Annotated in this window: 48 protein-coding genes and 3 pseudogenes (1 of these 51 running past the window's edge); 36 read left to right on the top strand and 15 right to left on the bottom strand. The window is 70.3% G+C overall.

Translation table 11 applies throughout. From position 1 onward, the window contains the following. The 4 genes in view from glgB to GEV07_13820 are tightly spaced (at most 44 nt apart) and all read right to left on the bottom strand, a layout consistent with a single transcriptional unit that may run on beyond the window. A protein-coding gene (gene glgB, locus GEV07_13835) for a 1,4-alpha-glucan branching protein GlgB (GenBank protein ID MQA03747.1) crosses the window boundary here: on the bottom strand, positions 1 to 1,464 show its 5' portion. 723 nt of this gene lie to the left of the window's left edge; only the first 1,464 of its 2,187 coding nucleotides appear in the window; it begins with the start codon at positions 1,462 to 1,464; the stop codon falls past the left edge of the window. Then, positions 1,461 to 2,813, bottom strand: coding sequence for a phosphotransferase (locus GEV07_13830; GenBank protein MQA03746.1), 1,353 nt, complete (start codon positions 2,811 to 2,813; stop codon positions 1,461 to 1,463). Before GEV07_13830 ends, glgB begins: the two co-directional genes overlap by 4 nt. A gap of 44 nt (positions 2,814 to 2,857) precedes the next feature. Beyond that, positions 2,858 to 4,603, bottom strand: coding sequence for a maltose alpha-D-glucosyltransferase (gene treS, locus GEV07_13825; GenBank protein MQA03745.1), 1,746 nt, complete (start codon positions 4,601 to 4,603; stop codon positions 2,858 to 2,860). Beyond that, positions 4,555 to 6,621 (bottom strand): DUF3416 domain-containing protein, encoded by a 2,067-nt coding sequence (locus GEV07_13820; GenBank protein ID MQA03744.1) that lies wholly within the window; start codon positions 6,619 to 6,621, stop codon positions 4,555 to 4,557. The genes treS and GEV07_13820 overlap by 49 nt, the downstream gene beginning before the upstream one ends. A 68-nt stretch (positions 6,622 to 6,689) precedes the next feature. Here GEV07_13820 and glgP point away from each other — a divergent pair, with 68 nt between their 5' ends. Continuing rightward, a complete protein-coding gene (gene glgP / locus GEV07_13815) occupies positions 6,690 to 9,296 on the top strand; it encodes an alpha-glucan family phosphorylase (GenBank protein MQA03743.1) in 2,607 nt (868 codons plus the stop codon). 284 nt (positions 9,297 to 9,580) lie between these two features. Here the strand turns inward: glgP and GEV07_13810 are convergent, their stop codons facing one another. Continuing rightward, positions 9,581 to 9,784, bottom strand: coding sequence for a hypothetical protein (locus GEV07_13810; GenBank protein MQA03742.1), 204 nt, complete (start codon positions 9,782 to 9,784; stop codon positions 9,581 to 9,583). Between the two features lie 206 nt (positions 9,785 to 9,990). Here GEV07_13810 and GEV07_13805 point away from each other — a divergent pair, with 206 nt between their 5' ends. The 7 genes and pseudogenes from GEV07_13805 to GEV07_13775 all read left to right on the top strand — a co-directional run bounded on the left by GEV07_13805 (position 9,991) and on the right by GEV07_13775 (position 17,891). Then, a complete protein-coding gene (locus GEV07_13805) occupies positions 9,991 to 11,574 on the top strand; it encodes an ABC transporter substrate-binding protein (GenBank protein MQA03741.1) in 1,584 nt (527 codons plus the stop codon). A gap of 12 nt (positions 11,575 to 11,586) precedes the next feature. Further along, positions 11,587 to 12,540: pseudogene (locus tag GEV07_13800) on the top strand (ABC transporter permease subunit). A gap of 50 nt (positions 12,541 to 12,590) precedes the next feature. After that, positions 12,591 to 13,415, top strand: coding sequence for an ABC transporter permease subunit (locus GEV07_13795; protein MQA03740.1), 825 nt, complete (start codon positions 12,591 to 12,593; stop codon positions 13,413 to 13,415). After that, the gene (locus GEV07_13790) at positions 13,412 to 14,416 is read left to right on the top strand and encodes an ATP-binding cassette domain-containing protein (protein MQA03739.1); all 1,005 of its coding nucleotides are present in this window, start codon (positions 13,412 to 13,414) and stop codon (positions 14,414 to 14,416) included. Before GEV07_13795 ends, GEV07_13790 begins: the two co-directional genes overlap by 4 nt. Then, positions 14,409 to 15,440 carry an ATP-binding cassette domain-containing protein gene (locus GEV07_13785; GenBank protein MQA03738.1) on the top strand — a complete coding sequence of 344 codons (1,032 nt, stop codon included), beginning with the start codon at positions 14,409 to 14,411 and terminating at the stop codon, positions 15,438 to 15,440. Before GEV07_13790 ends, GEV07_13785 begins: the two co-directional genes overlap by 8 nt. A gap of 19 nt (positions 15,441 to 15,459) precedes the next feature. After that, positions 15,460 to 17,202 carry a gamma-glutamyltransferase family protein gene (locus GEV07_13780; protein MQA03737.1) on the top strand — a complete coding sequence of 581 codons (1,743 nt, stop codon included), beginning with the start codon at positions 15,460 to 15,462 and terminating at the stop codon, positions 17,200 to 17,202. A 5-nt stretch (positions 17,203 to 17,207) separates the two neighbouring features. Further along, entirely contained in the window at positions 17,208 to 17,891 is a 684-nt protein-coding gene (locus GEV07_13775; GenBank protein MQA03736.1) for an FCD domain-containing protein, read from the top strand. Between the two features lie 15 nt (positions 17,892 to 17,906). Here GEV07_13775 and GEV07_13770 read toward each other — a convergent pair whose 3' ends face one another. Then, positions 17,907 to 18,146 carry a hypothetical protein gene (locus GEV07_13770; protein ID MQA03735.1) on the bottom strand — a complete coding sequence of 80 codons (240 nt, stop codon included), beginning with the start codon at positions 18,144 to 18,146 and terminating at the stop codon, positions 17,907 to 17,909. Between the two features lie 36 nt (positions 18,147 to 18,182). Here GEV07_13770 and GEV07_13765 point away from each other — a divergent pair, with 36 nt between their 5' ends. From GEV07_13765 to GEV07_13755, 3 genes are all read left to right on the top strand, one after another. Continuing rightward, on the top strand, positions 18,183 to 18,797 hold the full coding sequence (locus tag GEV07_13765; GenBank protein MQA03734.1) for an ATP-binding protein: 615 nt from the start codon (positions 18,183 to 18,185) through the stop codon (positions 18,795 to 18,797). A 78-nt stretch (positions 18,798 to 18,875) separates the two neighbouring features. Further along, on the top strand, positions 18,876 to 19,220 hold the full coding sequence (locus GEV07_13760; GenBank protein ID MQA03733.1) for a glyoxalase: 345 nt from the start codon (positions 18,876 to 18,878) through the stop codon (positions 19,218 to 19,220). Positions 19,221 to 19,404: 184 nt separating this feature from the next. Continuing rightward, positions 19,405 to 19,926 carry an SDR family oxidoreductase gene (locus tag GEV07_13755; GenBank protein MQA03732.1) on the top strand — a complete coding sequence of 174 codons (522 nt, stop codon included), beginning with the start codon at positions 19,405 to 19,407 and terminating at the stop codon, positions 19,924 to 19,926. Here the strand turns inward: GEV07_13755 and GEV07_13750 are convergent. Then, a complete protein-coding gene (locus GEV07_13750; GenBank protein ID MQA03731.1) occupies positions 19,910 to 20,491 on the bottom strand; it encodes a MarR family transcriptional regulator in 582 nt (193 codons plus the stop codon). The two genes, GEV07_13755 and GEV07_13750, sit on opposite strands and share 17 nt — an antisense overlap. A gap of 117 nt (positions 20,492 to 20,608) precedes the next feature. Between GEV07_13750 and GEV07_13745 the strand changes: the two genes are divergently transcribed. The 3 genes from GEV07_13745 to actP are packed head-to-tail and all read left to right on the top strand — an operon-like array spanning position 20,609 to position 24,019. Next, positions 20,609 to 22,072 (top strand): 4-hydroxyphenylacetate 3-monooxygenase, encoded by a 1,464-nt coding sequence (locus tag GEV07_13745; GenBank protein ID MQA03730.1) that lies wholly within the window; start codon positions 20,609 to 20,611, stop codon positions 22,070 to 22,072. A 31-nt stretch (positions 22,073 to 22,103) separates the two neighbouring features. Further along, a complete protein-coding gene (locus tag GEV07_13740; GenBank protein ID MQA03729.1) occupies positions 22,104 to 22,469 on the top strand; it encodes a DUF485 domain-containing protein in 366 nt (121 codons plus the stop codon). A gap of 2 nt (positions 22,470 to 22,471) precedes the next feature. After that, positions 22,472 to 24,019, top strand: coding sequence for a cation/acetate symporter ActP (actP, locus tag GEV07_13735; protein MQA03728.1), 1,548 nt, complete (start codon positions 22,472 to 22,474; stop codon positions 24,017 to 24,019). 12 nt (positions 24,020 to 24,031) lie between these two features. Here actP and GEV07_13730 read toward each other — a convergent pair. Together GEV07_13730 and GEV07_13725 are read right to left on the bottom strand one after the other, a co-directional pair. Continuing rightward, positions 24,032 to 24,924: pseudogene (locus GEV07_13730) on the bottom strand (SDR family NAD(P)-dependent oxidoreductase). A 64-nt stretch (positions 24,925 to 24,988) separates the two neighbouring features. Continuing rightward, positions 24,989 to 25,870, bottom strand: a pseudogene (locus GEV07_13725) (NAD(P)H-binding protein). Positions 25,871 to 25,951: 81 nt separating this feature from the next. Here GEV07_13725 and GEV07_13720 point away from each other — a divergent pair. From GEV07_13720 to GEV07_13705, 4 genes are read left to right on the top strand one after another with little or no spacing between them, the layout of a single operon-like run. Beyond that, the gene (locus tag GEV07_13720; GenBank protein ID MQA03727.1) at positions 25,952 to 26,722 is read left to right on the top strand and encodes an enoyl-CoA hydratase/isomerase family protein; all 771 of its coding nucleotides are present in this window, start codon (positions 25,952 to 25,954) and stop codon (positions 26,720 to 26,722) included. After that, positions 26,722 to 27,642 carry a methyltransferase domain-containing protein gene (locus GEV07_13715; GenBank protein MQA03726.1) on the top strand — a complete coding sequence of 307 codons (921 nt, stop codon included), beginning with the start codon at positions 26,722 to 26,724 and terminating at the stop codon, positions 27,640 to 27,642. Before GEV07_13720 ends, GEV07_13715 begins: the two co-directional genes overlap by 1 nt. Before the next feature lie 7 nt (positions 27,643 to 27,649). Next, on the top strand, positions 27,650 to 28,474 hold the full coding sequence (locus GEV07_13710) for a methyltransferase domain-containing protein (protein MQA03725.1): 825 nt from the start codon (positions 27,650 to 27,652) through the stop codon (positions 28,472 to 28,474). A gap of 24 nt (positions 28,475 to 28,498) precedes the next feature. Next, positions 28,499 to 29,194 (top strand): acyltransferase, encoded by a 696-nt coding sequence (locus GEV07_13705; GenBank protein MQA03724.1) that lies wholly within the window; start codon positions 28,499 to 28,501, stop codon positions 29,192 to 29,194. Here the strand turns inward: GEV07_13705 and GEV07_13700 are convergent. The 4 genes from GEV07_13700 to GEV07_13685 are packed head-to-tail and all read right to left on the bottom strand — an operon-like array spanning position 29,184 to position 33,455. Next, positions 29,184 to 30,290: an ATP-binding cassette domain-containing protein gene (locus tag GEV07_13700; protein ID MQA03723.1), complete on the bottom strand. Its 1,107-nt coding sequence runs from the start codon at positions 30,288 to 30,290 to the stop codon at positions 29,184 to 29,186. The genes GEV07_13705 and GEV07_13700 overlap by 11 nt on opposite strands. Then, the gene (locus GEV07_13695) at positions 30,287 to 31,126 is read right to left on the bottom strand and encodes an ABC transporter permease subunit (protein ID MQA03722.1); all 840 of its coding nucleotides are present in this window, start codon (positions 31,124 to 31,126) and stop codon (positions 30,287 to 30,289) included. The genes GEV07_13700 and GEV07_13695 overlap by 4 nt, the downstream gene beginning before the upstream one ends. Beyond that, on the bottom strand, positions 31,123 to 32,034 hold the full coding sequence (locus tag GEV07_13690; protein MQA03721.1) for an ABC transporter permease subunit: 912 nt from the start codon (positions 32,032 to 32,034) through the stop codon (positions 31,123 to 31,125). The genes GEV07_13695 and GEV07_13690 overlap by 4 nt, the downstream gene beginning before the upstream one ends. Positions 32,035 to 32,039: 5 nt before the next feature. Next, a complete protein-coding gene (locus GEV07_13685; protein MQA03720.1) occupies positions 32,040 to 33,455 on the bottom strand; it encodes an extracellular solute-binding protein in 1,416 nt (471 codons plus the stop codon). 176 nt (positions 33,456 to 33,631) lie between these two features. Here GEV07_13685 and GEV07_13680 point away from each other — a divergent pair, with 176 nt between their 5' ends. The 14 genes from GEV07_13680 to GEV07_13615 all read left to right on the top strand — a co-directional run bounded on the left by GEV07_13680 (position 33,632) and on the right by GEV07_13615 (position 47,981). Continuing rightward, positions 33,632 to 34,516 carry a DeoR family transcriptional regulator gene (locus tag GEV07_13680; protein ID MQA03719.1) on the top strand — a complete coding sequence of 295 codons (885 nt, stop codon included), beginning with the start codon at positions 33,632 to 33,634 and terminating at the stop codon, positions 34,514 to 34,516. 195 nt (positions 34,517 to 34,711) lie between these two features. After that, complete coding sequence (locus GEV07_13675; GenBank protein MQA03718.1) at positions 34,712 to 36,103, top strand: extracellular solute-binding protein; 1,392 nt, start codon at positions 34,712 to 34,714, stop codon at positions 36,101 to 36,103. Positions 36,104 to 36,179: 76 nt separating this feature from the next. After that, positions 36,180 to 37,070, top strand: coding sequence for an ABC transporter permease subunit (locus GEV07_13670; protein MQA03717.1), 891 nt, complete (start codon positions 36,180 to 36,182; stop codon positions 37,068 to 37,070). A 110-nt stretch (positions 37,071 to 37,180) separates the two neighbouring features. Next, positions 37,181 to 37,927 (top strand): ABC transporter permease subunit, encoded by a 747-nt coding sequence (locus GEV07_13665; GenBank protein MQA03716.1) that lies wholly within the window; start codon positions 37,181 to 37,183, stop codon positions 37,925 to 37,927. Further along, complete coding sequence (locus GEV07_13660; GenBank protein ID MQA03715.1) at positions 37,927 to 39,048, top strand: ATP-binding cassette domain-containing protein; 1,122 nt, start codon at positions 37,927 to 37,929, stop codon at positions 39,046 to 39,048. The genes GEV07_13665 and GEV07_13660 overlap by 1 nt, the downstream gene beginning before the upstream one ends. Further along, on the top strand, positions 39,045 to 40,118 hold the full coding sequence (locus GEV07_13655) for an ATP-binding cassette domain-containing protein (protein MQA03714.1): 1,074 nt from the start codon (positions 39,045 to 39,047) through the stop codon (positions 40,116 to 40,118). Before GEV07_13660 ends, GEV07_13655 begins: the two co-directional genes overlap by 4 nt. Before the next feature lie 19 nt (positions 40,119 to 40,137). Continuing rightward, positions 40,138 to 41,601, top strand: coding sequence for a carbohydrate kinase (locus tag GEV07_13650; protein ID MQA03713.1), 1,464 nt, complete (start codon positions 40,138 to 40,140; stop codon positions 41,599 to 41,601). A 19-nt stretch (positions 41,602 to 41,620) separates the two neighbouring features. Continuing rightward, positions 41,621 to 42,259: a class II aldolase/adducin family protein gene (locus GEV07_13645; protein ID MQA03712.1), complete on the top strand. Its 639-nt coding sequence runs from the start codon at positions 41,621 to 41,623 to the stop codon at positions 42,257 to 42,259. A 19-nt stretch (positions 42,260 to 42,278) separates the two neighbouring features. Beyond that, on the top strand, positions 42,279 to 43,082 hold the full coding sequence (locus GEV07_13640; protein MQA03711.1) for a hypothetical protein: 804 nt from the start codon (positions 42,279 to 42,281) through the stop codon (positions 43,080 to 43,082). A gap of 156 nt (positions 43,083 to 43,238) precedes the next feature. Next, positions 43,239 to 44,018: an electron transfer flavoprotein subunit beta gene (locus tag GEV07_13635; GenBank protein ID MQA03710.1), complete on the top strand. Its 780-nt coding sequence runs from the start codon at positions 43,239 to 43,241 to the stop codon at positions 44,016 to 44,018. A 10-nt stretch (positions 44,019 to 44,028) separates the two neighbouring features. Further along, positions 44,029 to 44,979 (top strand): electron transfer flavoprotein subunit alpha/FixB family protein, encoded by a 951-nt coding sequence (locus tag GEV07_13630; protein MQA03709.1) that lies wholly within the window; start codon positions 44,029 to 44,031, stop codon positions 44,977 to 44,979. Positions 44,980 to 45,010: 31 nt separating this feature from the next. After that, entirely contained in the window at positions 45,011 to 46,207 is a 1,197-nt protein-coding gene (locus tag GEV07_13625) for an aminotransferase class V-fold PLP-dependent enzyme (protein MQA03708.1), read from the top strand. Between the two features lie 2 nt (positions 46,208 to 46,209). After that, a complete protein-coding gene (gene mnmA, locus GEV07_13620; protein MQA03707.1) occupies positions 46,210 to 47,286 on the top strand; it encodes a tRNA 2-thiouridine(34) synthase MnmA in 1,077 nt (358 codons plus the stop codon). Further along, positions 47,283 to 47,981 carry an HAD hydrolase-like protein gene (locus GEV07_13615; GenBank protein ID MQA03706.1) on the top strand — a complete coding sequence of 233 codons (699 nt, stop codon included), beginning with the start codon at positions 47,283 to 47,285 and terminating at the stop codon, positions 47,979 to 47,981. The genes mnmA and GEV07_13615 overlap by 4 nt, the downstream gene beginning before the upstream one ends. A gap of 7 nt (positions 47,982 to 47,988) precedes the next feature. Here GEV07_13615 and GEV07_13610 read toward each other — a convergent pair whose 3' ends face one another. Both GEV07_13610 and GEV07_13605 read right to left on the bottom strand, forming a co-directional pair. Next, positions 47,989 to 49,212, bottom strand: a complete 1,224-nt coding sequence (locus GEV07_13610) for a hypothetical protein (GenBank protein MQA03705.1) — start codon at positions 49,210 to 49,212, stop codon at positions 47,989 to 47,991. A gap of 310 nt (positions 49,213 to 49,522) precedes the next feature. Beyond that, positions 49,523 to 51,160 carry a DUF3459 domain-containing protein gene (locus GEV07_13605; protein ID MQA03704.1) on the bottom strand — a complete coding sequence of 546 codons (1,638 nt, stop codon included), beginning with the start codon at positions 51,158 to 51,160 and terminating at the stop codon, positions 49,523 to 49,525. Positions 51,161 to 51,231: 71 nt separating this feature from the next. On the opposite strand from GEV07_13605, the gene GEV07_13600 reads away from it, so the two are divergent. The 4 genes from GEV07_13600 to GEV07_13585 all read left to right on the top strand — a co-directional run. Continuing rightward, positions 51,232 to 52,239, top strand: a complete 1,008-nt coding sequence (locus GEV07_13600; GenBank protein ID MQA03703.1) for a methionine synthase — start codon at positions 51,232 to 51,234, stop codon at positions 52,237 to 52,239. Between the two features lie 49 nt (positions 52,240 to 52,288). Then, the gene (gene ligA / locus GEV07_13595; protein ID MQA03702.1) at positions 52,289 to 54,418 is read left to right on the top strand and encodes an NAD-dependent DNA ligase LigA; all 2,130 of its coding nucleotides are present in this window, start codon (positions 52,289 to 52,291) and stop codon (positions 54,416 to 54,418) included. Positions 54,419 to 54,424: 6 nt separating this feature from the next. Then, on the top strand, positions 54,425 to 55,171 hold the full coding sequence (locus GEV07_13590) for an MBL fold metallo-hydrolase (GenBank protein MQA03701.1): 747 nt from the start codon (positions 54,425 to 54,427) through the stop codon (positions 55,169 to 55,171). A gap of 102 nt (positions 55,172 to 55,273) precedes the next feature. Beyond that, positions 55,274 to 57,671 (top strand): S1 RNA-binding domain-containing protein (locus GEV07_13585; GenBank protein MQA03700.1); only part of this gene is annotated, 2,398 nt, incomplete at its 3' end.

Genomic DNA, 57,671 nt, shown 5'->3' with positions numbered 1-57,671 from the left:
CGTGTCGTGCATCCAGCCCATGTTCCACTTGAAGCCGAACCCGAGCCCGCCGACGTAGGTGGCGCGGGACACGCCGGACCACGATGTCGACTCCTCGGCGATGGTGACCGCGCCCGGCACCCGCTTGTAGATCGTCGCGTTGGTCTCCTGCAGGAACGCGATCGCCTCCAGGTTCTCCCTGCCGCCGTGCCGGTTCGGCACCCACTCGCCTTCCTTCCTGGAGTAGTCCAGGTAGAGCATCGAGGCGACCGCGTCGACGCGCAGGCCGTCGACGTGGAACTCCTCGAGCCAGTAGAGGGCGTTCGCCACCAGGAAGTTGCGCACCTCGTGCCGGCCGTAGTCGAAGACGAGCGTGCCCCAGTCGGGGTGCTCGCCCTGCCGCGGGTCACCGTGCTCGTACAGCGTGGTGCCGTCGAACCGCGCCAGCGCCCACGCGTCCTTCGGGAAGTGGGCGGGCACCCAGTCGACGAGCACGCCGATACCCGCCTGGTGCAGCCGGTCGACCAGGTGCCTGAACTCGTCCGGGTGACCGAACCGCGACGACGGCGCGTAGTACGACGTCACCTGGTAGCCCCAGGAACCGCCGAACGGGTGCTCGGCGACCGGGAGGAACTCGACGTGCGTGAACCCGAGGTCGCGGACGTACGCGACGAGCTGGTCGGCCAGCTCGACGTAGCTGAGCCCGGGACGCCACGACCCGAGGTGCACCTCGTACGCGGACATCGGCGCGTACGTCGGGTTGGTCCGCTCCCGCCGCGCCAGCCACGCGTCGTCCGCCCACTCGTACGTGGACTCGTACACCACCGACGCCGTGGCCGGCGGCTGCTCGGTCGCGAACGCCATCGGGTCGGCCTTGTGCCGCCACACCCAGTCGGCGCCGAGCACCGCGAACTTGTACCTGACGCCCGCCGTCACCTCGGGCACGAACAGCTCCCAGACGCCGCTGCTGCCCATCATCCGCATCGGGTGGGAGTGCCCGTCCCAGTGGTTGAAGTCACCGACCACGCGCACGCCCTTGGCGTTCGGCGCCCACACGGCGAACGAGGTGCCGACCACGTCGCCGCGCGCGGTCTTGTAACGGCGGACGTGCGCGCCGAGCACCGTCCACAGTTGTTCGTGCCTGCCCTCGTTGAACAGGTGCAGGTCGACATCGCCCAGCGTGGGCAGGAACCGGTACGCGTCGTCCTCGACGACCGTGTCGTCGCCGTAGCCGACCTCGAGCCGGTAGTCCACCGGTTCTGCGCCGGCGACCTCGGCCGTGTAGACGCCGGCGTCGACGTGGGTCAGCGGCAGCCGCGAGCCGTCGGCCAGCAGCGCGGTGACGGCGGACGCCGCCGGCCGCAGGGCCCGGATGACCGTCGTGTCGCCGCTGCGGTGACAGCCGAGCAGACCGTGCGGGTCGTGATGCGTCCCCTCGGCCAGCTGCCGTAGCTGGTCGGCGAGCTCCCCAGGTGCCTCGCTCATAGTGCCTTCTCGACGATTCCTTCGATCGCGCTCATCGGGATCCGCAGCCAGCTCGGCCGGTGCCGCGCCTCGTACACGACCTCGTAGACGGCCTTGTCGAGCTCGAACGCGGTCAGGAGGGCACGTTGGTCGCGCGGGTCGGCGCCGACCTCGCCGGCGTAGCCGGTGCAGAACGCGTCGGTGTTCCTGTCGCTCCACTCGTGCGCCCGGTACGCGTGCTGCTCGTCGTCGAACTGCTCGACCAGCAGGTGGTGCGCGGCGTAGTCGAACGAGCGCAGCATCCCGGCGACGTCCTTCAGCGGCGACATCAGCGCGACGCGGTCCGCCAACGGGTGCTCCGGCTCGCCCTCGAAGTCGATCAGCACCCACCCGTCGGTGGTGCGCATCACCTGGCCCAGGTGGTAGTCGCCGTGCACCCGCTGCGCGGGGAACGACGACACCTGGCCGGGCAGCGCCCGGAAGACCTGGTCAATGCGGTCGGCGTGGGTGGCCAGGCTGGGCACCTCGCGTTGTGCGTGGGCGAGCCTGCGGCGCATGGTCGCCGCGAGCTCGGTCACCTCCGCGGGACCTGCCGTCATGGTCTCCAGCGAGCGGGCCAGGTCGGCGTGTACCGCCGCCGTCGCGGCGCCGAGCCGCTCGGACTCGGCGGCGAAGTCGCCGCCCACCTCGTCGGGGTGCAGGTCGGCCTCGGCGAGCAGGTCGCGCACGCTGCCCGTGGCGAGCAGCCAGCCGTCCGTGCCGGTGCGCAGGAACCGTTGCAGCAGCGCGAGGGTCGTGCCGGTGCCGGCGACGTCGGCCTCGATCCAGCCGAGCGGCTCGGCGACGTGCGCCGAGCCGGCGTTGGCCAGGGCCAGCGTGACCTCGAGGTCCGGGTTGACGCCAGGCACCAGCCTGCGGAACGTCTTGAGGATCGACTCGTCGCCGAAGATCAGCGACGTGTTGGTCTGCTCGTGCGGGAGGGCGAGGCTCGCCAACGTCGGGTCGAGCGGCCCGGACTCCGGCACCGAGCGGAACCGCAGCCCGTCGACGTCGGCGTTGCGGGAGATCAGGTCGATCAGCCGCGGGGTGATGTCGTGGTCGTGCGCGGCGTCGTACCACTCCACCTCGTCGCCGCTGCCGATGTGCACGTGCGCCAGCCGTTGCGGCAGCTGGGACCGCTCGCCGAGGAGCAGCTGGTACTTGTCGCTGCCGCCGTCGTGGGTCACGGCCAGCACCAGGAGGGACATGGCGGGGTCGCCGCCGAGCAGCTCGGTGCGGCGCTCGACCTCCACGCTGCGCAGGGTGCGTGACCCGCCCGCGTACCACCGCTGTGCGGGCAGCCAGTGAAGTAGCCGCTTCTCGAGTGTCATCCGCTGCGCTTCGCGTCTCCGCTCCATGCGATCTGCTTGCCAGGCTAGCCGTACATTCTCGCGTGCGTGGCCTCCTCCGCGCGAGTCGGCAGCTCGAACCAGTAGAACCCGTGGCCGGGGAGGGTGAGCAGGTACGGCAGCTCGCCGATGGCGGGGAACGGCACGTTGCCCATGCACTCCATCGGCACCGTGCCCTCGTACCTGCGCAGGTCGAGCTCCACCGGCTGCGGGAACCTGGACAGGTTGTTCACGCAGAGCAGCCGGTCGTCGCCCATCTCCCGCACGTACGCGAACACGCTCGGGTTGCTGCCGCCGATGTCCGTGAACGTGCCGAGACCGAACGCCGGGTGTCTTTGCCGGATCTCGATCATCCGCCTGGTCCAGTGCAGCAGCGACCCGGTGTCGCGCGTCTGCGCCTCGACGTTGAGCGCCTGGTAGCCGTAGACCGGGTCCATGATGACCGGCAGGTACAGCTGCTGCGGGTCGCACCGGGAGAAGCCGGCGTTGCGGTCCGGGGTCCACTGCATGGGGGTGCGCACCCCGTCGCGGTCACCCAGCCAGATGTTGTCGCCCATGCCGATCTCGTCGCCGTAGTACAGCACCGGCGAGCCCGGCAGCGAGAGCAGCAGCGCGGTGAACAGCTCCTGCTGGTTGGTGTCGTTCTCCAGCAGCGGGGCGAGCCGACGCCTGATCCCGATGTTCGCGCGCATCCGGGGATCCTTCGCGTACTCCTGCCACATGTAGTCGCGCTCGTCGTCGGTGACCATCTCGAGCGTCAGCTCGTCGTGGTTGCGCAGGAAGATGCCCCACTGGCAGTGCTCGGGGATGGTCGGCGTACGCGCGAGGATCTCCGTCAACGGGTACCGCTGTTCCCGCCGTACGGCCATGAAGATGCGCGGCATCAACGGGAAGTGGAACGACATGTGGCACTCGTCGCCGCCGACCTTCGGGTCACCGAAGTACTCGACGACGTCCTCCGGCCACTGGTTCGCCTCGGCGAGCAGCACGCGGTCGGGGTAGATCCGGTCGACCTCTTCGCGCACGCGCCTGAGGAACTCGTGCGTCGGCTCGAGGTTCTCGCAGTTGGTGCCGTCCTCCTCGAAGAGGTACGGCACGGCGTCCAGCCGGAACCCGTCGATGCCGAGGTCGAGCCAGAAGCGGAGGACCTCGAGCATCGCCGCCTGGACTTCCGGGTTCTCGTAGTTGAGGTCCGGCTGGTGGCTGTAGAACCGGTGCCAGAAGTACTGCCCGCGCACCTGGTCGTAGGTCCAGTTCGACGGCTCGGTGTCGACGAAGATGATCCGCGCGTCCGGGTAGCCCTCGTCGTCGTCGGCCCAGACGTAGTAGTCGCCGTACGGCCCGTTGGGATCGTTGCGGGAGGCCTGGAACCACGGGTGTTGGTCACTGGTGTGGTTCATCACCAGGTCGGTGATGATCCTGATGCCGCGCTTGTGGGCCTCGTCGATCAGCTCGACGAGATCGGCGATGGTGCCGAACTCCGGCAGGATGGTGAAGAAGTCACTGATGTCGTAGCCGCCGTCGCGCAACGGGGACTCGTACATCGGCAGCAACCAGAGACAGTCGATGCCGAGCCACGACAGGTAGTCCAGCCGCGAGGTGAGGCCCTTGATGTCGCCGACACCGTCGTCGTTGCTGTCGTGGAACCCGCGGATCAGCACCTCGTAGAACACGGCCCGCTTGTACCAGTGCGGGTCAGGTGGCGAGTCGGGCTCGGGGTTGCTCAATCGACGTACCTCCGCACGGTGAAGACGTGAGCGGGCTGTGGCCATGGGTCGAGACGGACGTAGTTGCGCTGGCCCCAAACGTACTCGGCGCCGGTCATCAGGTCGTGGACGAGGAGCTTGGCATCCCAGTCGAATCCGAGCGCCGGCAGGTCGAGGTCCACCGACGCCTCATGGGCGCCGTGCGGGTCGAGGTTGCAGACCACGAGCACGATATCGCCGAGCCCGCCGTTCTCCGGCCCAGGTACCCGTTTGGAGTAGCAGATGATGTGCGGGTCGGCCTGCGCGACGGTGTGGAAGCGCAGGTTCCGCAGGTGGTGCAGTGCCGGGTGCTCGCGCCTGATCTGGTTGAGGGCGGTCAGGTACGGCGTGATCGACGTCCCCGCGCGCTCGGCAGCCGCCCACTCCCTGGGCCGGAACTGGTACTTCTCCGAGTCGAGGTACTCCTCGCTGCCCGGCCGCACCGGCGTGTTCTCGCACAGCTCGTAGCCGCTGTAGACGCCCCAGGTCGGCGAGAGCGTGCTGGCGAGCACGGCCCGGATGACGAACGCAGGTGGCCCGCCGTGCTGGAGGTACGCGTGCAGGATGTCGGGCGTGTTGACGAAGAAGTTGGGCCGCATGAACGCGGCCGTCTGCTGCGACAGCTCGGTGAGGTACTCCTCGAGCTCCTCCTTGCCGTTGCGCCAGGTGAAGTAGGTGTACGACTGCTGGAAGCCGAGCTTGCCGAGCGTGTGCATCACCGCGGAGCGGGTGAACGCCTCGGCGAGGAAGATCACGTCCGGGTCGGTCTCGTTCACCGTGCGGATCAACCGCTCCCAGAACCACCCGGGCTTCGTATGGGGGTTGTCCACCCGGAAGATCCGTACGCCGTGGTCCATCCAGTGCCGCACGATGCGCAGCACCTCGGTGAAGATGCCCTCGGGGTCGTTGTCGAAGTTGATCGGGTAGATGTCCTGGTACTTCTTCGGCGGGTTCTCCGCGTACGCGATCGACCCGTCCGCACGGACGGAGAACCACTCCGGGTGCTCGGTGGCCCAGGGGTGGTCGGGTGAGGCCTGCAGCGCCAGGTCGAGCGCGACCTCGAGCCCGTGCTCGCGGGCCGTGGCGACGAACTCGTCGAAGTCGTCGATGGTGCCGAGGTCGGGGTGCACGGCGTCGTGCCCGCCTTCGGCCGAGCCGATCGCCCAGGGCACGCCAGGGTCGTCCGGGCCGGCGACGAGCGTGTTGTTCGGCCCCTTCCTGTTGGTCGTGCCGATCGGGTGGATCGGTGGCAGGTAGACGACGTCGAAGCCCATCTCCGCGATCTTCGGCAGCCGCTTGGCCACCGTGCGGAAGGTGCCGGACACCGGCTGCGGGTCGACCGTGGCGCCCTCGGAGCGCGGGAAGAACTCGTACCACGAGCCGAACAGTGCACGCTGCCGCTCGACCCGCACGGGGAAGGCGGCGCTCGGCGTGACGTGCTCGCGCAGCGGGTACGCGTCGAGCAGCGCGGTCACCGCGGACGCGGTGGCGGCCGCGAGACGCTCCTCGGGCGGCCGGTTGGTGTCGCGCAGCGTGCGGGGGAGCGCCTCGATCGTCTGCCGGTACGGCTTGGGTACCTGCCGTGCGGCGCGCTCGAACAGCCGCGCGCCCTCCTCGAGCATGAGTTCTGAATCGATCCCGAGGGGGATCTTGATGCCGGCGTCGTGCCGCCAGGTGGCGAGCGGGTCGCCCCACGCCTCGATGCGGAACGTCCACTCGCCCGCGTCCGGCACCGTGACGTCGGCCGCCCACAAGTCCAGCCACGGGGTGTCGAGCCGCATCGGCACCGGCGTGCGGCAGCGGCCGTCCGGGCCGCGGAGCACGACGGTGGCGGCGACCGCATCGTGGCCTTCGCGGAACACCGTTGCCGAGACACGGAAGGTCTCACCAGCCACCGCCTTCGCCGGCCAACGGCCGCCGTCGACGGTCGGCTGGACGTCCAAGATCGGGAAACGTCCGAGGGTCACGCGCCGACGATAGCGGAAGAGATACGCGTGCACGGGCGGCGGTGCGAGTCCGTCGACCTGTCGCTGACCGGCCCGGATGCGGGCCGGGAAAACTGATGCCCACGCGCCGCACAATCCGGCACCTGGAACCACTAGGCTTCCCGCCCGTGAAAGCAATCCGTCGGATGAACGTACGCACCTCGCTGCCCGGGCGCCTGGAGGCGCTCGCTGAGCTGATCACCAACCTCCGCTGGTCATGGCACCCGCCGACCAGGGAGCTGTTCGCCTCGGTCGACCCGGATGCGTGGGAGCGCACCAGGTACGACCCGTCCGCGCTGCTCGCCGAGGTGTCGGCCGAGCGGCTCGCCGCGTTGGCGGAGGACGAGGACTTCCTGCGCCGCCTCGGCGCTGCGCACGCCGACCTGACCGAGTACCTCTCCGGGCAGCGTTGGTTCCAGTCGCTCGACGACGCGCCGCGGGCGATCGCCTACTTCTCGCCCGAGTTCGGGCTGACCGAGGTGCTGCCGCAGTACTCCGGCGGACTCGGCATCCTCGCCGGCGACCACCTGAAGGCGGCCAGCGATCTCGGCGTGCCGATCGTCGGGCTCGGTCTGCTCTACCGGCACGGCTACTTCAGGCAGTCGCTGTCGCACGACGGCTGGCAGCAGGAGCGCTACCCGGCCGTCGACCCGGACGGCCTGCCGCTGACCTTGGTCAGGGACTCCGGTGGCGCCCCCGTGCAGATCTCCGTCGGATTGCCCGGCGGCCGGTCGATGGGCGCGCAGATCTGGCAGGCGCAGGTCGGCCGGGTGCCGCTGCTGCTGCTCGACTCCGACATCGAGAGCAACGCGCCGGCCGAGCGCGAGGTGACCGACCGGTTGTACGGCGGCAGCACCGACCACCGGCTGCTGCAGGAGATGCTGCTCGGCATCGGCGGCGTACGGGCGATCCGCGCCTGGTGCAGGGAGACCGGCCACCCGGAGCCCGAGGTGTACCACACCAACGAGGGGCACGCCGGGTTCCTCGGCCTGGAGCGGATCAGGGAGCTCGTGGTCGAGCACGGCCTGTCGTTCGACGAGGCGCTCGAGGCCGTACGCGCCGGCACCGTGTTCACCACGCACACGCCGGTGCCCGCCGGCATCGACAGGTTCCCGCGCGATCTCGTCGACCAGCACTTCGGCGGCGACAACGCGTTCGACGGCGTGCCGGTGGAACGGATCATGGAGCTCGGCGCCGAGACGTACGAGAGCGGCGACCCCGACGTCTTCAACATGGCCGTGATGGGCCTGCGGCTCGGCCAGCGCGCCAACGGGGTCAGCCTGCTGCACGGTGCGGTCAGCCGGGAGATGTTCGGCGGCCTGTGGCCGGGCTTCGACACCCAGGAGGTGCCGATCACCTCGGTGACCAACGGTGTACACGAGCGCACCTGGGCCGCCGACGAGGTGCTCGGTCTGCTCCACCCCGCGGGCCTGCACAGCGAGCAAGAGTTCGACCCGCAGACCTGGCGGTCCGTGGTCAGCGGCATCGACGACGGCACCGTGTGGCAGATGCGCTCGACGTTGCGTAAGCACTTGGTGCACGAGGCCAGGCGGCGGCTGCGGCTGTCCGCCCTGCAGCGCGGCGCGAGCGAGGCCGAGCTGTCGTGGGTCGACGACGCGCTCGACCCGAACGTGCTGACCATCGGGTTCGCCCGCCGTGTGCCGTCGTACAAGCGGCTCACGCTGATGCTGCGCGACCGTGACCGGCTGAAGTCGCTGCTGCTCGACCCGGACCGACCGATCCAGATCGTGATCGCGGGCAAGGCGCACCCGGCCGACGACGGCGGCAAGCGGCTGATCCAGGAGATCGTCTGGTTCGCCGACGACCCCGAGGTGCGGCACCGGATCGTCTTCCTGCCGGACTACGACATGGAGATGGCCAGGTTCCTCGTCTCTGGCTGCGACGTCTGGCTGAACAACCCGCTGCGCCCGCTCGAGGCCTGCGGCACGTCCGGCATGAAGGCCGCGCTCAACGGTGGGCTCAACCTGTCCATCAGGGACGGCTGGTGGGACGAGTGGTTCGACGGCGCGAACGGGTGGGCGATCCCGAGCGCCGACAAGCGTCCAGACCCGGACCACCGCGACGAGCTCGAGGCGACCGCTCTCTACGAGCTGGTCACCGACCAGGTGGCGCCCCGGTTCTACGACACCGACGAGCACGGCCTGCCGCGCCGGTGGATCGAGATGGTCAGGCACACGCTGGCCGAGCTCAGCCCCCGCGCGTCCGCCAACCGGATGCTCGTGGAGTACGTGACCAGGCTGTACGCGCCGGCCGCCGACAGCACGCGGCGGATCGTCGCCGACGGCTTCGCGGGCGCCCGCCAGTTGGCCGAGTGGAAGGCCAGGGTGCGCAAGGGGTGGCCGTCGGTCTCGATCGAGCACGTCGAGTCGACCGGCACGTTCGACGTCGCCGAGCTCGGTGGCGGGGTGCCGATCCGGGCGATCGTGAGCCTCGGCGAGCTGTCCCCGGCGGACGTCGAGGTGCAGGCCGCGTACGGCAGGATCAGCGACTCGGACGACATCGAGGCCCCCTCGGTCGTCGCGCTCACCGCGGTCGAGCAGTACGACGACGGCCGGATGCGCTTCGAGGGCGAGGTGCCGCTCGACCGCACCGGGGCGTTCGGCTACACGGTACGGGTGCAGCCGCGCCACGACCTGCTCGCCGACCCGGCCGAGCTGGGCCTTGTGGTGCTACCCGACCAGCCGGTGGGCTTGACCAACGGCACGTTGCGGTAGCTGCGCGTAGCTCTCTCGACAGGGGCTGCCGGCCGGTCGGCCGGCAGCCCCTGTCGTCGTTGTTTCCGGGGCGGTCCGGGTCAGCCGGGGTTTCGTGATGGGCGGGTCCCCGGTGCGTCTCGGCCGGCAGCCCCTGTCGTCGGTGTTTCCGGGGCGGTCCGGGTCAGCCGGGGTTTCGTGATGGGCGGGTCCCCGGTGCGTCTCGGCCGTCAGGCCTTGTCGTCGTCCTCGGGGCGGATCAGCCGGGGTTTCGTGATGGGCGGGTCCCCGGTGCGTCTCGGCCGTCAGGCCTTGTCGTCGTCCTCGGGGCGGATCAGCCGGGGTTTCGTCATCGGTGGGGCCTGCTTGGCGGAGGGACGGCGTGCGCTGCGGATGGCGAAGGCAGCCACCAGGCAGCCGATGGCCACCACGAGGACGAGCAGCCACGGCAGCCGCGCGCCCCGTAGCAGCGGCGCGGACGCGAGGTCGAGCCAGTGCAGGTAGGTCACCTGCCAAGTCTCGTACTCGCGGACCACTGGCCCCGCACCGGCCCCGATATGCCCGGATCTCGCGCCCCGTCGGGCTCACTCGCCGCGATATTGCACCCGTCCGATGGACACGGATCGTCACCGAGACTGACATCAGTTAATTGTCTACAGTCTGCGAGGTGCTCATCCGGGGGCGGACGACGGCTCGACGGCAGGGATGAGATCCGATGACGCACCGCCGATACATCCAGATCACGGCATTGGCGCTCGGCCTCGCACTGGTGGGGTGCTCGAATCCCACCGGCACCGGTGAAGGCACGGGCAAAGCGAAGGAAGGCGGCACGGTCACCGTCGCCTTGGCGGAGGCACCCGACAAGCTCGATCCGACCGTGGCGTCCACGTTCGTCGGGCGGATCGTGTTCGCCAACATGTGCGAGAAGCTGTACGACGTCAACGAGGACCTCGAGCTCGTGCCACAGCTCGCCGCGGACATGCCGGAGATCAGCGAGGACGGCAAGACGTACACCTTCGACGTCCGCGAGGGCGTGAAGTTCAACGACGGCACCGAGCTGAACGCCGCGGCCGTGAAGAAGACCCTCGAGCACTACCAGGACGCACCGGAGTCGGCGCGCTCGGCCGAGCTGAGCGAGATCGACTCGATCGAGACCGAGGGCGACACGACGGTGCGGCTGAACCTGAAGCACCCGTTCGCGCCGCTCACCTCGATCTTCGCGGACCGGTCCGGGATGATCCTGTCGCCGAAGCAGCTCGACGAGCTCGGCGCCGACTTCGCCAACGACCCGGTCTGCGTCGGCCCGTTCTCGTTCAAGGACCGGCCGTCCAGCGACCGCATCGAGCTGACCAAGTCGGACCACTACTACGACAAGTCCGACGTCAAGCTCGACGGCGTCAACTTCAGCGTCATCACCCAAGGCAACGTCCGAGCTGCGAACCTCCGCTCAGGCGATATCGACATCGCCGACCGGATCGAGCCGACGGACATCGAGACGCTGAAGTCCGTCGACGACATAAAGATCTCGCCGGTGACGTCACTGGGGTACCAGGGCATCACGGTGAACGTCGCGAACAGCAACGGTTCGGGCAAGCTGCCGCACAACATCGTGGACAAGCCGCTCGCGCAGGAGCCGAAGCTGCGGGAGGCGTTCGCGCTGAGCCTGGACCGCAAGGCCATCAACAAGGTGGTCTTCGACGGGCAGTACACCCCGGGGTGCACACCGATCTCACCGGTGACCAGCTACGCGCCGGACATCGAGTGCCCCGAGCAGGACCTCGCCAGGGCCAAGCAGCTGGTGAAGGAGACCGGCGTCAAGACGCCGGTGAAGATCACCCTGACCGTGGAGGCGGCCAACCCTGAGGCGACGAAGCTCGGCACGGTCATCCAGGGGATGGCGAAGAAGGCCGGCTTCCAGGTGAAGGTGCAGTCGACCGAGTTCACCACGGCGCTCGAGCAGTCGCAGGCCGGCAAGCTCGAGACGTTCCAGGTGGGCTGGTCGGGGCGGCTCGACCCGGACCAGAACATCGCACCGTTCTGGGACCCGCGCAGCACGCTCGGCGACAGCGGGGCCAACTACGACGACGTGATGGACCTCATCGCGAAGGAGCGGGCGACGACCGACGGGGCGGAGCGCAAGCAGATCTTCAACCAGCTCACGCAGAAGTTCCTCGAGTACAACAACGTCATCTACCTGTACCACCCGAAGGTGGTGCTGGGTAACCGGACGAGCCTCTCCGGCGTCGAGTACTACGGCGACGGCCTGATCCGGCTCAAGACGGCCACGCAGACCGGCTGACGGGCGCTGCGGATGTTGTGGTTCCTCGCCCGGCGTGCCGGCGCCTCGTTGATCACCTTGTTCATCGCGACGGTCGTGGTGTTCCTCGGGGTGCGGGCACTGCCGGGCGACCCGGCCGTCGCGCTGTCGGCCGAGACCGCGTCACCGGAAGCGATCGAGACGATCAGGCAGAAGTACGCGCTGGACGAGCCGCTGGTCGTCCAGTACGGCCTGTGGATCGGGCGTGCGTTCCAGGGCGACCTGGGTACCTCGCCGAAGACCGGCCTGCCGGTGACCCAGACCCTGATGGAACGGCTGCCGATCACGTTGGAGCTGGCGAGCCTGTCGCTGCTCGTGGCGGTGTTGATCGGCGTGCCGCTCGGGATCGCGGCAGCGGTGCGGCGCGGCAGCGTGCTCGACTACGTGTGCAGCACCACCGCGCTCGCCGGGCTGTCGATCCCGAACTTCTGGCTCGGCATCCTGCTGATCCTCGCGTTCGCGGTGCAGTTCCCCATACTGCCGGCGTCCGGGTTCGAGCCGTTGACCAATCCGATCGGCAACCTGTCGCACATGCTGATGCCCGCCGTCGTGCTCGGTACGGCGCTCGCCGCGGTGGTGATGCGGTAGATGCGGTCGGCGATGTTGGAGTCGTTGGGCGCGGACTACGTACGCACGGCGCGGGCGAAGGGCATGAGCGAGCGGACGGTCGTCGGCCTGCACGCGCTGCGGAACAGTCTGGTCACCGTCGTGACGGTGGTCGGCCTGCAGCTGGGTGCACTGATCTCGGGCGCGGTGGTGACCGAGCAGATCTTCGTGATCCCCGGCATCGGACGCCTCACCGTCGACTCGGTGTTCAGCCGTGACTACCCGGCCCTGCAGGGTGTCGTGCTGGTGACGGCCACCGGGTACATCCTCGCGAACTTCCTCGTCGACGTCGCGTACTCGGTGCTGAACCCGCGGATCCGGGTCGGGGGAGGTGCGTCGTGACGACGCTGACCGCGGACACCGTCGCCTCCTCCGCCGTCGCCAGGCGGCGGCTGGTGCGCAGGTTCGCCAAGCGGCGGCTCGCCGTCGTGGGGTTGGTCGGCGTGGTCGTCGTGGTGCTGACGGCGCTGTTCGCCCCGTTGCTCGCTCCGTACGACCCTTCCGCGTCCGACTACGGGTCGGTGCTCGAGCCGCCGTTCAGCCCAGGGCATTTGCTCGGCACCGACGACGTCGGCCGCGACCTGCTCTCCCGCGTGATCGTCGGCGCGCGTGCCTCGCTCACCGCGGGCGTGCTCTCCACGTTCATCGCGGTGTGCGTCGCCGTGCCGATCGGGCTCGTGGCCGGGTACTACCGTGGCTGGATCGACCCGGTCATCTCGCGGGTGACGGACGTCGTGCTCTCCTTCCCGTTCCTGATCCTCGCGGTCGGGTTGGCGGCGATCCTCGGGCCGTCGCTGATGAACGCGACGATCGCGCTCGCGGTCGGGCAGATTCCGCAGTTCGTGCGCATCACGCGTGGCGAGGTGCTCGGGCTGCGCGAGCTGGAGTACGTGGAGGCCGCGGTGGTCAACGGTGCGCCCGACCGGGTGGTGCTGTTCAAGCACATCCTGCCCAACACCGTGAACCCGCTGATCGTGCAGGCCACGGTCGCGATCCCGACGGCCATCATCGGCGCCGCCATCCTTTCCTTCCTCGGGTTGGGCGAGCAGCCGCCGACACCGAGCTGGGGGACCATGCTGTCGGAGGCGCAGCAGTACATCGCGCAGTCGCCCTGGTACGCGGTCTTCCCCGGTCTGGCCATCGCGCTGACCACGTTGTCGTTCAACCTGTTCGGCGACGGCCTGCGGGACGTACTCGACGTGAGGACGAGCACATGAGCGGCGAGGAGCGCCTGGTCGTCGAGGACCTGAAGGTGCGCTTCGACAGCGACGACGGCACCGTGCTCGCGGTCAACGGGGTGTCGTTCTCCGTCGGTCCAGGAGGCGTGGTCGCGCTCGTCGGGGAGTCCGGCTGCGGCAAGTCGGTGACGGCGATGGCGCTGCTCGGCCTGTTGCCCGCGACGGCGACCAGGTCGGGAAGCGTACGGCTGGAGGGCAGGGACATCTCCGACCTCGGCCCCAAGCAGCTGCGCGAGATCAGGGGCCGCGACATGTCCATGATCTTCCAGGAGCCGATGACGTCGCTGAACCCCGCGTTCACCGTCGGCTTCCAGATCGGTGAGGTGCTCCGTCGACACGTTGGGCTGTCGCGCAAGGACGCCAGGGTCCGCGCCGTAGAGCTGCTCGACCTGGTGCGCATCCCGGCCGCGGAGCAGCGCGTGGACGACTTCCCGCACCAGATGTCCGGCGGCATGCGGCAGCGCGTGATGATCGCCATGGCTGTGGCGTGCAACCCGAAGGTGCTGCTGGCCGACGAGCCCACGACGGCGCTGGACGTCACCATCCAGGCCCAGGTGCTCGACATCATGCGCGATCTGCGCGAGCAGTTCGGCACGTCGATCGTCATCATCACGCACGACCTCGGGGTGGTGGCCGACATCGCCGACGACGTCGTCGTCATGTACGCCGGGCACGTGGTGGAGTCCGCGGACGCGGACTCGGTGTTCACCAACCCGCAGCACCCGTACACGGTCGGTCTGCTCGGCTCCGTGCCGCGCCCCGACCTGGGGCCGGACAGCGCGCCCGAGCGGTTGCGGGAGATTCCGGGCATCGTCCCCGTGCTACGCGAGCAGCCGACGGCGTGCGTGTTCGCGCCGCGGTGTCCGCGCGCGGACGACGAGTGCCTGGCGGAGATGCCGCCGCTGGCGGCGACGGCGCCCGGACAGCTCGCGGCGTGTGTGCACCCGGGTGCGAAGGCGGCGGAGGGTGCGTATGGCTGACCATCTGCTCGAGGTGACCGGGCTGACCAAGTACTTCGACGTACCCCGCAGCCGCGGTGGTGGCCGGGTGCACGCGGTCGACGGCGTCGACCTGACCATCGACGAGGGCGAGATCGTCGGCCTGGTGGGGGAGTCAGGCAGCGGCAAGTCGACCGTGGCCAGGTGCATCGTGCGCCTCATCGAGCCGACCGGTGGCCGGATCACGTTGCACGGCCGCGACATCACGCACCTGTCGCGGCGGCAGATGCGGCCGCTGCGCCGGCAGGTGCACATGGTGTTCCAGGACCCGTACTCGTCGCTGGACCCGCGCACGCAGGTCGAGGAGATCGTCGCGGAGCCGGTGCGGATGCACGGCATCGCCAGCGGCCACGACGTACGGCGGCTGGTGGCCGACATGCTCGAACGGGTCGGCCTCTCCGCGGACATGGCGCGCCGGTACCCGCACGAGCTCTCCGGCGGGCAGCGGCAGCGGGTCGGGCTGGCCAGGTCGCTTGTGCTCGAGCCGAGCCTGCTGATCGCGGACGAACCGGTGTCCGCGCTGGACGTCTCCGTGCAGGCGTCGATCATCAACCTCGTCCTCGACCTGCAGCGCGACATGGGGTTCAGCTGCCTGTTCGTCGCCCACGACCTGTCCACGGTCGAGTTCCTGTGCAACAAGGTCGCGGTGATGTACCTCGGTCGCATCGTCGAGCAGGCGACCCGCGACCAGCTGTTCCGCGGCCCGCGGCACCCGTACACGCAGTCGCTGCTGTCCGCGGTCGTGCTGCCGGACCCGCAGGCGCAGCGCGAGCGACAGCGCGTGGTGCTGCCAGGCGACATCCCCAGTCCGATCAACCCGCCGTCCGGCTGCCGGTTCCACACCCGTTGCCCGGTCGCTGAGCTGCCGATGTGCCGCGACCAGACACCGGAGCTCGTCGACCACACCGATGACGGACACTATGGAGCGTGTCACCTGATCGGGGCCGACGGACGTGCCCCGGACGTGACGGGAGGAGCGGACACCCTTGTTCACCACGAGACCTGAACTCGCCGGCACGTTCGGCATGGTGGCGTCGACGCACTGGCTCGCGTCGAGCAGCGGCATGGCGGTGCTGGAGAAGGGCGGTAACGCCTTCGACGCCGCGGTGGCGGCGGGCTTCGTCCTGCAGGTCGTCGAGCCGCACCTCAACGGCCCCGCCGGTGAGGTGCCGATGATCGCCTGGGACGCCCGTGCCGAGCGGCCGTTCGTGGTGTGCGGGCAGGGCACGGCGCCGGCGGCAGCGACGACGGACGCGTTCCGCGAGCTCGGTCTCGACCTGGTGCCCGGCACCGGCCTGCTGCCGGCGTGCGTGCCAGGCCAGTTCGGCGCGTGGCTGCTGCTGTTGCGCGACTACGGCACGCTGCCGCTGCGCGACGTGCTGGAGTACGCCATCGGCTACGCGGAGCACGGCTTCCCCGTCGTGCCCCGCATCGCCTCGACGGTGGACCTGGTCGCCGACCTCTTCAGGGAGCACTGGTTGACCTCCGCCGCGCTGTGGCTGCCAGGTGGCGCGCCTCCGGTGCCTGGCCAGGTGTTCAGGAACCCGGAGCTCGCCGCGACGTACACCAGGCTGGTCGAGGAGGGGGAGCGTGCCGGCAGCGACCGGCAGGCGCAGATCGAAGCCGCGCGGCAGGCGTTCTACAGCGGGTTCGTGGCGGAGACCGTCGCCTCGTTCGCCGAGCACGAGGTGATGGACGTCAGCGGCGAGCCGCACCGCGGCCTGCTCGGCTACGACGACATGGCGGCCTGGCGGGCTTCGGTCGAGGAGCCGGTCTCGTACGACTACCGCGGCCACACCGTGCTCAAGGCGGGACCGTGGACGCAGGGGCCGGTGTTCCTGCAACAGCTCGCGCTGCTCGCCGGATTCGACCTGGACGCGTACGACCCGTGCTCGGCCGACTTCGTACACCTGGTGACCGAGTGCGCCAAGCTCGCATTCGCCGACCGCGAGGCGTACTACGGCGATCCCGCGTTCGCCGACGTGCCGTTGGACACCCTGCTCTTGGCGGCGTACAACGACGAGCGGCGCAAGCTGGTCGGCGACGTGGCCGACACCGGCCCGTTGCGGCCGGGCGCGGTCGCCGGCGAAGCGCCGCGACTGCCGCGGCCCGTTGCCGCGGCCGGGGACGCGGGGTCCGCGGGCGCGGTGGGCGAGCCGACCGTCCAGCCGTCCGGGTTGACCCGCGGCGACACCTGCCATCTCGACGTGGTTGACCGCTGGGGCAACCTGGTGAGCGCCACGCCGAGCGGTGGCTGGCTGCAGAGCTCACCGGTGATCCCCGGACTCGGCTTCGCGCTCGGCACCCGCGGGCAGATGTACTGGCTCGAGGACGGCCTGCCGGCGTCGCTCGTGCCGGGGAAGCGCCCGCGTGCGACGCTGACGCCGTCGCTCGCGCTGCGCGGCGGCGCGCCGTACCTGGCGTTCGGCACGCCGGGCGGCGACCAGCAGGACCAGTGGTCGGTGCTGCTGTTCCTGCGCCACGTGCATCACGGGATGAACCTGCAGGAGGCCATCGACGCGCCGGCGTGGCACACCAGCCACTTCCCGTCGTCGTTCTACCCGCGGCAGGCCAACCCCGGCCGGCTGCACGTGGAGGACCGCATCGGTGCCGACGTGCTCGCCGAGCTGCGCAGCCGCGGGCACGAGGTGGTCGCAGAGGAGCCCTGGTCGCTCGGCCGGCTGAGCGCGGTGAGCCGGGGGCCGGACGGCCTGCTGAAGGCCGGTGCCAACCCGCGTGGCATGCAGGGATACGCGACAGGACGGTAGGACCGATGTCCGAGGCCCAGGGCAACCACGGCTACCAGGCGATGACGCCGGTGTCGCGGCCGGGGCCGTTGCGGCACTTGGTGGAGGAGACGCTGCGCGAGCTGATCGTCAGCGGCGCGCTCGCGCCCGGGCAGCACCTCGTCGAGCTGGAGGTGGCCGACCGCCTGCAGGTGAGTCGCGGGCCCGTCCGCGAGGCCTTCCAGGCGCTGCACAGCCAGGGCTGGGTGGACCTGCGGCCCGGGCGGGGCGCCTTCGTGCACGCGCCCACCGTCGAGGAGGTGGACGAGCTGTTCGGCGTGCGCGCCGCGTTGGAGGGCGAGGCCGCCGCGCTGGCCGCCAAGGCCATGTGTGCCGAACGGCTCGCCGAGCTGGAGGAGATCTCCGCGCGCGGGCGTGCCGCCGTGCTCGGGCACGAGTACGACCGGGTGGTCGCGACCAACTCGGAGCTGCACCGGCGCATCGCCGACCTGGCGGGGAACGCGCTGCTGTGCCAGATGATCGCGTCGCTGGACGGCAGGATCAGGTGGTACCTGCGGCCGGTCGTGCACAACCGCGGCATCGCCTCGTGGGACGAGCACGACGCCCTGATCGAGGCGCTCGCCGACCACGACGCGGAGCGTGCCAGGCAGCTGATGCGCGAGCACACCGGACGTACCCGGCAGGCGAACCTGACCGCGCGGCTGGAGTGACGGCTACCGCTGCACCTACTCCGCGCCGCCGGCGCGGGTGCCGTCGGTGGCCGGGTGCTCCACGAGTGCGATGACCCGGTTGGCCATGAACCTGGCGGTACGGATCACCGTGCCCGCACGGGTCACCTCGCTCACCTCGATGACGCTGCGCGAGGTGGCGACCTCGACCCGGCGGCCGATGCGCGTGGCCGCGATCTCGTAGGTCTTGGTCTGGCCGCCGGCATCGACGACGACCTCCACCGTGTCGCCCCTCATGATCCCATTGTCGCGCGCCACACCGACAATGGTGGGATGACCGGCTCACCTCGAACATGGCGTAACACGACGCACGACTGGACGAGGGAGCTGGACGCCGGGCACCTGGCGCAGATCCGCGCGGCGCCGGCGAGTTACGCGCCAGGCGGCGTGGTGCACCTGGTGCTCGAGGTGCTCGCGTACGCGGCCGACGAGGCCGCGGCGACGGGTTCCGGGCGGGCCGTCGTACGGCTGCACGCCGACGGTTCGGTGGCGGTCACCGACCACGGCCGCGGCACCGACACCCGCACCGACGACCAGGGCCGCACGGTGAAGAAGCCGGTGCTGGCGACGAAGGACCTCAGGTTCTTCGACCGTGCCGACCCGGTGCTGCTGCCCGACGGCCGGCCGCGGCGCGGACTGTCGGTCGTGGCCGCGCTGAGCACCTGGCTGGTCCACACGAACAGGCACGCCGACGGCGCCTGGACGCAGCGTTACGAGCACGGGCTGCCGGTCACCGATCTGGCGGCCGTCGACGGTGGCGAGCCGACGGGGACCACCGTGCACTTCCTGCCTGACACCTCGCTCGTGGCGTCCGGGGTCTCGGTGCCGCCGCTGCGGCGGCTCGTGGCGTCCTTCCACCCTCCGCTCGCGGTCCAGATCGAGGAGTGAGTGTCGAGAACCGTGGCTCGGCTCCGACGTCGCCGGTAGAACGTACGGAGGAAAGGACAGAACCATGGACAGCCAGTCGTGCACTTCCAGATCACCAGCCGTGACTCCGCCGCATCGTGCCGCTTCTACCGCGAGCTGTTCGGTTGGCAGCTGGCCATGACCGACGACGGCGAGGGCTTCCTCGACGGGAGCACGACGAAGGACGACGCGGGCAACACGGGGATCAACGGCAGCATCGACAACGGCGCCGAGCCTGGCGTCATGTTCTACGTCTCCGTGCCCGACGTGGAGCAGGCGCTGCAGCGAGCCGAACGCCTCGGCGCGACCCGTACGAAGGGGCCGCAAGGCACGCCGGGGGAGCTCGTCACGGGACAGTTCGTCGACCTCGACGGCCAGGTCATCGGCGTCGCGGGAACGGCATAGCGAGGCTCGCCGCCACGGGCGCACTGGTGTCCGCGCGGTCTGCCTCCGCCGACGAGCCGGAGACAGGCTCGATCCCGTGCGGATCGAGAGCGGACAGCCGCGCTACTACTGGTCGTCCGCAGAACCACGACGTGGCACGTCCATCACTTGAAGGTCCACAGAGGACGGCACCTACTCCAACACCATCGCGATCAACGCGGCAGGGGGCGACCGTGCGCATCCCGCGTTCCCGGACCTCAGCGACGACAGCTGGGAGCTGATCGTCGACCTCAACCTCACCGGTGTCGCGCGCTGTATACGTGCCGCGCTGCCGCATCTGCTGGCCGCGCCCGCGGGTGGCAGCGTGGTGACGATCGGGTCGGTCAACGGCCTGGCGTCGCTGGGTAGCGAACCGTACTCCGCAGCGAAGGCCGGTCTGCAGAACCTCAATGCCAACCTCGCCGCACAGTACGGTCGCCACGGAGTGCGGTTCAACCTGGTCGCCCCGGGTACGACCCGCACCCGCGCATGGGACGGTCAGCCGGACGACCTGGCCGGGATGAGCACCCGCTGTCCGCTCGGCCGGATCGGTGAGCCCGACGACATCGCGGTTGCCGTTGCCTTCCTCGCGTCCGACGACGCCTCGTGGATCACCGGCATCGTGCTCCCGGTCGACGGCGGCGCCCTCGCCGGCGGCATGCGCAGGGTTCTTACGGGTGACGCTTGACGTTCGGCTGGGTAGCTCGGGACGAGATGACGCGTTGTCGCGCGATGGCATTGTCGCTCGTACGGACCAGCCGCCGCACCAGGCGGTGCAGCTCGTGGAACTCCTCCGCGGTCAGCTCGGCGAACTGCTCGTCGTTGACCCGCCGCTGGGCGGGGGCCAGCTCCGCGAGCAGCTGATGGCCGGCCGGTGTGACGGCCAGGTTCACCGCGCGTGAGTCGGTCTTGCTGCGGGTCTTGGTGATCAGGCCGCTGCGTTGCAGCTTGTTCGTCTCCGCGGTGACGAAGGTCGGGCTGACGTGCAGGTGCTCGGCGATCAGCCGCACCGTTGCCGGGGTGTCCTGCAGGTGCCTGATGGTGACGAGCGTGGTGTACTGCGCGCCGGACAGGCCGATGTAGCTGGCGTGGCCGTTCCTGACCGCCTCGTGGCGGGCGCCGAGCGCGAGCATGTCGTGCACGAGCTCGCGGAACTTCACGTCCGAGCCGTCCACCAGCAGCTCCTGGCGGGTGATGGTGAGCGGGACGGTCGAGCCGTCCGTGGCGCGTGCTGCCCGTTCCTGGCTGGCCATAGCACTGCCCCCAAATCCGCGGCGCCGCAAATATTGGTAACTCAAGTCATTGACGTAAGTAGCTAAGTAACTGCACTATATCTGCCAAGCTGCCGCCCGCGAGCGATGGGAGCTGCGATGGCTACGACGAAGACTGGTGCGGAGCACCTTGCCTCGTTGCGCGACGGGCGACAAGTGTTCCTGGACGGCGAGCTCGTCGCCGACGTCACGGAGCACCAGGCGTTCCGCAACGCAGTGTGGTCGGCTGCGCTGCTGTACGACTACCAGGCGGATCCGGCCAATGTGGAACGGATGACCGTACAGGCGAAGAACGGCCGGCGGATCAACCGTTCGTGGCAGATCCCGGCGAACCACGCGGAGATGGTCGAACGGCGGCACGCCATGACCTCGTGGGCCGAGCTGACCGCGGGCTACATGGGCCGCTCACCCGACCACGTGGCCTCGGCGCTCGTCGGCCAGGTCATCGGCATCGACACGCTGCGCCAGCACGAGGAACGCGGCGCGCAGGCGCTGCTCGACTACTTCGAGTACGCGGCCGCCGAGGACCTCTTCCTCACCTACACGATCATCAACCCGCAGGTCGACCGGTCGAAGGCCTGGGGTGACCAGCCGGACGAGGACCTGGTCGCCGGCGTGGTGGACGAGGACACGACCGGCATCACCGTGCGCGGCGCGAAGATGCTCGGCACCAGCTCGATCATGGCCAACGAGCTCTTCGTCGCCAACCTGCAGCCGCTGAAGCCTGGCGAGGAGAAGTACGCGATCTCGTTCGCCGTGCCGATGAACGTCCCGGGCCTGAAGGTGCTTTCGCGCAAGTCGTACGAAGCCGCGGCCGTCTCGGAGTTCGACAACCCGCTGTCGTGCCGGTTCGACGAGAACGACGCGCTCGTCTACTTCGACGACGTCAAGGTGCCCTGGGACCGGGTGTTCGTGGACCGCGACGTGAACATGGCGCGTGCCCAGTTCCACGACACCTTCGGGCACATCTACCAGAACTACCAGGCGCAGGTGCGCCTCGCCGTGAAGGCGCGGTTCCTCGCCGGCGTCGCGCGGCGGTTGGCGGACGTCATCGGCACCAGCAGCATCCCGGCCGTGGCGGAACGGCTCGGTCACCTCGCGGCGCAGGCCGCCGGGGTGGAGGCCATGCTGAACGGCATCGAGGTCGCCGGCAGCCAGGTCGGGGGCGCGTACGTACCGAACAAGCACTTCGTCTACAGCGCCCAGGTGCTGACCCAGGAGCTGTACCCGCAGCTGGTCGCGACCATCAGGGAGCTCGCCGGCGGGTCGCTGATCATGCTGCCGTCGTCGGTGGCCGACTTCGACGCACCCGACCTGGCCAGGATCATCGCCAAGACGCAGCTGTCGCCCGCGATGGAGCCGGACGAGCGGGTCCGGTTCCTGAAGCTCGCGTGGGACGCCGTCGGCTCCGAGTTCGCGTCGCGACACGTGCAGTACGAGATGTTCTACGCCGGTGCGCAGTTCGTCACCCGTGGCCACAGCTTCCGCACCTACAACTGGGAGGCCGCCACCGGCATCATCGACACCGTCCGTCACAGCGAGACCGCCCCGTCCGCCACCTAGCCGCCCCGCCCTCTCCCGAGACGAGGACCTGATGTCCGGTCCACAGCAACGTGCATCCGCCGAGGAGCCAGAGCCCGACTGGGACGCCATCGCCAACTCGGTGGCGTTCAGACAGCTGACCCGCAGCCGCAGGCGCTTCGTCGTGGTTGCGCTCGTGATCGCGCTCGGCTGGTTCGCCGTGTTCCTCGGCCTGGTGTGCTACGCACCAGGCGTGATGGGTGCGTTCGTCTACCGCGGACTCACCGTCGGCTACCTGTTCGGCACGAGCGTGTTCGTGGTCGCCGGCATCATGACGTTCGCCTACCTGCGGTTGTCCCGGCGCTCGTTCACCGGGCTTGAGGAGGCGGCGAGGAACAGTGCGGGGGCCGCCGTACTGGACGAGGAGCCCCGCTCGTGAACATCTTCAGGCTTGCCGCCTTCGCGTGCCTCATCGCGCTGACCCTCGGCATCACGTACTGGGCGTCCAAACGCACCAGCACCACGACCGACTACTGGGCCGCCGGTCGCAACGTCTCCGCCACGCAGAACGGCTTCGCGATCGCCGGTGATCTGATGTCGGCGGCGACGTTCCTCGGGTTCACCGGGATGATCTTCCTCGTCGGGTTCGACGGGTGGGTCGCGCCGGTCGCCTCGGTGTTGGCCTTCCTGCTGATCCTGTTGCTGTTCGCGGAGCGGATGCGCAACGCCGGGCAGTTCACCATCGCGGACGTCCTGTCGTTCCGGTTGCGCGCGAAACCGGTGCGGGCGATGACCGCGTCGGCGAGCCTGTTCATCGTCACCATCTACCTCATCGCGCAGCTGGTCGGCGCCGGCGTGCTGATCCGTGCGCTGACCGGCCTGGAGTTCGCGCCAGCGGTGATCGTCACCGGCACGGCCATGCTCATCTACGTGATCTTCGGCGGCATGCTGGCCACGACCTGGGTGCAGATCACCAAGGCGGTGCTGTTGTTGTGCGCGGGGTTCGCGCTGACCGTCGGCGTGCTGATGCAGGTCGGCTGGAACCCGATCAACCTGTTCGACCGCGCGGCCGCGGCACACCCGCTCGAGCTCGGCTACCTCGCGCCAGGCGCATCGGAACGCACACCGATGAACACGATCTCCATCGCGTTGGCGTTCGTCGTGGGTACGGCAGCGCTGCCGCACATCCTGATGCGCTTCTTCACCGTGCCGGACTCCGGTACGGCCCGCAGGTCCGGTGCGTGGGCACTCGGCATCACGGGCACGTTCTTCTTCCTCACCTCGATCATCGGCTTCGGTGCGCGCGCCCTGCTCGGCTCCGAGGGTGAGGAGGCGGCCGGCCCGGGCGGGAACCTGGCGGTGCCACTGCTCGCCGAGCACCTCGGCGGCGGGCCGGGCACGCTCGGCGGTGACCTGTTCATGGCGTTCGTCAGCGCCGTCGCGTTCGCGACCATCCTCGCGGTGGTCGCGGGGCTGGTGCTGTCCGCGTCCGGCGCGGCGGCGCACGACCTCTGGGCGAACGTGATCAGGCGCGGGCAGGTGTCAGAACGGCAGCAGACCCGGGTGGCACGGCTGTCCGCCGGCGGCATCGGCCTGCTGGCCGTGATCATCACCCTGGTGGCCGGCCCGGACTTCAACGTCGCGTTCCTCGTCGGTCTGGCGCTCTCCGTGGCGGCGAGCGCGAACTTCCCCGCCCTCGTGCTCGCGCTGAGCTGGCGCGGTTTCACCACGGCGGGCGCCGTCATCGGGATCAGCGTCGGCCTGGTCAGCTCCGCCGTCCTGATCGGGCTCAGCCCGATCGTCTGGCCGGGCGGGCCGGAGACCGCGCCGTACCCGCTGGACTACCCGACACCGATCTCCATCCCGCTCGGCTTCCTCGCGTGCTGGCTCGGCTCGAAGCTGGGCGGGCGCGACGACGGCGACCGCAGCTTCACCGAGCTGACCGTGCGTGCGGCCACCGGGTTGGGCGCAGAACCGCGGGCGGGCTGACGGCCCGTACGGTCAGCTGGTCAGCGCGACGCTGGTGTGCCACAGGTCCACGGCCTTCGCCTGGTCGTAGGAGTCCTCGGACGACGGGAGCTCACGCGTACCGGAGAAGTACTTGCCGGTGGTGCCGGCCAGTGCGGGGTCGAGGACGAGCCGGGCGAGCGCGGCACCGGACCGCCTGGGGGTGTGCACGTTGAGCCACGGCACGGCGGCCAGCGCGGGCATCACGTACCGCCAGGCGAACGCCCGGACCGGCGGGTAGTCGCGGGCGCGCCCGGTGCCGGGCAGCTGGCCGGGGTCGAACGCGTTGAAGGTGGCGACGTCCGGCGACACCCGGCGACACCCGGCGGGCGAACTCGTAGGCGGCGAGCACGTTGCATAGCTTCGACGTGGTGTAGCGGCGCCGTCCGGCCTGGAACGGCGGCTCGGTGTCGCCGTCCGGGTAGGCCAGCTCGCGGGCGTTCGGGGTAGTGCGGCACCGGCAGGCCGGTGCGCTGGGCCGGGTCGTGGGTGGCGCTGGAGACGAACACCACCCGTGCCGGCGCCGGCATGCTCGGCAGGATCTCGCGCACCAGCAGGAAGTGCGCGAGGTGGTTCACGCCGAACGTCTCCTCGATGCCGTTGCTGGTGAACCGCGTGCCGGCGACCGTGTGCAGACCCGCGTTGCAGACCACCGCGTGCAGTGGCGGCAGCTCCCGCGCGAACCGGCGGACCTCGGCGAGCGAGCCGAGGTCGAGTCGGCGCCCGGTGGCGCGCTCGCCCAGCTCGCCGGCGGCGTCCGCGACCCCGGCGCCCGAGCGTCCGGTGACGACGACGTCCCAGCCCCCGTCGGCGACGATCGCCTTCGCTGCCTGGAACCCCAGGCTCCCCGTACCACCGGTGATCAACACCGTACGCCGGGACGTCATTCGCGACCTCCGTCCGTAGACCTGGTCGCAGCCTACGTACTGCAGGTGCCGGCGGGCCGCCGTTTCATGCTCCGTTCACCGCAGGGCGCAGATGGGCGTACGCCCATGCGGCGAGTGTGGTGGGTGTGGTGGTGACGACGTCGCGGGGGTTCTCGGCGGTGAAGCCGCTGCGCATCCCCGCGGACATGCCGACGATGCCCTCGGTCTGGCTGGCGCCGAGGCCGACGGCGCGCAATGCGGTACGCAGCCCGTCGTCGGTGATGTGCTCGACGTGGATCGGTCGGCCGAGGGCGTCGGTGAGCACCTCGCCGACCTCGGTGAAGGTCAGGTCGGCGGGACCGTGCACGGCCTGCACCTGCCGGCCCGACCAGTCGGTGGTGAGCAGGCGGGCCGCGGCGACGTCGCCGATGTCGCGCGGGTCGACCCATGCCATCGGGTAGTCCAGTGGCCACGGCGTGCGCAGCACCCCGTCGCGCAGCGCGTCGACGTCCATCAGCAGGTTGGTGAAGAAGTAGCCGCAGCGCAGGTGCAGGACGCTCGCGCCGGTGGCGTCGAGCAGCTCCTCGGTGCGGGCGAGCCCGTCGATCTCGCCGGCGCCGTGGCGCTTCTCCGCGCCGACGCTGCTCACGAACACCGTGCGGGCGACGCCGTTCTCGTGTACCGCGCGTGCGGCGTTGGCGCCGATCCGCGCGTAGCCACCGCCGGCCGGGTCGTCGTCCGCGGTCGGCGGGTCGACCCAGAACAGCGCGTCCGCGCCGCTCGTCGCGCGCACCACCGCGTCGCCGTCGCCCTGGTCGACGACGGTTACGTCGACCAGCTGCCGTACCGCTGGGTCGAGCCTGGCCGGGTCGCGGGCCAGCACGGTGGGACGTACGCCCGCCTGCAGCAGCAGCCGTACCACCCGGGACCCGACCTACCCGGTGGGTGTGGTCACCACGATCCTCATCCGGCCACTATGCCGCCGGCCACCGACAGCACGCCGCGACGCGGTACCCTCGCTGAGGTTACCGCCGGGTAAGGAGTGGTCATGGAGTTCGTACGGGTCGAGGTCGCCGACGGTGTAGCGACGATTCGCCTGGACCGGCCGAAGATGAACGCGCTGAACCGCCAGATGCAGGCGGAGATCAGTACGGCAGCCGAGGAATGCGCGTCACGTACCGACGTCGCCGCGGTCGTCGTGTACGGCGGGGAACAGGTGTTCGCCGCCGGCGCGGACATCAAGGAGATGGACGCCATGTCGTACGCCGACATGGCCACCCAGTCCGGTGACCTGCAGGCGTGCTTCACGGCGGTCGCCGAGATCCCCAAGCCCGTGGTCGGGGCGGTCACCGGGTACGCCCTCGGCGGCGGCTGCGAGCTGGCGTTGTGCTGCGACGTACGGATCGCCGCCGACGACGCGAAGCTGGGGCAGCCGGAGATCCTGCTCGGCATCATCCCCGGTGCGGGCGGCACCCAGCGGCTGTCACGGCTGGTCGGGCCGGCGAAGGCGAAGGACCTGATCCTCACCGGCCGGCAGGTCGCCGCCGACGAGGCGCAGACGATCGGGCTGGTCGACCGGGTGGTGCCAGCCGCGGACGTCTACACCGAGGCGCAGGCATGGGCCGCGCGTTTCGTCGGTGGCCCGAAGCACGCGCTCGCCGCGGCGAAGCAGGCGGTGGACCGCGGCCTGGAGGTCGACCTCGCCACCGGCCTGGAGATCGAGCGGGTGCACTTCGCCAGCCTGTTCGCCACCGAGGACAAGAAGATCGGGTTCGAGGCCTTCGTGGCGAAGAGCCGGCCCGAGTTCAAGGGCCGTTGATGGCGGACTTCGACGAGATCAGGCAGGACCCGAAGAAGGCGAACACCGTATACCACGACTGGGAGTCCGAGCACTACGACGACAAGTGGTCGATCTCCTTCGACGAGCGCTGCATCCAGTACGCTCGCGACCGGTTCATCACGGTCGCGGGCACCGAGGGCTGGCCGTACGGTAAGGCGCTCGAGCTCGGCTGCGGCACCGGTTTCTTCCTGCTCAACCTGAAGCAGGCCGGGGTGCTCGACCAGGGGCACGTCACCGACATCAGCCCCGGCATGGTGGAGGCCGCGAAGCGCAACGCCAAGGACCTCGGCTGGGAGATCGAGGGCCGGGTCGCGGACGCCGAGCGCATCCCGTACGACGACGACACCTTCGACCTCGTGGTCGGCCACGCGGTGCTGCACCACATCCCCGACGTCGAGCAGTCGCTCCGTGAGGTGGTGCGGGTGCTCAAGCCGGGCGGCAGGTTCGTGTTCGCCGGCGAGCCGACCACCATCGGCGACTTCTACGCGCGCCGGCTCGGCCGGCTCACCTGGTGGGCGACTACGAGGCTCACCCGGCTGCCGGCGCTGCGCGACAGCTGGGGCCGCAGCGAGGAGGAGCTCGCGGAGCAGTCCGAGGCCGCCGCGCTCGAGTGGGTCGTGGACCTGCACACCTTCGACCCCGAGCAGCTCGCCCGTACCTGCCTGCGCGCGGGCGCGGTCGACGTTCGTACCGAGACCGAAGAGCTCGCGGCGGCGTTCTTCGGCTGGCCGGTACGGACCTTCGAGTCCGCGGTGAACAAGGACCGGCTGGGCTGGAACTGGGCGATGTTCGCGTACCGCACCTGGCAGGCGCTCTCCGTGGTGGACAAGAAGCTGCTCGCCAAGGTGATGCCGCCCGAGGTCTTCTACAACGTGATGGTGACCGGCACGGCTCCGTGACGACCCGATGGAACCCGACCCGAGCGAGATGATGCGGGTGAACGCCCGCAACTGGGACGCCCGCACGCCGGTGCACGCCGACAGTGCGTTCTACGACCTGGCGGGGTTGCGCGCGGGCGCCGAGCGGTTGGCGCCGTTCGAGTACGAGGAGCTCGGCGGCCTCGCCGGTCGCGACCTGGTGCACCTGCAGTGCCACATCGGCACCGACACCGTGTGCCTGGCACGTGCCGGAGCGCGGGCGGTGGGCGTGGACTTCTCCGCGGAGTCGGTGACCACCGCGCGGCGCATCGCCGCCGAGTGCGCGTTGGACGTCCGCTACGAGTGCGCGAACGTCTACGACGCCGCGGCCGTGCTCGACGGCGCCACGTTCGACGTGGTCTACACCGGCAAGGGCTCGCTGGTCTGGCTGCCCGACCTACACCACTGGGCGCGGGTGGTGGCCGAGCTGCTGCGTCCGGGCGGCGAGCTCTACCTGGTGGAGTTCCACCCGTTGCTCGCCGCGTTCGCCGACGGGCAGCCCGCCGACGACCTAGTGGTCGCGTACGACTACCTCCCCGGCCGCGGGGCGGAGCGGTTGGACAGCACGCAGACGTACACCGACGGTGCGGCGCTGGCCGCGGACACCGTGTCGTACCAGTGGACACACGACCTCGGCTCAGTGGTGAACGCGGTGCTCGGCGCGGGGCTGCGGGTCACGTCGCTGGTCGAGCACGTCGTGCTGCCGTGGGACCGCTTCCCCGGCATGCTCCCGACGGGCAACGGCTGGTGGCGGTTGCCGGCGTCCCGCCCGCGGGTGCCGCTGCTCTACTCGCTGCGCGCAGTGCGGGACTGACACCGGTCGGCCGGCGCGCTACCGTTGTACGCCGTGGCCAGGTCCAGAGATCCCCGGCAGGCGCGCTTCCTCACCGTGGCGTCGCTGCGCTGGGTGCTGCGGCAGCGCGCGTGGACACCGTTCTACCTGTTGCGGTACTGGCGGTTCCTCCGCTTCAAGCTCCGCAACCCGCACGTCGTCACCGAGGGCTTCGTGTTCCTCGGCCGGCGTACCCAGGTGTACGCGCGCAAGGGGTACGGCCGGCTGGTCCTCGGCCGGTGGACGCACTTCGGCGACGGCACGAAGCTGCGGTGCCACGAGGGCAACCTGCGGGTGGGGGAGAAGGCCGTCTTCGGCCAGGACGTCAGCGTCAACTGCTACCTCGACGTCGAGGTCGGTGCATGCACGATCGTGGCGGACGACGTCTACATCGCGGACTTCGACCACAAGGTCGACGACATCAGCATCCCCATCAAGGACCAGGGCATCGTCAAGCGCCCCGTACGGGTGGGGCCGGACGTCTGGATCGGTACGAAGGTCACCGTGCTCCGCGGCACGCAGATCGGCAGGGGCGCGGTGATCGGTGCCAACTCGGTGGTCACGAAGGACGTACCCGACTACGCGATCGCGGTCGGTGTGCCCGCGCGCGTGGTGCGGTCCAGGCTGGCGGTGGATCCGGCGCCACGGCAGGAGACGCCGAAGCCCCGGCGCGGTACGGGCACCGCGCGGGTCACCCGGTAGGCGAGTCCGACAGCCGCACGCCGGACTCCGCGTCGAAGAGGTGCAGCGCCTCCGCCGGAAGCGAGAAGCTCTGCTGCCGGCCGACCTCGTACTCGACCATGCCGTCCACCTGTGCCTTGACCAGGTGTGGACCGCAGCTGAGGTTGACGATGGTCTGCTCGCCGGTCGACTCGGCCAGGAACACCTCGGCCTGGTTGTCCTTCCCGGCGAGGTCGATCTCGCGCGGGCGGAAGCCCACGGTCACCGCCTGCTCCTCGTCGGCGCGTACGTCGGGGTAGGTGGTGTCGATGCCCTCGACGGTCAGTCCCTTGCTCGACACCGTGCCAGGCAGCAGGTTCATCGGCGGCCGGCCGAGGAACGCGGCGACGTCGGTGGTTCCCGGGCGGTCGAACAGCTCCCGCGGTGGGCCGACCTGCACCACCCTGCCGTCCATGAAGACGGCCATCCGGTCGGCGAGCGTCACCGCCTCCTCCTGGTCGTGCGTGACGTAGAGGGCGGTGACGCCCAGCTCGAGCTGCAACCGCTTCAGCGTGACCCTGGTGTCCATCCGCAGCTGCGCGTCGAGGTTGGACAACGGCTCGTCGAGCAGGAACACGTTCGGGTGCCGTACGATCGCGCGGGCAAGCGCGACGCGTTGCTGCTGGCCACCGGAGAGCTGGCCGGGCTTGCGCTGCAGCAGGTGCCCCATCTGCACGCGGTCGGCGGCCTCGGTCACCCGGGCGGAGATCTCCGCCCCCGGCGTGCCGACCATCTTCAGCGGGAAGCCGATGTTCTGGGCGACGGTCATGTGCGGGTACAGCGCATAGTTCTGGAACACCATGGCGATGTCGCGGTCGCCCGGTTGCCTGCCGGTCACGTCCGCGCCGTCGAGCAGCACACGCCCTTCGTCCGGCGCCTCGAGGCCGGCGACGATACGCAGGCTGGTGGTCTTGCCGGAACCGGACGGCCCGAGGAACGCGAAGAACTCGCCCGGGTGGATCTCCAGGTCGAGCTCGTGGATCGCGGTGAAGTCGCCGTACCGCTTGGTGATGCCCGCGAGGTTGATGCTGCCGCGCGAGCCGTTGTCCACGGTACGGCCGTCAGCCGCCTCACTCATTGACGGGACCCTCCCTTGACCGATCCTGCCGTCAGGCCGCGCACGATGCCGCGCTGAGCGCCGAAGCCGAGCACGACCACCGGGATGATCGCCACGATCGCCCCCGCGGTCAGCGGCCCCCACAGCGTCTGCTCGAAGCCGATGAAGTTGTACATCTCCACCGTCACCGGGCGCACCTCGTTGCTGCCGAGGATCAGCCCGAAGACGAACTCGTTCCAGGCGTTGATGAAGACGAAGATCGCCGTGACGGAGACGCCGCCGCGCACCTGCGGCAGGATCACGTACCACAGGGCACGCAGCCGTCCCGCGCGGTCGATGAGCGCGGCGTCCTCCATCTCCCTGGGGATGTCCTCGAAGTACGGCACGAGCAGCCAGACGGCGAACGGCAGCGAGAAGCTCATGTACACGGCGATCATGCCGAGGTAGTTGCCGAACAGGTCGAGCTGCCGGAAGATGACGAACAGTGGCACCACGATCCCCATCCGCGGGATGAGGTACGTGAACAGCGTGTAGAGCGCGAGGACCGACCGGCCGCGGAAGTTCGCCCGGGCGAACGTGTACGCCATGGGAATGCCGACGGCGAGGCTGAGGACGGTTGCCCCGCATGCGATCACCGCGCTGGTCACCAGGTTGCCGAGCAGCGACTGGTCGCCGCCGAGCACCTGCTGGTAGTTGAGTCCCGTCGGCAGGAAGAAGATCCGCGGCGGGTAGACGAAGATGTCCTTGGCGAGCTTCGCCGACGTCACCGCGGTCCAGATCACCGGGAAGATCCAGGTGCCGAAGAGTACGACCCCGGCTGCGACGGCGACGACGATGCGCGCTGGTCTCGTCCTCATCGCCGCGCCCCGCGCAACCGGAAGAAGACTGCGGCGATGATGAACGTGATGGCCATGAGGATCACCGCGAGCGCGGACCCGTAGCCCATGCGCAGCTCGGTGAACGAGATCCGGTAGACGTACAGGTTGAGGATCTCCGTCGCCGTGCCTGGCCCGCCGCCGGTGGCCGCGAACAGCGCGTCGAAGGCGGACAGCGCGATCACCGTGCGGATGATGGCGACGATGACGATCGCCTGCCGCAGCAGCGGGAACGTGACGTACCAGAACCGCTTCCACGGCGACGCGCGGTCGAGCCTGGCCGCCTCCTCGAGCTCGACCGGCATCGCCGCCAGGCTCGCGGAGAAGACCAGGAAGCAGAACGGCGTCCACTGCCAGGTGTGGATGACGATCACCCACACGAGCGCGCTGACCGGCTCACCGAGCCAGTTCTGGATGCCGACGCCGAACTGCTCGGCGACGAAGCCGACGATGCCGAACTCGGGCGAGAGCAGCAGGGTGCGCCAGACCAGACCGACCACCACTGGCGCTAGCAGAATCGGCATGATCGCCATCACCCGCAGCAGCCACGCGCCGCGCTTGATGCGGTGGATCGCCAGCGCGAGCAGCATGCCCACGACGAGCTGCAGCGCGACGGTGGACGTCGTGTAGATCAGCGAGATCCCGAGGCTGTGCCAGAACCTGCCGTCGCCGAGGGCCTCCACGTAGTTGGCGAGACCGACGAAGCCGCCACTGCCGGGGTTGCTGAGGTCCCTCGAGTACAGGCTGGTGACGACGAGGTAGCACAGCGGGATGGTGGTAGTGACGAGCAGCACGATCGCGGCCGGGGCCGCGAGCACCCGACCGAAACGCTCCTGCGCGCGGACGACCGAGTCCGCGGGTGGTGGTTTCGCCGCCGCAGTTGCCGCCATACGTGTCAGGACTCTTTGACCAGTTTCGCGAGGCCCTTGTTCACGTTGTCGAGTGCCTCCTTCGGCTTCTCCTGCCCGGTGAGGGCCGACTGCACTGCGGTCGCCATCCGGTCACCGATCTTCGGCCACTCCGGCACCCGCGGCCGCCAGTCCGGGTCCTGGTCCTCGGCGAAAGCGGTGGTGAGGGTGTCGAGGAACCCGCGCCCGACGTTCTCGAACTTCTTCTTGTACGCGGACGTCTTGGTGATCGAGGTGCGGTTGACGCCGGAGCGCGCACGGGCACCGGACCAGTCAAGCGAGGTCCGCGTCTGGGTCTCCTTGCAGGTAGCCCACTGGATGAACAGCCAGGTGGCGATCTGCTCCTTGCGGCTGAAGTCGGCGTTGATCGGGAAACTCCAGTTCCAGATGGAGGAGACCCGGGTGCCGTCCGGGCCGGCCGGCCAGCGGGCGAAGCCGAGCTTCTCCGCGACCGTCGACTTGGTCTCGTCCTGGAGCACCGTGTGCGTCATCGACGCGTCGAGGTAGGACGCGACGGTGCCGCTGGCGAACGCGTCCGCGATGTCGGTCCAGTTCCAGTTGGTCGCCGACTTGGGAGCGTAGTTCTTTACGATGTCGATGTACCACTCCAGCGCCTTGACACCGGCGTCGGAGTTGACCGTGGGACGCATGTCCTTGTCGAACCACTCGCCGCCGAACTCACGGAAGATCGACGGCCAGATGTACATGTTCTGGCCGGCGCCGGGCGTGCCGCGGAGCACAGCACCCCACACGCGGTCGCCCGGCTTGTTGAGCTTCTTCGCGTTCGCCGCGTACTGCGCCAGCGTCTGCGCCGGCTTGAGGTTGGCCTCGTCGTACAGGTCGGTGCGGTAGATCTGGACGGTGACCTCGCCGTCGTACGGCATGCCGTACCAGGTGCCGTCGAGGGACACCGACTGCCGCCAGCCGGGCAGGATGTCGTCGACGTCGAGCCAGGCCTTGTCGGTGAGCTCGGGGTCGTCGAGGAACTCGGTGAGCGGGACGATCCACTTGTTCTTCGCGTAGAGCGGGTAGTACATCGGGTCGGTCGCGCTGGTGTGGTACTGCTTCCCGTCACTGGAGAAGTCGAGGATCACTTTGTGCCTGATCTGTGGTGGCGGGATCTCCTCGAACGTGACGTCGATACCAGTCAGTTTCTTGAATTGTGGTAGCAGGTCGCTCAGGTTGGCGAAGGGGTTGGCGGCGATGATCGCCACCTTGAGCTTCACGCCGCTGGCTTGCTTCCAGTCGATGTCGGCCTGCTGGTACGCCTGCAGGCTCTTCTCCGTGACCTCCTGTTGCTCACCGCCGGCGCACGAGGTGAGGAGGAGCGGACCGGCGGCCGCGGCGGTACCGACTCCCGCGACGCCGTGCAGGAACCCCCGACGAGACATGGGATCGGACATGGCAACTCCCTCGGTGCAATGTCGCGGAAGGGCGCGGGTAACGGTTGCCTGGCCGGGACGTCATGGCGGCATCATCCCGCACCTCGATCAGTCCATCACGTGGCAGTGCGTGAAATGACTTGGAACATAACAGAGCTATCTGAAAGAGAGCAAGGTTCCACGGCTGGCCACCGCGTATGTCTCGGTTGGATCACGCTGAGCGCGGCATCCTGCACTGTGAACTTCTCGCGGATCTGTGTGATCATCGATGGTGGCCCAATCCTCCGAGGAGGGAGGTCGAGGTGAGCGCGACGCGGCGACCGAGCAAGCTGGCGGAGCGGCAGGAAGAGATCGCCGACGTCATCCTCGCGCACGGCAGCATCTCGGCACAGGAGCTGGCCGCCACGTTCGGCGTGAGCCTGATGACCGTGCACCGCGACCTGGACGAGTTGGAACGCCAGGGCATCGTGCGGAAGTACCGTGGCGGGGTGACCGCGCAGCCTTCCGGGGTCTTCGAGTCGAACGTCGTGTACCGGCGCAAGCAGGCGGTCGACGAGAAGGCGAAGATCGCGAGAGCCGCGATGCGCTACGTCGAGCCCGGTATGTCGGTGATGCTCGACGACTCGACGACGGCTGCCTCGATGATCCCGTTGCTCGGCGAGCTCACCTCGTTACGGGTAGCGACCAACTACCTGCAGGCGCTCCGCGAGCTGAGCCGGAGCCGCGGGGTACAGCTGATGGGACTCGGCGGTGACTACGACCCGCTGCACGACTCGTTCCTCGGCCTGGGGTGTGTGGAGCGGATCGAGGCGATCCGCGTCGACGTGCTGTTCGTGTCGACGTCGGCGGTGGCCGACGGCGGCGCCTTCCACCAGGAGGAGCGGATCGTCGTGGTGAAGCGGGCGATGATCCGGGCCGCGACCCGGCGCTACCTGCTCGTGGACCACACCAAGCTGGGCCGGGTCGCGTTGCACCGGTTGGCGCCGCTGGCGGAGTTCGACCAGGTGATCGTCGACGACGGCGCGTCCAGGCAGCAGCTGGCCGCGCTCGAGCAGCACGACGTCTCGTACCAGATCGCCTAGCCCAGGGGGCCGCATGTGCACATCGCTACTGCTCTTGACAACGGCGCCCTCGGGCACAAAACATGTGTTAACTAAACAGTCTGTTCTGATAAGAACCGGCCTTCATAACAGCGGGACGAGGAGGTCCCAGTGGACGAGCAGCCACGGCCAGGTCGGAGACGGGCGCCGCGAGAGGCCCTCACAAGACGGCGATTTCTGCAGGCCACCGGGGTGGGCCTCGGCGCAGTGGCAGGTGTGCCGCTGCTCGACGGGTGCGGGTTCGGCGGGCAGCAGGACAAGGGCGGTTCCGAGGCCGACGAGCTCTCCGGCAGCTTCGACTGGAAGCAGTACGACGGTAAGACCATCAAGCTGCTGTTGAACAAGCACCCGTACACCGACGCGCTGAAGCAGCACAAGGCGGCGTTCGAGAAGAAGACGGGCATCACCATCCAGATCGACGAGTTCCCCGAGCAGAACTACTTCGACAAGGTGACCCTCGAGCTGAAGTCCAGGCAGGGCAACTACGACGCTTTCATGCTGGGCGCGTACATGGTCTGGCAGTACGGCCCGCCCGGCTACCTCGAGGACCTCGGGCCGTGGATGGAGAACTCGGCAGCCACGCACGGCGGCTTCGACCGGGACGACTTCTACCCGAACCTGCTCGACGCGGGGAAGTGGAACTTCAAGAACGGCAGCGCGCTCGGCGGCGGGAAGAGCCAGTGGATGCTGCCGTGGGGCTTCGAGACGAACACCGTCTGCTACCGCAAGGACGTGTTCGACAAGCTCAAGGTGGAGCCGGCGGCGACGTTCGACGACCTGATCGAGCTCGCGTCCACGGTCGCGAAGAAGGCGCCTGGCGCTGGGTTCGACGGGATGTACGGGATCTCCGTGCGGGGCACCAAGGAGTGGGCGACCATCCACCCCGGCTTCATGACCATGTACGCGCGGATGGGCCTGAAGGACTTCGAGGTGGACGGCGGCGAGCTGGTCGCCAAGGTGAACACCCCGGAGGCCGTCGAGTTCACCGACAAGTGGGCGAAGATGGTCCGCGACAGCGGCCCGAAGGGGTGGACCTCGTACACCTGGTACACCGCGTCGAGCGACCTCGGCGCCGGCAAGGCCGCCATGCTCTTCGACGCGGACATCGCGGCGTACTTCCAGAACGAGGACACGCCGGCAGCGGGCAAGCTGGCCTGGCATCCGGGGCCGAAGGGCCCGGACGGCTCGCTCGCGACGAACATGTGGATCTGGTCGCTCGCGATGAACAGCTCGTCCAAGAACAAGGGCCCCGCGTGGTGGTTCCTGCAGTGGGCGACGTCGAAGGAACACCTGCTGTGGGCGGGCACGAAGGCGCAGCACATCGACGCCGTGCGGAAGTCGGTGGCGGAGTCCGGCGGCTACCGGAAGCGGCTGTCCGCGGCCACCGACTTCATCGACACGTTCGACCAGGTGATCGACCAGACGAAGATCCAGTTCACGCCGCAGAAGAACTTCTTCGACGCGACCACGTCCTGGGCCGGTGCACTGCAGCAGATCTACGGCGGCGCGGACGCGAAGTCGACCCTGGACAAGCTGGCCGGCTCGCTGGACGAGCGGGTGAACGCCTGAGGATGGTCGGGAACGTGGTCGCGTTGGAGGCACTGTGAGCCTGGCGCCTGGGACCTCGACGGTCGGCGGCGGCGGTATCGGAGGCCAGGCGACGCGGCGTGGAAGGCTGCGCCCGTACGTGCTCGCGGTGCCGGCGGTCGTGGTCTGCGCGGGCATCCTCTACCCGTTCTTCGTCGGTGTCGGCTACACGCTGTTCAACTTCTCCGACGTGAACCCGCAGCCGAGCTTCGTCGGCCTGCAGAACTTCGCCGACATCCTCGGCAGCGGGACGTTCTGGCACTCCGCCTGGGTCACCAGCCTGTACACCATCATGGCGACGGGGATCGAGACGGTGCTCGGGGTCGGCATCGCGCTGTTGCTGTACCGGTCCACGCTGGTCGGCCGCCTCCTCGAGCGGGTGCTCATCGTCCCGCTGATGGTCGCGCCGATCATCGCGGCGATCATGTGGAAGCTGTTCCTGTTGCCGGAGATCGGCTGGGTGCGGCCGATCGTGGCGACATTCGGCTGGCAGGGCTACAGCGGCACGGACTCGCCGTTCTGGGCGTTCACCTGGTCGGTGGTGGTGGACGTCTGGCTGTACACCCCGTTCGTCGCGGTGATCGCGTTGGCCGGCCTGCGTTCGCTGCCCGGCTCGCCGTTCGAGGCGGCGGCCGTCGACGGCGCCGGCTGGTGGTTCACGTTCCGCCGGCTGACGTTGCCGATGCTGTGGCCGTACATCCTCCTCGCCGTCATCTTCCGGTCGATGGACTGCCTGAAGATGTTCGACATCATCTACGGCCTCACCACCGGCGGGCCGGGTGATGCGACGACCACCGTGCAGATCAGTGCGTACCTGGAGGCGATCACCTACGCCCGTTACTCCAGGGGCATGACGTTCATGATCGTGCTGTGGGCGGCCGTGTTCGCGATCTCGTTCGTGCTGGTGCGCTACCTGAGCAAGGTGCAGCGGCGGGCGGCGGAGGTGTGACCGTGGCGAACGGCGCGCAACAGGCCAGGCAGCAGCGCAGGTTCAGGGACCGGCTGGCCGACCTCGGGTTGCTGGTCTACTTCGCGTTCTCGCTGACACCGGTGCTGTTCATGGTGCTGCTCAGCCTGAAGACCACGGCCGAGCAGACGTCCACCTACCTGTGGTTCACGCCGACGCTGGAGAACTACGGCACGGTGCTGGGCTTCGTCGGCAGCGGCTCGTCGTACCTGCGGTTCATGCTGGCGACGCTGATCAGTTCGGTCGGCGCGGTGCTCGTCTCACTGTTCATCGGCATCCCCATGGCGTACGCGGCTGCGCGGTACCGCTTCAGGGGCAGCGACAACCTGATGTTCACGTTGCTCAGCTTCCGGTTCGCGCCCGAGCTCGTGGTGATCATCCCGCTGAGCGTGCTCTACCAGCAGCTCGGGCTGTACGACACGTACGTCGGCATGATCTGGGTGCTGCAGCTGGTGACCATGCCGCTCGTCGTGTGGATCCTGCGGTCGTTCTTCGCCGAGCTGCCGGTCGAGCTGGAACAGGCAGCGCTGCTGGACGGCTACAGCAGGAAGCAGGCGTTCGCAAAGATCGTGCTGCCCCTTGCGCGGCCTGGCATCGCGGCCGTCTGCCTGCTGGCGTTCATCTTCGCCTGGAACAACTTCATCTTCCCGTTCACGTTGACGTCCAGCAACGCGCAGACGGTGACGGTCAGCACGCTCGGTTTCCTCGGCGGCAACCACCCCAGGTTCAACCTGGTGGCCGCGGGCGCGGTGATGGCCGCGCTGCCGCCGCTGACGCTGGCACTGTTCATCCAGCGCTACCTGGTGCGCGGCCTGTCGTTCGGGGCGGTGAAGGGCTGATGGCCGGCGTCGGTCTCGCGGGCGTGGCGAAGCGGTTCGGCTCCACCGTGGCACTGCAGGACGTGTCGTTCCGCGTCGACGACGGCGAGTTCTTCTGCCTGCTCGGCCCTTCTGGCGCGGGCAAGACCACGACGCTGAAGGTGGTCGCCGGGCTGGAGGCGCCCGACGTGGGTCAGGTGCACCTCGACGGGCGCGACGTCACTACGGTCGAGCCGACCGACCGCCAGCTCGCCATGTGCTTCGAGAGCTACGCCCTCTACCCGCAGCTGGACGTGTTCGGCAACATGGTGTCGCCGTTGCGGTCCCCGCGCTACCGGTTGTCGCCGGACGAGGCGTCCACGAAGGTGCGCGACGTCGCCACCATGCTCGGCATCGAGACGTTGCTCGACCGCTCCGTCGGGCAGCTGTCGAACGGGCAGCGGCAGCGGGTGGCGCTCGGGCGGGTGCTGGTGCGGCCGGCGTCCGCGCGGTTGCTGGACGAGCCGCTCGCCCACCTGGATGCCAAGCTGCGCGCCACCATGCGTGCGGAGCTGAAGTCGATCAGCGCGCGGGGCAGCACGACGACGCTGTACGTCACGCACGACTACGTCGAGGCGCTCGCCCTCGCGGACCGGATCGGGGTGCTGTACCACGGGCGCATCCTGCAGCTGGGCACGCCGCAGGAGCTGTGGCAGACGCCGGCCAACGCGTACGTCGCGAGCGCGTTCGGCAAGCCGCGGATCAACCTGGTGCAGGGGCAGCTGACCGACGGCGGCGCCGGGCCGGTGTTCGCGTCGCCGGACCGGGCGGTCGAGATCCTGCTGCCCGGCGTCGCCGTCGAGGCCGGGGCGGAGCTCCAGCTCGGCGTGCGGCCGCGCGACCTCAGGCTGCATCTCGGCGCCGGCGACGTGCCCACGGGCCAGGTGCGGTTGGACGGCCTGGTCTACGTGATCGAGTACCTCGGCAGGCAGGCCGAGGTGACGGTGCGGGTGGGCGAGACGACGCTGTCGGTGCTCGTCCCGCGTACCCTGACGGACGGCCTCGAGCTGGACGACAAGGTCGGCCTGGTCGTCGACCCCGGCCTGGCACACGTGTTCCGTGCCGGCGTGGAGGGCGTCCGGGTGGAGAGGGCGGCCGGATGACCGACCTGGAGCTGGTGGACGTGCACAAGGTCTTCTCGGCCGCGGGCCGCGACGACGTGCACGCGGTGGCCGGACTCGACCTGCGCGTCGGCGGCGGCGAGCTGGTCGGGCTGCTCGGCCCCTCCGGGTGCGGGAAGTCGACGACGCTGCGGATGATCGCCGGGCTGGAGGAGGTCACGAGCGGCGACGTCCGGGTCGGCTCGAAGTCGATGCTCGGCCTGCCGCCACAGCAACGCAACATCGGCGTCGCGTTCGAGAACTACGCGCTCTACCCGCCGCTGACCGTACGCGAGAACATCGCGTTCGGGCTCGCCGCGCGGCGGATGGGCGACCAGGCGAAGCGGATCGACGAGGTCGCGGAGCGGATCGGGCTGGCCGACATCCTCGACACCAAGCCCGCGGCCCTGTCGTCGGGGCAGAAGCAACGGGTCGCGCTGGCCCGCGCGATCGCCAGGGAGCCCGACGTACTGCTGCTCGACGAGCCGCTCTCGCACCTGGACGCCGCGCAGCGGGACCTGACCAGGCGCGAGCTGCGGCGGCTGCAGCAGGACCTCGGCTACACCACGATCCTCGTGACGCACGACCAGGAGGAGGCGCTGAGCCTGGCCGACCGGGTCGTGGTGATGGCCGCCGGCGTCGCCAAGCAGGTCGACGCGCCTGACGCGATCTACGACGACCCCGAGGACCTGTTCGTCGCGCAGTTCGTCGGCGAGCCGGCGATGAACCTGTTCGACGCGGCGATGACCGAGGAGTCGACGGTGGTGCTGGGGGAGTCGGTGCTGCCGGTGCGGGTGGCGTCGTCCGGGCCGCACGAGGTCGTGGTGGGCGTACGGCCGGAGGACGTCAGCCTCGTCGGGCAGGCGGACGCGGTGGCCGCGGCCACCGTCGTCGTCTACGAGGACGTGCTCGAGTACGGGCTCGTCACGCTGGACCTGCCTGGAGTGTCGACCCGGCTGACCGCGCAGACCGAGTCGGGTCTGGCGCTGGCGGCCGGTGACCGCGTGCACGTGGCGTTCGTGGTGGAGCGGACCTTCGTGTTCGAGAGGGAAAGCGGGAAACGGGTGCGCTGACCAGTACCGGGAGGCGAGGATGCCAGCCGTACGCAGTTACCTGGGCATCGACGTCGGGACGTCGGTCACGAAGGCCGTACTGCTCGACGAGGCAGGCACCCTGCTCGCCGCCGAGTCGGCGCAGACGCAGCTGCTTTCGCCGCGGGCCGGGTGGTTCGAGGAGGACCCGGCGGACATCCACGCCGCGGTCGTGCAGGCGGTGCGCGCGATCGTCACGGGCACCGGCGCGCGGCCGGCCGCGGTCGGCATCACCGGGCAGGGCGACGGGCTGTGGCTGGCCGACGCCGCCGGCTGCGCGGTGCGGCCCGCGGTGTCGTGGCTGGACTCGCGGGCGGCGGACGTACTCGAGCGGTGGCAGGCCGCCGGTCTGGTCGAGGACGTCTTCCACCGCACCGGCAACGTGCTTTTCCCCGGCTCCGCGGCGCCCCTGCTCTCCTGGTTCGCCGCGCACGAGCGGCGCTCCCTCGACGGGGCGGCCACCGCCGGGTACTGCAAGGACCTGTTGATGCAGCGCCTCACGGGGGTGCGTTCCACGGACGCCTCGGACGCGTCGCTGCCGTTCCTCGATCCACGCACCCGTACGTACGACACCGCGGTGCTCGAGCTGCTCGGGCTCGGCGAGTGGGCGTCGTTGCTCGCGCCGGTGTGCGAGCCGCTGCCGGTGGGCGAGCTGCGTGCGGACGCCGCCGAGCTGCTCGGGCTGCCGGCGGGCACCCCGGTGACCTGCGGGCCGTTCGACCTGCCTGCGTCCGCTGTCGGCGCCGGCCTGACCGTGCCCGGCGTCGGCCTGGTGACGATCGGCACCACGCTGGCCTGCCAGGTACTCGTCGACGCCGTCGACCGCACCGGTGAGCCGGCCGGCATGACGCTCGCCACCGGCACCCCCGGCCGCTGGCTGCGGGCGATGCCCGCGATGGTAGGCACCGCCGCGCTCGACTGGCTGCTCACCGTCGTCGGCAGGACGCATGCCGACCTGGACGCCATGCTCGCCGAGAGCCCGCTCGGTGCGCACGGGGTGACCTGCCTGCCGTACTTCTCGCCGGCGGGCGAGCGGGCACCGTTCCTCGCCCCGCAGGCCCGTGCCGGGTTCGACCGGCTGTCCATGCAGACGACCGTCGCCGACCTGGTGCGCGCAACCTGCGAGGCGATCGTCTACGCCGCACGCCAGTGCTTCGAGGCCGCCGGGCTGACCGGCGACGTGGCGGCGTGCGGTGGCGGTACGGCCAGCGCCGGCTGGCTGCAGATGTTCGCGGACGTGTTGGGCCGGCCGGTGCAGATCGCGGCACGTCCGGAGACGGGGGCACGCGGCGCCGTCACCAGCGCGGTGCGGGTGCTCGGACACGACGTCGACACCGCGGTCTGGACCGCACCGGAGCGGGTGGTGGAGCCCGTTCCGGCGAACGTGGAGCGCTACGCCGAGCAGTACCTCGGGTACTGCGACCGGGTCGCCAAGGCCAGGCAGGCGTGGCGGGAGCTCGGCTAGGGAGAGGAAAGGCGACGCGATGCTGTTGAAGAACGAGCGCGAGCAGGTAGTCGAGGTCTCGCTGCAGATGCTGGAGGAGAACCTCACCGTCGGCACGTCGGGGAACGTCAGCGTCCGCAAGGACGACCTGGTGGCCATCACGCCGAGCGGGGTCGACTACCGGGCCTGCGCGCCGGAGTCGGTGTGCGTGATCGACCTCGACGGCAACGTCGTCGACGGTGACCTGCGACCCTCGACCGAGGTGCCCATGCACACCACGGTCTACCAGGAGATGGACGTGCAGGCCGTCGTGCACACCCACCCGCTCTACGCGTCGACGATCTCCGTGACCATGGACGAGCTGCCCGCGATCCACTACATGGTGGCGCTGCTCGGCGGCCCCGTACGGGTGGCGCCGTACGCGATCTACGGCAGCGAGGAGCTGGCCCGCAACAGCGTGACGGGAATGGCCGGTGGGCACACGGCGGTCATCCTGCAGAACCACGGCGCAACGACGGTGGGGGACAGCCTCGCGCAGGCGTACACGCGCAGCCAGTACCTGGAGTGGATGTGCCAGATGTACTACCAGGCCAGGCTGCTCGGCTCACCGAACCTCCTGTCAGCCGCGGAGATCGACCGCGTCACCGACAAGCTCAGGTCGTACGGCCAAGCGAGCTGACAGGCCGTACGCTCTCCGGGTGGACCCGACAGGTACTCCTGGCACACCGGCGGGCGTCCGGGCGCCGCTCGGCGGCTTCGCGTGCTTGCTGCGCGGGCAGGCGTTCGTGCTGCGGCGGCCGCGGCTGTGGCCGCTCGGGCTGCTGCCCGCGCTCGTCACCTTCGCCGTGTTGATCACGGTCGTGGTCCTGCTCGCGGTCAACGCGGTCGACCTGGTGACGTGGGCGACGCCGTTCGCGGACGACTGGTCGCAGCGGGCCCGGACGATCGTGCGGTGGGTGGTCGCGCTCGCGGTGGTGGCGCTGGCCCTCTGGGTGTCGGTGCTGCTGTTCGTCACCCTCACCCTGCTGTTCGGCCAGCCGTTCTACGAGGCGCTGGCGAAGCGGGTCGACGAGGAGCTCGGCAACGCACCGCGGGAACCCGACGAGCCCTGGCACCGCGGCCTGCGGCGGTCGGTATGGGAGTCGGCAGCGATGCTGCTGCGTACGGCTCCCGTCGCCCTCGCGGTGTTCGCCGTCGGGCTGGTCCCTGCGGTCGGCCAGGTCGCTGCGCCGGTGCTCGGCGCGATCGTCGGCGGCCGGTTCCTCGCGCTCGAGCTGCTCGCCCCGGCGATGGAGCGCCGCGGCAAGTACCTGCCGGAGCGGCTGGCGTTCGCGCGGTCGTCCCGCGCGGTGATACTCGGGTTCGGCATACCCGCGTTCGTGGCGTTCCTTGTGCCGGTTCTCAACGTCGTACTGATGCCGGGCGCGGTCGCCGGAGCCACCCTGCTGGTGCGGGAGCACGTGGACGCGGCGCCGGCACGTGAGATGTTTCACGGCCGCTAGTGGCTGTGCACGAGTTCGCAGCCGCGACTACCGGACGGTAACATCATGATCGGGCCGATTCCGCCTCTGCGGCGGCAATCTGGCAAGGTGACCGATGACGGCCGCTGTTCCCCGCGGGTCGTCGTCCACACGTTGGCTCGGAGGGCAGCCGCCAGCATGAAGATAGTCGTTTGTGTCAAACAGGTACCGGACACGTACTCAGAACGCAGGCTCGACGAGGGCGACAAGACGCTCGACCGCGCCTCGGCCGATGGCGTGATCAACGAGCTCGACGAGTACGCGATCGAGGAAGCGCTGCTGCTCGCCGAGAAGCACGAGGGTGAGGTCACCGTCCTCACCATGGGCCCGGACAAGGCCACAGACTCGATCCGCAAGGCGCTGTCCATGGGTGCAGACAAGGCCGTGCACGTCGTCGACGACTCGCTGCACGGCGCGGACGCGGTGCAGACCTCGGCCGCGCTCGCGGCCGCGCTCGGGCAGGTGGAGTTCGACGTCGTGGTGCTCGGCTCCGAGTCGACCGACGCGCGGATGAGCGTGGTGCCGGCGATGCTCGCCGAGCGGCTCGGCCTCCCGCAGCTGACCTACGCGAACAAGGTGGAGATCGACGGCTCGTCGATCTCCGTGCAGCGGCAGACCGAGTACGGCTACGACAAGGTCGAGGCGAGCCTCCCGGCCGTGGTCTCGGTGGTGGAGAAGATCAACGAGCCGCGCTACCCGTCGTTCAAGGGGATCATGGCGGCGAAGAAGAAGGAGGTCGCCAGCAAGGACGTGGCCGGCCTCGGGCTGTCGGGCGACGCCGTCGGCCTGGCGAACGCGCCGACCGAGGTGACCGAGTTCACGGCCGCGCCGCCGCGGGAGAAGGGTGCGGTAGTCACCGACGAGGGCGACGGTGGCGTCAAGATCGCCGAGTACCTGGCCAGCCAGAAGATCCTGTGAGGCAGAGCAGATGAGCGAAGTTCTCGTACTTGTCGACCACACCGATGGTGCGGTCAAGAAGGTCACCCTCGAGCTGCTCACGCTGGCCCGCCGGCTGGGTGAGCCGTCGGCGGTGTTCGTCGGCCGGGGCATCGACACGGCCGCGGCCACCCTCGGCGAGTACGGCGCCGCGAAGGTCTACGTGGCCGACGGCGCCGAGCTCACCGACTACGTGGTGGCGCCGAAGGTCGCCGTGCTGGCGTCGCTGGTCGCGGACAACCAACCGGCCGGGGTGCTGCTGCCGTCCAGCGCGGATGGCAAGGAGATCGCCGGCCGGCTCGCGGTGCGCGTTGGCGGCGGCGTGATCACCGACGCGGTCGACGTCAAGGACGGCTTCGTCTGCGAACAGTCGGTCTTCGGCGGCGCGACCATCGTGCAGTCGCGGGTGCGTGCGGGCATCCCCGTGGTGACCGTGCGGCCGAACTCGACCGCGCCCGAGGCGGCGCCTGCCGACGCGGCACAGCAGCAGGTGACCGTCGAGCTCGGCGAGGCGGACAAGGCCGCGAAGATCACCGACCGGGTGGAGGTCGAGAAGGGCGAGCGCCCGGACCTGACCGAGGCGGGGATCGTCGTCTCCGGCGGCCGCGGCGTCGGCGAGGGGAACTTCCCGGTCGTCGAGGCGCTGGCGGACGCGCTCGGCGGTGCCGTGGGCGCGTCGCGTGCGGCGACCGACGCCGGCTGGTACCCGCACCAGTACCAGGTGGGGCAGACCGGCAAGACCGTGTCGCCGCAGCTGTACCTGGCGGCGGGCATCTCCGGCGCGATCCAGCACCGGGCCGGCATGCAGACGTCCAAGACGATCGTCGTGGTCAACAAGGACCCGGAGGCACCGCTGTTCGAGCTGGCGGACTTCGGCGTCGTCGGCGACCTGCACACCGTCGTCCCGCAGCTGACCGAGGAGGTCAAGAAGCGCAAGGCCTGACCACTTCGGGTGGCTAGGCTGTGCGGTGATGGTGGCTTATCTCGATCACGCGGCGACCACGCCGATGCTGCCCTCGGCCGTCGCTGCGATGACGGCCGAGCTGGAGCGGCTCGGCAACCCGTCGTCCCTGCACACGCCCGGGCGTACGGCGCGGCGGACGGTCGAGGAGGCCAGGGAGAAGCTCGCTGGCGTGCTCGGCGCGCGCCCCAGCGAGGTCGTCTTCACCTCCGGCGGCACCGAGGCGGACAACCTCGCGGTGAAGGGCATGTACTGGTCGCGCCGGGCGGCGGACGACCGCAGGCGGCGGGTCCTGGTCAGCGCGGGCGAGCACCACGCGGTGCTCGACGCCGTGACCTGGCTCGCCGAGCAGCAGGACGCGGTCGTCGAGCTGGTGCCGCTGGACCAGCTCGGCCGCGTACGCGTCGACGCCCTGCGTGCCAGCCTCGCGCGCGACCCGGAGTCGGTCACGCTGGTCTCCGTGATGTGGGCGAACAACGAGGTCGGCACCGCGCAGCCGGTCGCGGACGTGGTCACGGCGGCGCACGAGCACGGCGTGCCGGTGCACTCCGACGCGGTGCAGGCGGTCGGCCAGCTGCCGGTCGACTTCGCCGCAAGCGGGCTGGACGCGATGACCGTCAGCGGGCACAAGATGGGCGGCCCCGTCGGAGTGGGTGCGCTGGCGCTGCGCCGCGACATCGAGGTGACCCCGGTGCTGCACGGCGGCGGCCAGGAGCGCGACGTACGGTCGGGCACGTTGGACGCCGCGGGCTACGTCGGGTTCGCCGCGGCCGCCGCCGAGGTCGTCGAACACCGCGCTGCCGAGGCCGTCCGGTTGGCCGAGCTGCGCGACGAGCTCGTCCGCAGGGTGCGGGCCGCGGTGCCGGACGCCGTGCTCAACGGCGACCCCGACCCCGCCGGCCGGCTGCCGGGCAACGCGCACTTCTCCTTCCCCGGCTGCGAGGGCGACTCGCTGCTGTTGCTGCTGGACGCCAGCGGCGTCGCGTGCTCCACCGGCTCCGCGTGCTCGGCGGGCGTCGCCGAGCCGTCGCACGTACTGCTCGCGATGGGCGCAGACGAGGACCGCGCACGCGGGTCGTTGCGGTTCTCCCTCGGCCACACGTCCACGCTCGCGGACGTGACGAAGCTCGGCGACGTGCTGAGCGGCGTGATCGAACGGGCCAGGCGGGCCGGCGCCACGTCGCGTCCGGCCCGTACATTGGACCCGTGAGCATGCGTGTACTGGCCGCCATGTCCGGCGGAGTCGACTCCGCCGTCGCCGCTGCGCGTGCGGTCGACGCCGGCTACGACGTGACCGGGGTGCATCTCGCGCTGTCGCGCAACCCGCAGTCGTACCGGTCAGGCGCCCGCGGCTGCTGCACGCTGGAGGACTCCCGTGACGCGCGGCGCGCCGCCGACGTCATCGGCATCCCGTTCTACGTCTGGGACCAGGCGGAACGGTTCCACGACGCGGTGGTCGAGGACTTCGTCAGCGAGTACGCCCAGGGCCGCACGCCGAACCCGTGCCTGAGGTGCAACGAGCAGATCAAGTTCAGCAGCGTGCTCGACAAGGCGCTGGCGCTCGGCTTCGACGCCGTCTGCACCGGCCACTACGCGCGGCTGCGCGACGGCGCGCTGTACCGCGCCGTCGACCCGGGGAAGGACCAGTCGTACGTGCTCGGCGTGCTGACCGCCGAGCAGCTGGCGCACGCGATGTTCCCGCTGGGTGACACCCAGAAGGCCGAGGTACGTGCCGAGGCGCAGCGGCGCGGCCTGGCGGTGGCGGACAAGCCGGACAGCCACGACATCTGCTTCATCCCCGACGGCGACACCGCCGGGTGGCTGGGCGACCGGCTCGGATCGGCACCCGGCCAGGTGGTCGACGAGCACGGCGAGCAGGTCGGCGAGCACGACGGAGCGTACGCGTTCACCGTCGGGCAGCGGCGCGGGCTGAAGCTCGGCCGGCCGGCGCCCGACGGCCGGCCGCGGTACGTGCTCGACATCAGCCCGGTCGACCGCACGGTCACCGTGGGTCCGCGGGAGTCGCTGCTCGTGGACGAGATCCGTGGCATCCGGCCGCGCTGGGCAGGGCCGCCGCCTGCCGAGCCGGTGGCGTGCGCCGCGCAGCTGCGCGCCCACGGTTCGGTGTTCCCCGCCGTCGCGGAGCCGGTCGGCGACGAGCTGGTGGTGCGGCTGCGTACCCCCGCGGAAGGGGTCGCGCCCGGGCAGGCCGTCGTGCTGTACGCCGACGACGACCGCGTGCTCGGCTCCGCGACGATCGACCGTACGGCAGCCAGAGTGGACGCGTGAGCGACGCCGGCCCACTGATCGTGTGGGACATCGACCGCACGCTCATCGACGCCGGGGCGGCGGGCCGCGACATCATGAACGCGGCGATCACCCGGGTAATCGACCGCGAGCCCGAGCACGAGGTGTGGTTCGGCGGCAAGACCGACCCGCGGATCGCCGCCGAGATCCTGACCGCCGCCGGAGTCCCGCTGCCGCACGACGACCACGTCGCCGATGTGCTCGTCCATCTGGAGCAGGTGCTGGCGGAGCGCGAGACGGTGGTGGCGGCCGAAGGCGCGGTGCTGCCGGGCGTACGCGAGATCCTCACCCGGCTACGGGCGGCCGGCGCACTACAGACCGTGTTGACCGGCAACATCCAGGCGAACGCAGTGGTCAAGCTGCGCGCGTTCGGCCTGGACGAGTTCGTGGACGTGACGGTCGGCGCGTTCGGCAGCGACCACGCCGACCGGCCCCGGCTGCTGCCGCTGGTGCTGGACCGGGCCGCGCGGGCGTACGGCAGGCGCTGGCGGCCGGAGGAGACCTGGGTGATCGGCGACACCGAGTTCGACTTCGAGTGCGCGGCCGCGTCCGGCGCCCGCTGCCTGTTGGTGGCCACCGGTGGGTCGAGCTACGAGCACCTGTCCACCCTCGGCGCCGACACCGTGCTCCCTGACCTGTCCGACGTACCCGCGGTCGTCCGCCTCCTCACCAGCTGAGGTGCGGTCAGCAGGGCTCGACTGAAGCACCCTTGATCCAGGCCTTCGCGACGTACATGCCGTCGTTCACGCGGTACCAGACCGTCGAGGTGCCCTGTGAGCCGGTGACCGACTGGCCGGTCACCTGGCACTTCAGCGGGATCCGCGCGGTGTCGCCGGCCATCCCTGCGACGCGGTGGTTGGTGCCCGCGCCGCTGCGTACGTTCAGGTAGCCGCTGTCGAGCGCGACGGTGCCGTAGGTGCCGTTGCCCGTCCACTGGTAGACGACGTCCACCCAGCCGTTGTCGGACATCTGCAGGCCGTCCCAGAACGCGCCGTCGGCGATGTCGATGCCGGCAGCGTTCGACACCTCGCGGTCGTACTGGTCCTTGCCGTCGTTGTAGCCGTCCTCGTGCGCGGCCCTGGCCTGCGCCTTGCCCTGCGGCAGGTCGCGCCACATCTCGCGTTCCGACGACGGGTTCCAGTAGTCGTCCTTGGTGTTCCACGGCCCGATGTCCCAGACCGGTTCCCAGATGCAGCGACCGTGGCGGCAGGCCTGCACGGAGTACTCGCCCGACCCCTTCGCCGAGAGGCCGCGCCGCGACGGCAGGGCGACGAAGTGGTCGCGCTCGGCGATCTCGTGCCCGTTCGCCGTGGTGCCGCCCGCCAGGCCCTCGCGCGTCGCGTAGACCTTCGACGAGACAGGTGGGCCTGAACGCTCGGCCGAGTGCTTGCTCGCGGACGCCTCGGCGACCTCGACGTTGCTGACCCGCGGGCTGGTCACTCCGGCCGGCGCGGACAGCGCGACCCGCAGCTGCACCTCCCGGCTCGGCGCGAGCAGGTCGGTCACCTCGCCGTCGGCCGCCGGCGTCCACTGCGCCCACGCACCGTCCGCACGGGTACGCACGTCGACCTCGGCGGTGGTCTGCCGCGGCGTCACCGCGCGGTACGTCACCTCGACCGCGGACACCGAGTCGTCGAGCCGCAGCGGCGCGAGCACCGCGAACCCGGTGCGCTGGCGCAGCTTCGCCGCGCTCGCCGCCGGCTTCGTCGCGGCCAGCTCGACGCCGGAGCCGACCGTACGGACCTTCGACGACCCTGCGGCCGGCGTGAGGTCCGCCTCGGTGGCCGCCGCTGCCGCGGACGTCGTCGACGTGCCGGCGGCCGCCGGCTGGGTCGCAGCGGTCAGCGTGCACAGGGCGAGCGTGGCCAGGGCGCCTGCAGCCACCCTCGTCGTCGGTTGTCGTCGCATCGGGGCTCCTCGGCTCGGGTTCCGAGGAGACCGAGGCTAGGCACCCGTTACCGGATCGACGACGAAGCGCGCCCGGCATGAACCGATCGTGACCTACGTCGCAGTCGCCGCGGTGGCGCCCTACATGCCGGACGACCAGCAACCCGGACATCTCGGACCTGGAGCCGACCAACGAAGCGGTGCGCGAGGAAGTTCGTCGGCTCGCCGCGCCGAGCGGCCGGGCCGCCACCGAGAGATGGAACGCGGCGGAGCGCAAGGACCGAGATCAGGCTCGGCGCGACGGCGGTGACGGTCGCGGGCGCCCGGGTACTCAGCGGTAGCGGGCGACGACGGCGGTGTGCGCGGGCAACCGGGCCTCGTGGCCGGCCACCGTCGCGGCGGCGTCCGTCGTCAACGCGGTGTCGGCGGCTGCCGGTAGCCGCACGCGGGCGGGCTTCTGGCCGAGGTTCGCGAGCACGACGTACCGCTGGTCGTCGCCGCACCGTTCGTACGCCAGCACGTTCCGCGGCGCCTTCGGGCACAGCCGCAGCTCGCCGGTGCGCAGCGCGTCGGCCTCCCGCCTCAGCCACAGCAGCCTGCGGTACAGGTTGAGCAGCGAGCCGGGCACCGCCCGCTCGTTGGCGACGTCGCGGCCGTGGCCGTGGCCGTCGCCGATCGGCAGCCACGGCACCACGCCCGGTGGACAGAAGCCGTGGCCGGGGGAGTCGTCCCACGGCATCGGCGTGCGCATCTCGTCGCGGTTGATCCGCCTGCGCATCCGGCGCGAGACGGCCTCGGGCACCCAGGAGAAGAACTCGTGCACGATCGGGTCGCGCGCCTCGCGTAGCGGGATGTAGGTGTTGGGGAGGCCGAGCTCCTGACCCTGGTAGACGCACACCACGCCGCGCAGGGTCAGCAGGATCACCGCGAGCACCTGCGCCTTGCGCAGGTCGCCGCCGAGCCGGTTGAGGCTGCGCGACTGGTCGTGGTTCTCCACCACGTACGTGGGTTGGGCGGGCGCGGGGAAGGCGGCCTCGTACGTGCCGATCTTGTCGCGGAAGAAGTCGACGTCGTAGTCGAACATCAGGAACTCGAACAGGAACACCAGGTGCAGGCCGTCGTGCTCGCCGAGGTAGCGCCGGACGACGTCGGGGGTGCCGAAGACCTCGCCGAGCAGCACCCGTTCCGGTGGCGCGGCGGTGTTCACGGCGGTGCGCAGCTCGCGGGCGAGGGCGAAGTTGTCCTCGGTGTTCTCGTTGTGCACCCGTCGCCACAGGTGCGGGATGTCGCCGCCGCCGCTCACCAGGTGGAGCGGGTTGTCGCGGAACGCGTGGTCCTTCATCACCGTGCCGAACAGGTCGAGGCGGAAGCCGTCGACGCCGCGGTCCAGCCAGAACCTGGCGACGTCGAACATCGCGTGCCGCACCTGCGGGTTGTGCCAGTTCAGGTCGGGCTGCCAGGGCAGGAACGACGCCAGGTACCACTGGCCGCGCCGGCCGCTCCACTGCCAGGCGGACCGCACCTCCAGGTTCGAGCGCCAGTTGTTCGGCGGCCGCCGGCCTTCCCTGCCGCGGCCGTCGCGCCAGATGTACCAGTCGGCCTTCGGGTTGTCGCGGGACCGGCAGGACTCACGGAACCAGGGATGCTGGTCGGAGGTGTGGTTGAGCACCAGGTCGAAGACGATCCGCAGCTGCCGCCTGTGGCAGGCGGCGATGAGCTCGTCGGCGTCGGCGAGCGTGCCGTACTCGGGGGCGACCCGGTAGTAGTCGCTGATGTCGTACCCGTAGTCGTGCTGCGGGCTGGCGAAGAACGGTGACACCCAGAGCGTGTCGAAGCCCATCCCGACGACATAGTCGAGCCGGTCGATGAGCCCGCGCAGGTCGCCGATCCCGTCGCCGTTGCCGTCGGCGAACGAGCGTGGGTAGACGTGGTAGATCGTCATCCCATGCCACCACTGGACGGTGCTCACCGATCGAGCGTACGACGGCCTGGCGCAAGTAGTCGGTGTCCTCGGCTCGATACGCTCGATGCGTGAGCGACCTGGCGGAACTTCCGTGGCCACCTGGCAGTGCGACCGGCATCGGCTCGTGGCCGGGTGACGACCCGCTCGAGGCGGCGCGGACCGTGCTCGGCGAGCTGACCGACGTGCCGTACCTGCCCGAGCTGCCCGACCGCGGGCCGGGCGCCGACCTGGTCGGGCGCACTGCCGCGAACTTGCTCCCCGGGCTGGACGTCGACGTGTTCGCCGCGCGCTGGCGGTTGACCTCGAAGGCGGGCGTCGACGTGCGGCGCGCCCGGTCGCTGTGGTCCACCGACCTCGACGCGCTCGAGGAGGCGGCGGACGGCTACGCCGGGCCGGTGAAGGTGCAGGTCTGCGGCCCGTGGACGCTCGCGGCGCAGCTGGAGCTGCCGCGCGGCGGTCCGGTGCTCACCGACCACGGCGCCTGCCGCGACGTCGCCGAGTCGCTCGCGGCGGGCGTCGGCGAGTATGTGACGCAGCTACGCCGGCTGCCCGGCGTGTCGCCGCTGGTCCAGCTGGACGAGCCGGCGCTGCCCGCGGTGCTGCGCGGCGCCGTGCCGACGATGAGCGGGTTCAGCACCGTCGCGCCGGTCGAGCCGCGGCCGATGCAGGAGGCGTTGTCGCAGGTGCTGCGGGCGGCCGACGCCGCCGGCGGCTGGCCGCTCGTGCACTGCTGCGCCGCGGGCGTGCCGCTGCGCCTGCTGCGCGACGCCGGCGCGCGCGCTGTGGCGCTGGACGTCTCGCAGGTGTCGGCTGCCGCCGACGACGAGGTCGGCGAGCTGGTGGAGGCGGGGTTCGGGCTGTTGCTCGGGTGTGTGCCGAGCACCGACCCGGCGACCGACCCTGCGGTGGATTACGTGCTAGCGCCCGTACGGCAGTGGTGGTCGCGGATTGGGCTCACCCGTGACCAGCTGGCCACCAGGACCATGGTCACGCCGACCTGCGGCCTGGCGGGTGCCTCGCCGTCCTGGGCACGCACGGCGACCGCCCTGTCCGTCCGCGCCGCCCGTACGCTCGCCGACCGCTGACCTCGGGCAACCGCGGCGGGATGTCGGTGCCGGTCGGTAACGTAGGCACGTGAACGAGGATCTGGAGCGCGCCGCGCAGGAGCAGGCACGCAGCACGACGAGCGAACCCGACGTCCCCGCGTCGGCGCGCCGCCGGCACGCCGAGCTGGTACGCGAGATCGACGACTACAGGTACCGGTACCACGTGCTCGACCGGCCGGTGGTGTCCGACGCGGAGTACGACGCCCTGTTCCGCGAGATCAAGGCACTCGAGGAGACGCACCCGACGCTGCGCACGCCGGACTCGCCGACGCAGAAGGTCGGCGACGTGATCTCCACCGAGTTCACCGAGGTCGAGCACGTGGAGCGGCTGCTCAGCCTGGACAACGCGTTCAACGACGACGAGCTCACCGCGTGGCTGACCCGGGTGGAGAAGGAGACCGAGACCACCGGCGTGCCGCTGCTGTGCGAGCTGAAGATCGACGGGCTCGCGGTCGACCTGGTGTACGAGGACGGCTACCTGGTCCGCGGCGCCACCCGCGGCAACGGCCGGGTGGGCGAGGACGTCACCCCCAACCTGCGCACCATCGACGCGATCCCCGTCCAGCTCGACGGCGACGACGTGCCCGAGCTGCTCGAGGTGCGCGGCGAGGTGTTCTTCGAGACGGAGAAGTTCCGCGAGCTGAACGCGAGCCTGGTGGAGGCGGGCAAGCCGCCGTTCGCCAACCCGCGCAACAGCGCCGCCGGCTCGGTGCGGCAGAAGGACCCCAGGCTCACCGCCAAGCGTCCACTCAGCATCCTGCTGCACGGCATCGGCGCGTACCGCGGCTGGAGCCCGAGCCGGCTCTCCGAGGCGTACGCGGACCTGAAGCGCTGGGGCCTGCCGGTCAGCAGCAGGTACCAGCTGTGCGCGGGGATGCAGGAGACGCTCGCGTACATCGCGGAGTACGGCGAGAAGCGCCACGACCTGGAGCACGAGATCGACGGCGTGGTGGTGAAGGTCGACGAGATCGCGCTGCAGCGCCGGCTCGGCGCGACGTCGACCGTGCCGCGCTGGGCGATCGCGTACAAGTACCCGCCTGAGGAGGTCACCACCAAGCTGCTCGACATCCAGGTGAACGTCGGCCGCACCGGCCGGGTGACCCCGTTCGCCGTGATGGAGCCGGTGCTCGTCGCCGGGTCCACGGTGTCGCTGGCCACGCTGCACAACGGCAGTGAGGTGAAGCGCAAGGGCGTGCTGATCGGCGACACCGTCGTGCTGCGCAAGGCCGGCGACGTCATCCCCGAGGTGCTCGCGCCCGTGGTCGACCTGCGCAGCGGCGACGAGCGCGAGTTCGTGATGCCCACGCACTGCCCGGAGTGCGGCACCGAGCTGCGGCCGGAGAAGGAAGAGGACAAGGACATCCGCTGTCCGAACACCCGCAGCTGCCCGGCGCAGCTGCGGGAGCGGCTGTCGCACCTGGCCGGCAGGTCCGCGTTCGACATCGAGGTGCTCGGCTACCAGACGGCCACCGCGCTGCTCGCCGACGACCTGGTGCACGACGAGGGCGACCTGTTCACGCTCACCGAGGACGACCTCGCCCGCTCGGAGTACTTCCGTACGAAGGATGGCAACCTCAGCGCGAACGCCAAGAAGCTGCTCGACAACCTGGAGCAGGTGAAGCAGCGCCCGCTTGCGCGGGTGCTCGTCGCACTGTCCATCAGGCACGTCGGGCCGACCGCCGCCGCGGCGCTCGCCAGGAGCCTCGGTGACGTCGCGAAGATCGACGAGGCGAGCGAGGAGGAGCTCGCCGACGTCGAGGGCGTCGGGCCGACCATCGCCCGTGCGGTACGGGAGTGGTTCGCCGTCGACTGGCACCGCGAGATCGTGCGCAAGTGGCGCGAGTCCGGCGTCCGGATGGCGGAGGAGGTCGAGGACACCGGCCCGAAGCCGCTGGCGGGGCTCAGCGTCGTGGTCACCGGCACGCTCGACGGGTTCAGCCGCGAGCAGGCGCACGAGGCGCTGCTGACGCGCGGCGCCAAGGCGACCGGGTCGGTGTCGAAGAAGACCGACTTCCTGGTCGCCGGCGGTAACCCGGGCTCGAAGGCGACGAAGGCGGAGTCGCTCGGCGTCCCGATCCTGGACGAGGAGGGCTTCCAGGTGCTGCTCGACGAGGGCCCGGACGCCGCCCGCGCCAGGGCCGTCGAGAGCTCGTCGTAGCCGCCGATGACCGACCAGGTGACGGTGACGTTCGCCGGCTCTGGCGACGCGTTCGGCAGCGGCGGCCGGTTCCAGGCGTGCATCCACGTGCGACCGCCTGACGGTCCGCCGGTGCTTCTCGACTGCGGCGCCAGCTCGCTGGTCGCGCTGAAGCGTCTCGCGCTCGACCCGAGCGAGATCGCCGCGGTGGTCGTCTCGCACCTGCACGGCGACCACTTCGGCGGTCTGCCGTTCCTCATCCTCGACGGCCAGTTCGCCAAGCGCACGGAACCGCTGACGGTGGTCGGCCCGCCGGGCACGGGCGCACGCCTCATGCAGGCGATGGAGGTCATGTACCCGGGCTCGAGCGAGGTACGGCGCGCGTTCGACGTGGACGTGCTCGAGGTGACGCCAGGGTCGAGCGTGTCGGCTGCGGGCGTGCACGTCGCGGCCTGGGAGGTCGCGCACCCCAGCGGTGCGCCCGCGCTCGCCGTGCGGCTCGACGTGGCCGGGCGCAGCGTGGCGTACACCGGTGACACGTCCTGGACCGACGCCCTGGTGGCCGCGGCCGACGGCGTCGACCTGCTGATCGCCGAGTGCTACTACCTGGACAAGCCGATCCCGCACCACCTCACGCACGCCGCGCTGCGCGAGCACAGGGACCGGCTGCGCGCTGCCCGTACGGTGGTGACGCACCTGTCCACAGACGTCCTCGACCGGCAGGACCAGGTCGACCACGAGGTCGCCCACGACGGCTTCACCGTCCGGCTCTGACGCGTTTCCACAGATCGTCGGCCGTGCCGTTGTCGGGGGCGGCCGGGCGATACGGTTCCCACGGGATCACGTACGCAGGTAGCGAGAGGACGGAACACGATCGTGACGACGGCTGTGCATCAGCGGATCGCCGGGGAGCTCGGCGTCCACGACTGGCAGGTGCAGGCGACCGTCGAGCTGCTCGACGGCGGCGCCACCGTCCCGTTCGTGGCGCGGTACCGCAAGGAGGTCACCGGTGCGCTCGACGACGGGCAGCTGCGCACCCTGGAGGAGCGGCTGCGTTACCTGCGCGAGCTGGAGGAGCGGCGCACGGCGATCCTCGACTCGATCCGGGAGCAGGGCAAGCTCGACGAGGCGCTGGAACAGCGCATCCGCGCCGCCGAGACCAAGGCCAGGCTGGAAGACATCTACCTGCCGTACAAGCCGAAGCGTCGTACCAAGGCCCAGATCGCCCGCGAGGCCGGTCTGGAGCCGCTCGCCGACCAGCTGCTGACCGACCCGACCAACGCGCCGGAGACGACCGCGGCACCGTTCGTGGACGCCGACAAGGGCGTCGCCGACACGGCGGCCGCGCTCGACGGTGCGCGGGCCATCCTCGTCGAGCGGTTCGGCGAGGACGCCGACCTCATCGGCGAGCTGCGCGAGCGGATGTGGGAGAAGGGGCTGCTCGTCTCGAAGGTACGCGAAGGCAAGGCGGACGACGGCGCCAAGTTCGCCGACTACTTCGAGTTCGCCGAGCCGTTCACCAAGCTGCCTTCGCACCGCATCCTCGCGCTGCTACGCGGTGAGAAGGAGGAGGTGCTCGACCTCACCCTCGACCCTGAGCCCGCGCTCGACGGCGAGCAGCAACCGGCCTCGGTGCAGACGAGCTACGAGCGGCGGATCGCGCAGCGGTTCGAGATCTCCGACCAGGGCCGGCCCGCGGACCGGTGGCTGCTCGACACCGTCAGGTGGGCGTGGCGTACGCGCATCGTGGTGTACCTCAGCGGCGACATCCGGATGCGGCTGCGGCAGCACGCCGAGGACGACGCGGTGAACGTGTTCGCCGCCAACCTGCGCGACCTGCTGCTCGCCGCGCCCGCCGGCGCGCGGGTGACGATGGGGCTGGACCCCGGCTACCGCACCGGCGTGAAGGTCGCGGTCGTCGACGCGACCGGCAAGGTCGTCGCCACCGGCACTATCTACCCGCACGTGCCCTCGAAGCGGTGGGACGAGTCGCTCGCCGCGCTGCGCGCGCTCGTCGAGACGCACGGCGTGGACCTGATCGCCATCGGCAACGGCACGGCGTCGCGGGAGACCGACAAGCTCGTCGGCGAGCTGATCGCCGCGAACCCGGGTCAGCGGCTGAACAAGATCGTGGTGTCGGAGGCGGGCGCGTCGGTGTACTCGGCGTCGGCGTACGCGGCCAGGGAGCTGCCCGACCTCGACGTCTCGCTGCGCGGTGCGGTGTCGATCGCGCGGCGGCTGCAGGACCCGCTGGCCGAGCTGGTGAAGATCGAGCCGAAGTCGATCGGCGTCGGCCAGTACCAGCACGACGTCTCCGAGCTGAAGCTGTCGCGGTCGCTCGACGCCGTGGTGGAGGACTGCGTGAACGGTGTCGGCGTGGACGTGAACACCGCGTCGGTGCCGCTGCTCGCACGGGTGGCCGGCATCGCGGAGAGCGTGGCGGAGAGCATCGTGCGGCACCGCGACACCACCGGCCCGTTCCGCAACAGGCGGTCGCTGCAGGACGTGCCGCGCCTCGGCCCGAAGGCGTTCGAGCAGTGCGCGGGCTTCCTGCGCATCCGCGACGGCGACGAGCCGCTCGACGCGTCCAGCGTGCACCCGGAGGCGTACCCGGTGGTGCACCGGATCCAGCAGGCGACGGAGACCGACACACCGGCGCTGATCGGCAACGCCAAGGTGCTGCGGGGGCTGTGGGCGGAGTCGTTCGTCGACGACACGTTCGGGCTGCCCACCGTCACCGACATCATCGCCGAGCTGGAGAAGCCGGGTCGCGACCCGCGGCCGGCGTTCCGTACCGCGACGTTCGCCGAGGGCGTCGAGAAGCTGGCCGACCTGCAGCCCGGCATGACGCTGGAAGGCGTGGTCACCAACGTGGCCGCGTTCGGCGCGTTCGTGGACGTCGGCGTGCACCAGGACGGGCTGGTGCACATCTCGGCCATGTCGCAGTCGTACGTCGCCGACCCGCGCGACGTCGCGAAGCCCGGCGACGTGGTGAAGGTGAAGGTGCTCAGCGTGGACGTCCCGCGCAAGCGCATCTCGCTGTCCATGCGCCTCGACGACGAGCCGGACAGCACCGGTGGTGGCGGCGGTGGCTCGCGCAAGGCCGGCAGCAGCCGGCCGCGCAGCTCCCAGGGCGACGGCCCGCAGGGTGGCGGCAACCGTTCGCGGGGCGGCGGCGCGCAGGGTGGCAACCGTTCGCGGGGCGGCGGCGCGCAGGGTGGCAACCGTTCGCGGGGCGGCGGCGCGCAGGGTGGCAACCGTTCGCGGGGCGGCG

Source organism: Streptosporangiales bacterium (assembly GCA_009379825.1).
Lineage (GTDB): Bacteria > Actinomycetota > Actinomycetes > Streptosporangiales > WHST01 > WHST01.
This window is presented reverse-complemented; position numbering and strand designations above follow the sequence as displayed.

Coding starts and splice junctions, on each gene's coding strand:
- GEV07_13710 (MQA03725.1), top strand. CDS start 27,650: ATGGAACCCGACCCGAGCGAGATGATGCGGGTGAACGCCCGCAACTGG.
- GEV07_13650 (MQA03713.1), top strand. CDS start 40,138: ATGCCAGCCGTACGCAGTTACCTGGGCATCGACGTCGGGACGTCGGTC.
- GEV07_13695 (MQA03722.1), bottom strand. CDS start 31,126: ATGAGGACGAGACCAGCGCGCATCGTCGTCGCCGTCGCAGCCGGGGTC.
- GEV07_13790 (MQA03739.1), top strand. CDS start 13,412: ATGAGCGGCGAGGAGCGCCTGGTCGTCGAGGACCTGAAGGTGCGCTTC.
- GEV07_13830 (MQA03746.1), bottom strand. CDS start 2,813: ATGACACTCGAGAAGCGGCTACTTCACTGGCTGCCCGCACAGCGGTGG.
- mnmA (MQA03707.1), top strand. CDS start 46,210: ATGCGTGTACTGGCCGCCATGTCCGGCGGAGTCGACTCCGCCGTCGCC.
- GEV07_13805 (MQA03741.1), top strand. CDS start 9,991: ATGACGCACCGCCGATACATCCAGATCACGGCATTGGCGCTCGGCCTC.
- GEV07_13715 (MQA03726.1), top strand. CDS start 26,722: ATGGCGGACTTCGACGAGATCAGGCAGGACCCGAAGAAGGCGAACACC.
- GEV07_13685 (MQA03720.1), bottom strand. CDS start 33,455: ATGTCCGATCCCATGTCTCGTCGGGGGTTCCTGCACGGCGTCGCGGGA.
- GEV07_13765 (MQA03734.1), top strand. CDS start 18,183: ATGACCGGCTCACCTCGAACATGGCGTAACACGACGCACGACTGGACG.
- GEV07_13660 (MQA03715.1), top strand. CDS start 37,927: ATGGCCGGCGTCGGTCTCGCGGGCGTGGCGAAGCGGTTCGGCTCCACC.
- GEV07_13680 (MQA03719.1), top strand. CDS start 33,632: ATGTCTCGGTTGGATCACGCTGAGCGCGGCATCCTGCACTGTGAACTT.
- GEV07_13720 (MQA03727.1), top strand. CDS start 25,952: ATGGAGTTCGTACGGGTCGAGGTCGCCGACGGTGTAGCGACGATTCGC.
- GEV07_13645 (MQA03712.1), top strand. CDS start 41,621: ATGCTGTTGAAGAACGAGCGCGAGCAGGTAGTCGAGGTCTCGCTGCAG.
- GEV07_13655 (MQA03714.1), top strand. CDS start 39,045: ATGACCGACCTGGAGCTGGTGGACGTGCACAAGGTCTTCTCGGCCGCG.
- GEV07_13665 (MQA03716.1), top strand. CDS start 37,181: ATGGTGCTGCTCAGCCTGAAGACCACGGCCGAGCAGACGTCCACCTAC.
- GEV07_13610 (MQA03705.1), bottom strand. CDS start 49,212: ATGCGACGACAACCGACGACGAGGGTGGCTGCAGGCGCCCTGGCCACG.
- GEV07_13690 (MQA03721.1), bottom strand. CDS start 32,034: ATGGCGGCAACTGCGGCGGCGAAACCACCACCCGCGGACTCGGTCGTC.
- GEV07_13745 (MQA03730.1), top strand. CDS start 20,609: ATGGCTACGACGAAGACTGGTGCGGAGCACCTTGCCTCGTTGCGCGAC.
- GEV07_13785 (MQA03738.1), top strand. CDS start 14,409: ATGGCTGACCATCTGCTCGAGGTGACCGGGCTGACCAAGTACTTCGAC.
- GEV07_13700 (MQA03723.1), bottom strand. CDS start 30,290: ATGAGTGAGGCGGCTGACGGCCGTACCGTGGACAACGGCTCGCGCGGC.
- GEV07_13630 (MQA03709.1), top strand. CDS start 44,029: ATGAGCGAAGTTCTCGTACTTGTCGACCACACCGATGGTGCGGTCAAG.
- GEV07_13635 (MQA03710.1), top strand. CDS start 43,239: ATGAAGATAGTCGTTTGTGTCAAACAGGTACCGGACACGTACTCAGAA.
- GEV07_13775 (MQA03736.1), top strand. CDS start 17,208: ATGTCCGAGGCCCAGGGCAACCACGGCTACCAGGCGATGACGCCGGTG.
- GEV07_13740 (MQA03729.1), top strand. CDS start 22,104: ATGTCCGGTCCACAGCAACGTGCATCCGCCGAGGAGCCAGAGCCCGAC.
- treS (MQA03745.1), bottom strand. CDS start 4,603: ATGGCCACAGCCCGCTCACGTCTTCACCGTGCGGAGGTACGTCGATTG.
- GEV07_13770 (MQA03735.1), bottom strand. CDS start 18,146: ATGAGGGGCGACACGGTGGAGGTCGTCGTCGATGCCGGCGGCCAGACC.
- GEV07_13590 (MQA03701.1), top strand. CDS start 54,425: ATGACCGACCAGGTGACGGTGACGTTCGCCGGCTCTGGCGACGCGTTC.
- GEV07_13750 (MQA03731.1), bottom strand. CDS start 20,491: ATGGCCAGCCAGGAACGGGCAGCACGCGCCACGGACGGCTCGACCGTC.
- GEV07_13780 (MQA03737.1), top strand. CDS start 15,460: ATGGTGGCGTCGACGCACTGGCTCGCGTCGAGCAGCGGCATGGCGGTG.